At 62.5% G+C, this 57,671-nt stretch carries 50 protein-coding genes and 1 riboswitch (2 of these 51 running past the window's edge); of the genes, 21 read left to right on the top strand and 29 right to left on the bottom strand.

The features are described 5' to 3' along the window. From CO655_RS18840 to CO655_RS18825, 4 genes are all read right to left on the bottom strand, one after another. Positions 1 to 410, bottom strand: partial view of an ABC transporter ATP-binding protein gene (locus tag CO655_RS18840; RefSeq protein ID WP_097665889.1) — the 5' portion only. Its footprint begins 355 nt before the window's first position; only the first 410 of its 765 coding nucleotides appear in the window; the start codon lies at positions 408 to 410; its stop codon lies off the left edge, out of view. After that, a complete protein-coding gene (locus CO655_RS18835) occupies positions 407 to 1,438 on the bottom strand; it encodes an iron ABC transporter permease (protein ID WP_176539276.1) in 1,032 nt (343 codons plus the stop codon). The genes CO655_RS18840 and CO655_RS18835 overlap by 4 nt, the downstream gene beginning before the upstream one ends. Before the next feature lie 5 nt (positions 1,439 to 1,443). Beyond that, positions 1,444 to 2,460: an ABC transporter substrate-binding protein gene (locus CO655_RS18830; protein WP_097665885.1), complete on the bottom strand. Its 1,017-nt coding sequence runs from the start codon at positions 2,458 to 2,460 to the stop codon at positions 1,444 to 1,446. A 179-nt stretch (positions 2,461 to 2,639) separates the two neighbouring features. Next, positions 2,640 to 2,999, bottom strand: a riboswitch (cobalamin riboswitch). Positions 3,000 to 3,073: 74 nt separating this feature from the next. Then, positions 3,074 to 4,279, bottom strand: coding sequence for a hypothetical protein (locus CO655_RS18825; protein WP_097665884.1), 1,206 nt, complete (start codon positions 4,277 to 4,279; stop codon positions 3,074 to 3,076). A gap of 165 nt (positions 4,280 to 4,444) precedes the next feature. On the opposite strand from CO655_RS18825, the gene CO655_RS18820 reads away from it, so the two are divergent. From CO655_RS18820 to CO655_RS18800, 5 genes are all read left to right on the top strand, one after another. Next, positions 4,445 to 4,675, top strand: coding sequence for a hypothetical protein (locus CO655_RS18820; RefSeq protein WP_097665882.1), 231 nt, complete (start codon positions 4,445 to 4,447; stop codon positions 4,673 to 4,675). 234 nt (positions 4,676 to 4,909) lie between these two features. Further along, on the top strand, positions 4,910 to 5,245 hold the full coding sequence (grxD, locus tag CO655_RS18815; RefSeq protein ID WP_009994514.1) for a Grx4 family monothiol glutaredoxin: 336 nt from the start codon (positions 4,910 to 4,912) through the stop codon (positions 5,243 to 5,245). 137 nt (positions 5,246 to 5,382) lie between these two features. Further along, entirely contained in the window at positions 5,383 to 6,588 is a 1,206-nt protein-coding gene (locus tag CO655_RS18810; protein ID WP_097605428.1) for a multidrug effflux MFS transporter, read from the top strand. Positions 6,589 to 6,623: 35 nt separating this feature from the next. After that, entirely contained in the window at positions 6,624 to 7,904 is a 1,281-nt protein-coding gene (locus CO655_RS18805; protein ID WP_097665880.1) for a multidrug effflux MFS transporter, read from the top strand. A 37-nt stretch (positions 7,905 to 7,941) separates the two neighbouring features. Next, entirely contained in the window at positions 7,942 to 8,418 is a 477-nt protein-coding gene (locus tag CO655_RS18800; RefSeq protein ID WP_097665959.1) for a GNAT family N-acetyltransferase, read from the top strand. Positions 8,419 to 8,514: 96 nt separating this feature from the next. Here the strand turns inward: CO655_RS18800 and CO655_RS18795 are convergent, their stop codons facing one another. The 10 genes from CO655_RS18795 to CO655_RS18750 form a co-directional block, all read right to left on the bottom strand. After that, positions 8,515 to 9,339, bottom strand: coding sequence for an inositol monophosphatase family protein (locus tag CO655_RS18795; RefSeq protein WP_097665878.1), 825 nt, complete (start codon positions 9,337 to 9,339; stop codon positions 8,515 to 8,517). Positions 9,340 to 9,367: 28 nt separating this feature from the next. After that, complete coding sequence (locus tag CO655_RS18790; protein WP_097665876.1) at positions 9,368 to 10,195, bottom strand: inositol monophosphatase family protein; 828 nt, start codon at positions 10,193 to 10,195, stop codon at positions 9,368 to 9,370. Positions 10,196 to 10,243: 48 nt separating this feature from the next. Beyond that, entirely contained in the window at positions 10,244 to 11,113 is an 870-nt protein-coding gene (gene ttcA / locus CO655_RS18785; RefSeq protein WP_010031380.1) for a tRNA 2-thiocytidine(32) synthetase TtcA, read from the bottom strand. A 59-nt stretch (positions 11,114 to 11,172) separates the two neighbouring features. Continuing rightward, on the bottom strand, positions 11,173 to 12,102 hold the full coding sequence (locus CO655_RS18780; protein ID WP_097665874.1) for a glutaminase: 930 nt from the start codon (positions 12,100 to 12,102) through the stop codon (positions 11,173 to 11,175). A 72-nt stretch (positions 12,103 to 12,174) separates the two neighbouring features. Next, positions 12,175 to 12,792 (bottom strand): 30S ribosomal protein S4, encoded by a 618-nt coding sequence (gene rpsD / locus CO655_RS18775; protein ID WP_009994534.1) that lies wholly within the window; start codon positions 12,790 to 12,792, stop codon positions 12,175 to 12,177. A 225-nt stretch (positions 12,793 to 13,017) separates the two neighbouring features. Continuing rightward, on the bottom strand, positions 13,018 to 14,529 hold the full coding sequence (locus CO655_RS18770; RefSeq protein WP_097605154.1) for an ATP-binding protein: 1,512 nt from the start codon (positions 14,527 to 14,529) through the stop codon (positions 13,018 to 13,020). Between the two features lie 128 nt (positions 14,530 to 14,657). Next, positions 14,658 to 15,458 carry a glutamate racemase gene (gene murI / locus CO655_RS18765; protein WP_097605155.1) on the bottom strand — a complete coding sequence of 267 codons (801 nt, stop codon included), beginning with the start codon at positions 15,456 to 15,458 and terminating at the stop codon, positions 14,658 to 14,660. Further along, a complete protein-coding gene (locus tag CO655_RS18760) occupies positions 15,439 to 16,269 on the bottom strand; it encodes an RNA methyltransferase (protein WP_097605156.1) in 831 nt (276 codons plus the stop codon). Before CO655_RS18760 ends, murI begins: the two co-directional genes overlap by 20 nt. Positions 16,270 to 16,273: 4 nt before the next feature. Beyond that, the gene (locus CO655_RS18755; protein WP_170964948.1) at positions 16,274 to 18,313 is read right to left on the bottom strand and encodes an FUSC family protein; all 2,040 of its coding nucleotides are present in this window, start codon (positions 18,311 to 18,313) and stop codon (positions 16,274 to 16,276) included. Between the two features lie 97 nt (positions 18,314 to 18,410). Then, the gene (locus tag CO655_RS18750) at positions 18,411 to 18,938 is read right to left on the bottom strand and encodes a hypothetical protein (protein ID WP_097605158.1); all 528 of its coding nucleotides are present in this window, start codon (positions 18,936 to 18,938) and stop codon (positions 18,411 to 18,413) included. 301 nt (positions 18,939 to 19,239) lie between these two features. Between CO655_RS18750 and CO655_RS18745 the strand changes: the two genes are divergently transcribed. The 3 genes from CO655_RS18745 to CO655_RS18735 all read left to right on the top strand — a co-directional run bounded on the left by CO655_RS18745 (position 19,240) and on the right by CO655_RS18735 (position 21,678). After that, complete coding sequence (locus tag CO655_RS18745) at positions 19,240 to 20,451, top strand: NADP-dependent isocitrate dehydrogenase (RefSeq protein ID WP_097605159.1); 1,212 nt, start codon at positions 19,240 to 19,242, stop codon at positions 20,449 to 20,451. A 70-nt stretch (positions 20,452 to 20,521) separates the two neighbouring features. Beyond that, positions 20,522 to 20,965, top strand: coding sequence for a GNAT family N-acetyltransferase (locus CO655_RS18740; RefSeq protein ID WP_097605160.1), 444 nt, complete (start codon positions 20,522 to 20,524; stop codon positions 20,963 to 20,965). 86 nt (positions 20,966 to 21,051) lie between these two features. Continuing rightward, positions 21,052 to 21,678 carry a glutathione S-transferase family protein gene (locus CO655_RS18735; protein WP_097665872.1) on the top strand — a complete coding sequence of 209 codons (627 nt, stop codon included), beginning with the start codon at positions 21,052 to 21,054 and terminating at the stop codon, positions 21,676 to 21,678. 52 nt (positions 21,679 to 21,730) lie between these two features. Here CO655_RS18735 and CO655_RS18730 read toward each other — a convergent pair whose 3' ends face one another. Next, complete coding sequence (locus CO655_RS18730; RefSeq protein WP_010034414.1) at positions 21,731 to 22,582, bottom strand: AraC family transcriptional regulator; 852 nt, start codon at positions 22,580 to 22,582, stop codon at positions 21,731 to 21,733. Positions 22,583 to 22,708: 126 nt separating this feature from the next. Here CO655_RS18730 and CO655_RS18725 point away from each other — a divergent pair, with 126 nt between their 5' ends. After that, the gene (locus CO655_RS18725; RefSeq protein WP_097665870.1) at positions 22,709 to 23,341 is read left to right on the top strand and encodes a LysE family translocator; all 633 of its coding nucleotides are present in this window, start codon (positions 22,709 to 22,711) and stop codon (positions 23,339 to 23,341) included. 90 nt (positions 23,342 to 23,431) lie between these two features. Here the strand turns inward: CO655_RS18725 and alaS are convergent, their stop codons facing one another. After that, the gene (alaS, locus tag CO655_RS18720; RefSeq protein ID WP_097665868.1) at positions 23,432 to 26,086 is read right to left on the bottom strand and encodes an alanine--tRNA ligase; all 2,655 of its coding nucleotides are present in this window, start codon (positions 26,084 to 26,086) and stop codon (positions 23,432 to 23,434) included. Positions 26,087 to 26,240: 154 nt separating this feature from the next. Further along, positions 26,241 to 27,329 (bottom strand): recombinase RecA, encoded by a 1,089-nt coding sequence (gene recA / locus CO655_RS18715; protein WP_064685493.1) that lies wholly within the window; start codon positions 27,327 to 27,329, stop codon positions 26,241 to 26,243. Between the two features lie 228 nt (positions 27,330 to 27,557). Between recA and CO655_RS18710 the strand changes: the two genes are divergently transcribed. Then, on the top strand, positions 27,558 to 28,502 hold the full coding sequence (locus tag CO655_RS18710) for a carbohydrate kinase family protein (protein ID WP_097665866.1): 945 nt from the start codon (positions 27,558 to 27,560) through the stop codon (positions 28,500 to 28,502). Positions 28,503 to 28,590: 88 nt separating this feature from the next. After that, positions 28,591 to 29,517 (top strand): pseudouridine-5'-phosphate glycosidase, encoded by a 927-nt coding sequence (locus CO655_RS18705; RefSeq protein ID WP_064685492.1) that lies wholly within the window; start codon positions 28,591 to 28,593, stop codon positions 29,515 to 29,517. Positions 29,518 to 29,787: 270 nt separating this feature from the next. Here CO655_RS18705 and CO655_RS18700 read toward each other — a convergent pair whose 3' ends face one another. Beyond that, positions 29,788 to 32,391 carry a PAS domain-containing sensor histidine kinase gene (locus tag CO655_RS18700; RefSeq protein ID WP_097665864.1) on the bottom strand — a complete coding sequence of 868 codons (2,604 nt, stop codon included), beginning with the start codon at positions 32,389 to 32,391 and terminating at the stop codon, positions 29,788 to 29,790. Positions 32,392 to 32,673: 282 nt separating this feature from the next. On the opposite strand from CO655_RS18700, the gene CO655_RS18695 reads away from it, so the two are divergent. Together CO655_RS18695 and CO655_RS18690 are read left to right on the top strand one after the other, a co-directional pair. Further along, positions 32,674 to 33,702, top strand: coding sequence for a flagellar biosynthetic protein FliO (locus tag CO655_RS18695; RefSeq protein ID WP_245423856.1), 1,029 nt, complete (start codon positions 32,674 to 32,676; stop codon positions 33,700 to 33,702). A gap of 403 nt (positions 33,703 to 34,105) precedes the next feature. After that, the gene (locus CO655_RS18690; RefSeq protein WP_097665860.1) at positions 34,106 to 34,741 is read left to right on the top strand and encodes a DUF1062 domain-containing protein; all 636 of its coding nucleotides are present in this window, start codon (positions 34,106 to 34,108) and stop codon (positions 34,739 to 34,741) included. A gap of 211 nt (positions 34,742 to 34,952) precedes the next feature. Here the strand turns inward: CO655_RS18690 and dksA are convergent, their stop codons facing one another. Beyond that, positions 34,953 to 35,372 (bottom strand): RNA polymerase-binding protein DksA, encoded by a 420-nt coding sequence (gene dksA / locus CO655_RS18685; RefSeq protein ID WP_008525884.1) that lies wholly within the window; start codon positions 35,370 to 35,372, stop codon positions 34,953 to 34,955. 276 nt (positions 35,373 to 35,648) lie between these two features. Here dksA and CO655_RS18680 point away from each other — a divergent pair, with 276 nt between their 5' ends. From CO655_RS18680 to CO655_RS18665, 4 genes are all read left to right on the top strand, one after another. Beyond that, entirely contained in the window at positions 35,649 to 36,143 is a 495-nt protein-coding gene (locus CO655_RS18680) for a histidine phosphatase family protein (RefSeq protein WP_097665858.1), read from the top strand. A 132-nt stretch (positions 36,144 to 36,275) separates the two neighbouring features. Next, positions 36,276 to 37,751 carry a YcjX family protein gene (locus tag CO655_RS18675; RefSeq protein ID WP_097665956.1) on the top strand — a complete coding sequence of 492 codons (1,476 nt, stop codon included), beginning with the start codon at positions 36,276 to 36,278 and terminating at the stop codon, positions 37,749 to 37,751. Beyond that, positions 37,748 to 38,827: a TIGR01620 family protein gene (locus tag CO655_RS18670; protein WP_097665856.1), complete on the top strand. Its 1,080-nt coding sequence runs from the start codon at positions 37,748 to 37,750 to the stop codon at positions 38,825 to 38,827. The genes CO655_RS18675 and CO655_RS18670 overlap by 4 nt, the downstream gene beginning before the upstream one ends. Positions 38,828 to 39,037: 210 nt before the next feature. After that, positions 39,038 to 39,589 carry a hypothetical protein gene (locus tag CO655_RS18665; RefSeq protein WP_010030055.1) on the top strand — a complete coding sequence of 184 codons (552 nt, stop codon included), beginning with the start codon at positions 39,038 to 39,040 and terminating at the stop codon, positions 39,587 to 39,589. A gap of 422 nt (positions 39,590 to 40,011) precedes the next feature. Here CO655_RS18665 and folK read toward each other — a convergent pair whose 3' ends face one another. Genes folK through folP form a run of 3 tightly spaced genes read right to left on the bottom strand, consistent with a single transcriptional unit; the run spans position 40,012 to position 41,754 of the window. Beyond that, entirely contained in the window at positions 40,012 to 40,530 is a 519-nt protein-coding gene (folK, locus tag CO655_RS18655; RefSeq protein ID WP_097665854.1) for a 2-amino-4-hydroxy-6-hydroxymethyldihydropteridine diphosphokinase, read from the bottom strand. Then, on the bottom strand, positions 40,523 to 40,888 hold the full coding sequence (gene folB, locus CO655_RS18650) for a dihydroneopterin aldolase (protein ID WP_009986496.1): 366 nt from the start codon (positions 40,886 to 40,888) through the stop codon (positions 40,523 to 40,525). The genes folK and folB overlap by 8 nt, the downstream gene beginning before the upstream one ends. Beyond that, entirely contained in the window at positions 40,885 to 41,754 is an 870-nt protein-coding gene (folP, locus tag CO655_RS18645; RefSeq protein WP_097665954.1) for a dihydropteroate synthase, read from the bottom strand. The genes folB and folP overlap by 4 nt, the downstream gene beginning before the upstream one ends. Positions 41,755 to 41,856: 102 nt before the next feature. Between folP and CO655_RS18640 the strand changes: the two genes are divergently transcribed. After that, complete coding sequence (locus CO655_RS18640; protein ID WP_097605171.1) at positions 41,857 to 42,483, top strand: DUF922 domain-containing protein; 627 nt, start codon at positions 41,857 to 41,859, stop codon at positions 42,481 to 42,483. A gap of 604 nt (positions 42,484 to 43,087) precedes the next feature. Here the strand turns inward: CO655_RS18640 and CO655_RS18635 are convergent. Beyond that, positions 43,088 to 43,408, bottom strand: a complete 321-nt coding sequence (locus CO655_RS18635; RefSeq protein ID WP_010029491.1) for a 2Fe-2S iron-sulfur cluster-binding protein — start codon at positions 43,406 to 43,408, stop codon at positions 43,088 to 43,090. 291 nt (positions 43,409 to 43,699) lie between these two features. Beyond that, positions 43,700 to 44,083: an Hpt domain-containing protein gene (locus CO655_RS18630; RefSeq protein WP_010029490.1), complete on the bottom strand. Its 384-nt coding sequence runs from the start codon at positions 44,081 to 44,083 to the stop codon at positions 43,700 to 43,702. A 464-nt stretch (positions 44,084 to 44,547) separates the two neighbouring features. On the opposite strand from CO655_RS18630, the gene CO655_RS18625 reads away from it, so the two are divergent. Next, complete coding sequence (locus CO655_RS18625; protein WP_097665852.1) at positions 44,548 to 51,654, top strand: hypothetical protein; 7,107 nt, start codon at positions 44,548 to 44,550, stop codon at positions 51,652 to 51,654. A 104-nt stretch (positions 51,655 to 51,758) separates the two neighbouring features. Continuing rightward, positions 51,759 to 52,319, top strand: coding sequence for a cysteine hydrolase family protein (locus tag CO655_RS18620; protein ID WP_097665850.1), 561 nt, complete (start codon positions 51,759 to 51,761; stop codon positions 52,317 to 52,319). A 22-nt stretch (positions 52,320 to 52,341) separates the two neighbouring features. Here the strand turns inward: CO655_RS18620 and CO655_RS18615 are convergent, their stop codons facing one another. Next, the gene (locus tag CO655_RS18615; RefSeq protein WP_097665848.1) at positions 52,342 to 52,860 is read right to left on the bottom strand and encodes an AAA family ATPase; all 519 of its coding nucleotides are present in this window, start codon (positions 52,858 to 52,860) and stop codon (positions 52,342 to 52,344) included. Positions 52,861 to 53,011: 151 nt separating this feature from the next. Beyond that, positions 53,012 to 53,761 carry an aminoacyl--tRNA ligase-related protein gene (locus CO655_RS18610; protein WP_097665846.1) on the bottom strand — a complete coding sequence of 250 codons (750 nt, stop codon included), beginning with the start codon at positions 53,759 to 53,761 and terminating at the stop codon, positions 53,012 to 53,014. Positions 53,762 to 54,131: 370 nt separating this feature from the next. Here CO655_RS18610 and CO655_RS18605 point away from each other — a divergent pair, with 370 nt between their 5' ends. Then, positions 54,132 to 55,004: a D-alanyl-D-alanine carboxypeptidase family protein gene (locus CO655_RS18605; RefSeq protein WP_097605176.1), complete on the top strand. Its 873-nt coding sequence runs from the start codon at positions 54,132 to 54,134 to the stop codon at positions 55,002 to 55,004. An 8-nt stretch (positions 55,005 to 55,012) separates the two neighbouring features. On the opposite strand, the gene CO655_RS18600 is transcribed toward CO655_RS18605, so the two are convergent. From CO655_RS18600 to CO655_RS18590, 3 genes are all read right to left on the bottom strand, one after another. Continuing rightward, positions 55,013 to 56,266 carry a sensor domain-containing diguanylate cyclase gene (locus CO655_RS18600; protein ID WP_097665844.1) on the bottom strand — a complete coding sequence of 418 codons (1,254 nt, stop codon included), beginning with the start codon at positions 56,264 to 56,266 and terminating at the stop codon, positions 55,013 to 55,015. A 147-nt stretch (positions 56,267 to 56,413) separates the two neighbouring features. After that, the gene (locus tag CO655_RS18595) at positions 56,414 to 57,025 is read right to left on the bottom strand and encodes an ABC-type transport auxiliary lipoprotein family protein (protein WP_097605178.1); all 612 of its coding nucleotides are present in this window, start codon (positions 57,023 to 57,025) and stop codon (positions 56,414 to 56,416) included. A 25-nt stretch (positions 57,026 to 57,050) separates the two neighbouring features. Continuing rightward, on the bottom strand, positions 57,051 to 57,671 hold the end of the coding sequence (locus CO655_RS18590) for an MlaD family protein (RefSeq protein WP_097605179.1). Its footprint extends 750 nt past the window's final position; the window shows 621 of its 1,371 coding nt (coding positions 751–1,371); its start codon lies off the right edge, out of view — the gene reads right to left on this strand; the stop codon is at positions 57,051 to 57,053.

Below are 57,671 nucleotides of genomic sequence, written 5' to 3'. Positions count from 1 at the left end.
TGCCAGAGCTGCGCGGCACGATCTCGCATATCGACGCATGAAAGCGCCTCGTCGACGCGGAGATCGTCGTCAGCAGCCCAGGAATTCAGCAATCCGCGATGCGGTGTCCTGCCGAGACGCACGACGTCCCTGACAGTTAGTCGCGTCTCGGTCGTCGATTGCTGCTCGACGAAAGCGATGCGGCGGGCGAGCTCGGCTCTCGATATCGCCGAGATATCGTCCTCTCCGAGCCGGATAATGCCGCTGCGGACCTTTCGCAGCCGGCAAATCAGCCGCAGCAGGCTCGACTTCCCCGAGCCGTTCGGCCCTAGCAGGCCCAGCACCTTGCCCTTTTCGACCGCAAGGCTGATGCCATTGACGATAAGCGTATCGCCTGCGGCGAAACTGACCTCGTCGATTGTGATGCTCATGCAGTTCTCCTGGCGCCATAGAGAATGACCGCGAAGGCCGGAGCGCCGAACAGCGCGGTGACGACGCCGATCGGCAGAATCTGTTGCGGGACGATGATCCGCGAGATGACGTCGGCAGCGACCATGAAGAGGGCGCCGCCGAGCGCTGTGGCCGGCAGCAGCCGGCTATGGGCAGGCCCGACCAGGAAACGCGCGGCATGCGGAATGACGAGGCCGACAAAGCCGATCGAGCCGACCATGCTCACGACAGCCGCCGTCATCACCGCGGTTGCGCCGAGCAGCACGATCTGGACGCGCCTCACCGCAATGCCGAGGGATGCAGCAGCATCGGTACCGAAGGCGAAAGCGTCGAGGGCTCGCACATGGGCAAGGCAGACGAGGAAGCCGATCACGGTAACCGGCAGGGCGAGATAAACATCCGGCCAGCGAACGCCGCCGAGAGAGCCGAGCAGCCAAAACATGACACCTCGCGCCTGTTCCGCATTGGCCGATGTCGTGACGATATAGGCGGTCAGCGCGTTGAAGAGCTGCGATCCGGCAATTCCGCACAGAATGATGCGCTCGCCGGTCCCGCCAGCGCCGGCGGCAAGAACGCCGACGAGCAGAAATGCCGCCACCGCGCCGATGAACGCGCCGCTCGAAAGGCTGAGCACGCCATAACCGAAACCGAGGATCATCACGCAGACCGCACCCGTCGAGGCGCCTGCCGAGATGCCGAGAACGTAAGGCTCGGCCAGCGGATTGCGCAGCAGGGCCTGCAGGACGGCGCCGCAGAGCGCGAGCGACGCACCGGCGCTGGCGGCGACCAGCGCGCGGCTGAGGCGATAGTCCCAGACGATGCCCTGATGAATGCGGCTAAGTTCGAAACCGGTACCGAAAAGCCGATTCGAGACGGCCTTGGCTGTCGTTTGAAGCGGGATCGATATTTCGCCGATCGAAACGGCCAGGCTGATCATCAGTCCCAGAAGGACGAAGGCGGCAACGGTGAGCGCGACGGGCGCCCACCATCCATCCCGTTTCAGGAGCATCTTGTTCACTGGGCGAGACCCGACGACTGGATGCCCTTTGCCAGTATCTCGATGCCGTCGATCGTGCGGATCGTCGGGTTCATCGATTGCGCGTCCATCATCACGAAGCGCTTGTTCCTGACGGCATCGAGTTCGCGGGTGACAGGGTCGTTCTCCAGAAAATCGAGCTTCACCTTCGGATCGTCAGCCGCATAGCGCCGGCGATCCATGGTAGCGATGACGATGACCGCGGGATCAGCCTGAGCGATCGTCTCCCAGCCGACCAGTGGCCATTCCTCTTCCGTCGTCACGACATTCGCAGCACCCAGCGTCTTCAGAATATAGGCCGGGGCGCTGTTCTTCCCGGCGATGAAGGCATCGCCGTTCACCTCTTTGCTGGAGAACCAGAAGACGATGGGCAGATTCTTTGCCGATGCGCCCGATATCGAGGCGACCGCATCGGCCTCGCGCTTCTTGAGATCGGCGATCAGGGCGTCGCCGCGGTCCTTGATATCGAAGATGTCGGAGAGTTCGGCGATTTCCTGATAGATCAGGTCCATCGTGAACAGCGCTTTGCGCACGCCATCGCCGCCATCGGCATTGATCTTGGCCACACAGTCGGCGGGCGCGATATAGGTGTTGATCCCGAGTCCGGAAAACTGTTCGCGCTTGCCAACGGAACCCTGCGGACCGACATGCCACTCGAATTCTGCCGCCACCAGGTCTGGCTCCGCGCCGACGACGGATTCGAAGCTTGGATCGTTGTCGGCAAGGCGTCTGATCCGGCTGTTGGCCTCGGCATATTGCGGCAGGACCGGGCCCACCCAGACCGCGGTTCCGGCGATCTTGTCCGCCAGTCCGAGGGAAAACAGTACTTCGGTCATGCCCTGGCCGATCGATACGATCTTCGCCGGGGCCCTTTCGAAGGTCACCTGCTGGCCGCAATTGGTGATGGTCAATGGATATTGAGTGGCAGCAAGACCCGGCGCTGCAAGGCCGGTCAGTCCGAAGGCAAACGTCATGCTCATGAGAAACTGGCGCATGGAAAATCTCGATAAGGAGGAAAATTCTAGCCTCGCCGTGCCCCGCGCGGCTGCGCGGGATAAGGCACGGTCAAACGGAGACTAGCGGTGAAAAACCCAATCGAGACGGATTCGTGCCGGAGTTCGGCGAAGGTTCAGGTCAATCATGTCTGTTCCTTTCCAGGCATCCCCGCCCGGTTGATTGGATCGTGATTGACGGCAGGTCTCCTGGCTTGCGGATATGCGCCGATCATCTGCCTTCCCGCGAAACTCGCAGTGGCATGGCCATGGGCCCCAAGAGATGAGCTACAGCGCTCATCTCGGGATGATCGGCAAAAGCGATCACCCTGGAATGATCGGCAAAAGCGATCACCCTGGGATGATCGGCAAAACCGATCACCCTGGGATGGTCGGCAAAACCGATCACCCTGGGATGGTCGGCAAACCGCTTACAGTTGCGGGGGCAGCCACGGTCTTGATCCCTATTGGGTCGTCCTCACCGTGTTCCCTATTAATCCCCTTGGAGTCATCCGCGGGAAACCGTCGCGCCCAGTTACGCCGGCTCGACGTATCGCGTCAAGAACAAGCTGACGCATCGGGCTCTGCGCGGGAGCCTTTGCCAAAAAGGCAGCCTTCAGCCGGGAATTCTCTTTTCATCAGGATTGGTAAAGACCAGGGCCGGCATCGGCCCCGATGTCAGCAGCGTGAAGTCGAAGGACGCCTTCAAATCCGGCCCCAGCACATATTGTCGATGGACGCGCAGCTGATCCTTGCGGATCTTGCGGTAATGTTCGCGCGTCAGCATCTGCTTGACGCGGATCAGGAGCATCTTCGCCGGGGGCGCGTCCGCGTTGCCGGAGACGGCGACAACCGGCACCTTGTAGAAATTGATCGAATCCGTCAGGCACTGCACATCGACCCACGAAATCTCCGGACAGCGGGCGATCAGCCCGACGCGGGCGCGCAGCAGGCTTGCCGATGACAGCAGCGCACATTGCAGAATAGCGCTGCCGAGCGAAGCAAACACCACGCGTTTGCCCTTGAAGATCTCCGGCTCCCTTTCCAGCAGTATGCCGATGACATGGGCGGCCACGTTCGATCCCATGCTGTGCGAGGAGATCACATATTCATCCGCCTCCTCATCAAGCGCCTTGCGCACGGCGTCAGCTCGCTCTTCCAGCCAGTCATTGAAATCGGCCCGGTGCATGCGGCCGAGCGCGACGGCCATTTGCCAATCGGCAAAGAGATGCAGCGTGTGGAAGCGTTCGGAAAACGGCAGGAAGGCGAAGATGAAGAAGCAGAGCGCCAGCGGCCCGCTCCAGAGCATGTGCCAGGGCGAAAAGCCGAGACTATAGGGCGCGACGGCGATCTGCGCCGTCAGCGCGATTGCCAGCGCCGTCAGCAGGAACGGAAAGAGGAAGAACAGGCCGAAGCGCCAGGCATGACGGAAATAGCCCCGCATGCCGCCTTCGAGCATGATCTGGGCGCAGCTGCGAAAACCCGCAACAATCTGGCTCAGCGTATTGCCGCTGCGCAGCCTGCGCACGAACATGTCGTGATCGACCATGTGGATCCGGCTCTTCGTCTGCCAAATGACAGGAGCAGGCTCTTCCCCGGGCGTCGCCCCGGCTGCCCCGGGCGCCCCAAGCGCCGCGCCGCTGGTCGTCACCTCGAAACTGAGGGGATCGCTGCCGCCGTCCGGAGTCCCGACCTCGAGCGAATACCCCCAAACGGCGGAACTCTGCCTGGCTGAGCGCTCGTAGCGCGCCCGGTGGGCAACGCCGTCAAGCGGCTCGAAGCCCGGAAAATGCAGGACGATCCGCTTTTTTATCAATCTCATTCCGCTCTTTCGGCCGGGCGAATGGCCGGCATGTTCGTGCGATCCGGCTGCTGTGGCGCCGATCTCGGCGAAAAAGCAGGTATGGTCTCGAAGGCGTCTTGCTAACCGAAGTCATCAGGAATTCAATAGCAGCCATGTCGATTCCACCGTGAACGGAGGGGTTTTGTGGCCGATCTTGTCAAAGAATTGATCTCTGGCGTCGTCGACAGCGTGCTGAAGGAAATCCTGAAGAAAACCACCGGCCGCGTCACGACGAAGCGCAGGAGGCGCAAGACGCGCCCCGCTGCGACAACGGCTGCCGCCCGAAAGACGACCTCCGCCAAGCGCAAACCCGCCCGCAAACAGGTCAGCAAGCGACGCACCGCCGCCGGTCGCAGCCGCCAGCGCCGCAGCTGAGACATGACGCAATTATCCGACCGCTGAACCCGGCCCCTCGGCGACGTCGAAATTGACCGGATGCAGGCCCATCTGGCCCGACAACCGTAACGTGATAGCAACATCGCCGAAGTGGTCTGACCAGATTGGTCTTTTTTTGGTTTAGGCGTCTGGAATTCCTGCTGTCACATGCTATCTAAGGACAACGATTGAAACGGTGGGCCTTTAACCCGCCCGTTGAAAGGATCAGGTCCCATGAGCGGCATTCACGAATTCATCGACAACGAAATCAAGAGCAACGACGTCGTCCTCTTCATGAAGGGCACGCCGCAGTTTCCGCAGTGCGGTTTCTCCGGCCAGGTCGTGCAGATTCTCGATTACATCGGCGTCGACTACAAGGGCATCAACGTGCTCGCCGATTCGGAGATCCGCCAGGGCATCAAGGATTATTCCAACTGGCCGACGATCCCGCAGCTTTACGTAAAGGGCGAGTTCATCGGCGGCTGCGACATCGTCCGGGAAATGTTCCAGGCCGGTGAGCTGCAACAGCATCTCCAGGAAAACGGCGTCACCGTTCGCGGCGCCGCCTGACCGGTCACCGGACGTCCGCCCGGTTTCCAAATCTGTTTCTCGAGTTCGAGGCGCTGCAGCCAGCAGCGCCTTGACCTGTTTATGGGAATTTCATTGTGACAGATTCATCACAAGCCGTGTCCGCGGGCCGCCTGCCCATGGGCAAGCGTGAATTCATCGCGCTTGCCGCCTTCCTGATGGCCGTTAACTCTTTGGCGATCGACATCATGCTGCCGGCGCTGCAGCAGATTGGAGCGAGCCTCGGCGTCGAGAGCGAAAATCATCGACAATTCGTCGTCTCCACCTATCTGCTCGGTTTCGGCTGCGCTCAGCTGTTCTACGGACCGCTCTCCGACCGTTTCGGCCGCCGCACGCCGCTGTTGATCGGTCTCGTCATCTACATCCTGTCCGCCATCAGTATCGTTTTCGTCCCCTCTTTTGCGGGGTTGCTCGCCCTGCGCTTCCTGCAGGGCGTTGGTTCGGCCGCAACCCGCGTCATCACCGTCTCCATTGTCCGCGATATCTATGGCGGCCGGCAGATGGCCGAGGTCATGTCGCTGATCATGATGGTCTTCATGATCGTGCCGGTGATCGCGCCCGGCGCCGGCCAAGTCGTCATGTTCTTCGGCAACTGGCACCTGATCTTCCTCTTCATTGCCGCCATGGCGACCGGTATCGCCGTCTGGGCCTACATCCGCCTGCCGGAAACCCTGCATCCGCAGAATGTCCGCCCCTTCACCGCCCGCTCGATCTTCGGCGCCTTCAAGCTGGTGCTGACCAATCGCGTGGCGCTCTGCTACACGATCGCCAGCACGTTCATCTTCGGCGCGCTGTTCGGCTTCATCAATTCCGCCCAGCAGGTCTATGTCGGCATTTACGGTCTCGGCGTCTATTTCCCCGTCGCCTTCGCCGGCGTGGCGATCTTCATGTCGCTGTCGTCCTTCTTCAACTCGCGCTTCGTCGGCAAGCTCGGCATGCGTCGCCTGTCGCACGGCTCGCTGATCGGCTTCATCGCCATCAACACCATCTGGCTGATCGTCCAAATGGCGAGTTCCGAGCCGATGCCCTTCGCCTTGTTCATCACCTTCTTCGGTCTGGCCATGTTTCAGTTCGGCTGGATCGGCTCGAACTTCAACTCGCTTGCCATGGAGCCTCTCGGCCATGTGGCCGGCACCGCCTCCTCCGTGCTCGGCTTCATGAGCACGGTCGGCGGCGCCATCATCGGCGCCGGCATCGGCCAGGCCTTCGACGGCACGGCGCTGCCGATGGTCGCCGGTTATTTCGCTGTCTCGATCGCCGGGTTGGTCTTCGTGCTGATTGCCGAGAAGGGCCGCCTGTTCCAGCAGCACAATCCGGCCGTTTGAAAGGCCGACCTCGTCCGCATCCAGGATTTCACCACATGACGCCGCCACATAAACTGCACCAGGAAAACCAAGGCTCCCGCCGCATCGGCATGGGCTTCGCTGAATTCGTCGTCACCATTGCGATCATGACGGCCAGCATCGCCATGGCGATCGACAGCATGCTGCCGGCCTTACCCAATATCGGCCGCTCCCTCGGCGTCACCAGCACCAACGACGCCCAGCTCATCATCGGCGTCTTCTTTCTCGGCTTCGGCGTTTCGCAGATATTCTTCGGCAGCCTTTCCGACACCTTCGGCCGCCGCAACATCCTGCTCGGCGGCCTCGCCTGCTATGTGGTCGGCATGTTTGCCGCTGCCGCCACCGGCAGCTTCGAAATGCTGCTCCTCATGCGCTTCGTTCAGGGCGTCGGCGGCGCGGCCGTGCGCATCACCACCATGGCCATCGTCCGCGACTGCTTCGGCGGCCGCGAAATGGCCCGCGTCATGTCCTATGTCATGATCGTCTTCATGATCGTGCCGATCGTCGCACCCTCGGTGGGCCAGCTCATCATCCTTTATGCCAACTGGCATTGGATCTTCATCCTGCTCGGCGCCGTCGCCACCATCCTCTTCGTCTGGGCACTTCTGCGGCTGAAGGAATCGCTGCCGCCGGAAGAACGCCTGCCGCTGTCGGTCAACTCGGTCACGGACGGCTTCAAGACCGTGCTCACGAACCGCATTACCTCGGGCTATATGATCGGCCTCACCATGTTCACCGGCGTCATCAGCGCCTACGTGATCTCGGTGCAGCAGGTCTTCGGCGAAGTTTACGGCCTCGGCGACTGGCTGCCGATCGCCTTTGCGGCGACCGCCGGCGGCATTGCAGTGGCGAATTTCGCCAACGGCTTCTTCGTCCGCAAATTCGGCATGCGCCGCATTTCGCATGCCGCGCTGCTGATCTTCACGGCGCTGTCGGCAGCAGGCTTTCTCATTGCACTTGCCGGAAAGGCGGATTTCGCCACCTCCTACGGCATCTTCACCATCGTGCTGATGATGTTTGCCGTGATCGCCACCAATTTCACCGCCATCAGCCTTGAGCCGATGGGCAACCTCGCCGGGACGGCAACCGCCATCACCGGCTTCGTCTCGACGACGGCAGGCGCCATCCTCGGCGGCCTGGTCGGCCAGATGTTCAACGGCACGGTGCAGCCTCTCTTCGGCGGCTTCGCACTCTTCGGCCTGGTGACGATCGCAGCCACCCTCTGGGCCGAGAACGGCAAGCTCTTCACTCATCCCGGAGACAGCCCGCAGCTCGATCCGGGTGCGGCGCACTTCTGACATCGAAATCATTGGCGTCAGCGCGAAAGGCATTCCGATGGACGACCGAATTCTGATCAGGCCTTACGCGCCAAGCGATTCGGACGCGACGATCGAGATTTTTCTGCGCGCCATTCGGGAGGTTTCATCGAAAGACTATTTGCCCGCTCAGATCGAGGCTTGGGCGAAGGTGGAAGATTGCAGCCTATGGGCGCAGCGCCGGATAAGCAGGCCTGGCTGGATCGCGGAAATCGATGGAGTGCTGGTGGGGTTTTCCGACCTGACCAGAGACGGATGCCTGGACATGATGTTCGTGCACCCTGAATTTCAGGGGCTGGGTATCGCAAGCCGCCTGTTGAGCAGGGTCGAGAAGGAAGCGTTGAACCTCGGATTCACGCGAATTTATACCGAGGCGAGCCGAACCGCTCGACCGTTTTTCGAACGCAAGGGTTTCCGCGTGGTGAGCCGGCAAACCGTCGAAAAACGCGGGCAAAGGCTGGAAAATTTCCGCATGGAAAAGCTTTACACGGAATAGGGCGCAAGCCGCCGATACACCTTATCCGAATGAACTCGGCAATCCCGTCGCAGATACGGCCGCAAAATCAGCGCTCTGCGGCCGATTTTCATGCGTTCAAACAGTAACCACCTCACGGCGCAGAACCTCCCATGAGGCCTTGTCGGGGGCAATCAGCAGCCCGCCGTCGAGATGGTGTGGCAGGTAGGAAGAACCGTCGAAACGGGCGGCATGGGCGCCGGCCTCCTGGGAAATGAGCGTGCCGGCGAGATGATCCCAGGGCATCAGCTTGTTGTACATGAGGTAATGCACATGGCCGCCCGCAAGGGTGCGGTATTCATGGGCCGCGCAGCGGTAGTTGGTGAGAAAGCGCACCTTGGCGAGATTGCCGAGGATCTCAGCCCGCTTCTCCTGCGGCAGGTAGCCGGTGGAGGCCATGCCGACCATCTGGTCGAGCGCGACAGGCTCGGCCGCGCGCAGCCGCCGCGCTTCGCCATCCGGCCGCCGCAGCCAGGCGCCGCTTCCCTTTTCCGCCATCACCCAATCGTCGCCCATCGGATCGTAGATGATGCCGGCAATCGTCTCGCCGCCGGAAACGACCGACGCCATGACGCCGAAGGCCGGGATGCCGGCGGCGAAATTGAACGTGCCGTCGACCGGATCGACAACAATGGCGAGATCGGCATCGGCGAGCCTGCCGAGCAGTGCCGGCTCGGCCGCGACCGATTCTTCGCCGACGAACAGGGCGGCCGGCCAGAGCCGTTCGGCTTCCGCCTTGATCATCCGCTCGGCCTGCTCGTCGGCCTCTGTGACGAGATCGGTCGCCTCGCTCTTGGCGCGCACATCATCCCGGCCAAGCCGCCGGAAGCGCGGCAGAATCTCCGCCTTCGCCGCCCGGCGCAAGAGATCGGCAAGAGCGGTCACGTCGACAGTCGCAGTCATGTCAAATCCTTTCGAGAAGCGTGTCAAATCAGATGCCGATGATCTCGCGGCGGATCAGCTGCCAGCTGTCCCTGTCGGGTGCTGAGATAATACCGCCCGTCGTCTCGCCGGGGCGATAGGGGGTGCCGTCGAATTTCGCCGTATGGCCGCCGGCCTCCTGATGCGCGAGCACGCCGGCCAGGTGATCCCAGGGCATCAGCTTCGCATGGCCGATGAAATGCAGCTTGCCGGAGGCGACCATCCAATATTCGTAGGCCGAGCAGTTGAAAGCGAAGGTCATCCTGATCTTCGCCAGATTGGAGCAGATGCGCGAGCGATCCGGGTCGTCCATATGGCCCCATGAAATGCCGCCGACCATCTGGTTCAGGGCGGCGGGCTCCGCCACCTTGAGCCGGCTCGATTGGCCGTCCTGTCGCGTCAGGAAGGCGCCGGCTCCCTTGATCGCCGTCACCGTATCGCCGAGGACAGGATCATGAATGATGCCGGCGACCGTCTCGCCCCTGACGGTGACCGCCAGCATCGTCCCGAAGACGGGAAGCCCGGCGGCGAAATTGAAGGTGCCATCGACAGGATCGACGACGAAGGCGAGCTCGGCGTCGGCAAGGGCCGGAACGACGGACCGATCGGCGTCATAGGCTTCCTCGCCGACAACGAGTGCTGCCGGAAAACGCTCTTTCAGCGCCGCGGTGATCCTGTGTTCGGCGTGCACGTCCGCCTCCGTCACCAGGTCGATTGCCGAGGTCTTTTCCGAAACGTCGGCAGTGCCGAGATTGCGAAAACGCGGCATGATTTCGGCGCGTGCCGCCTCCCTGACGCTATCGCCAAGAAACAGAATATCCTTATCTGAAATGCTCATGCGAAATCATGTCCTTCATGCAACGACCAGCCTCCCGCAGCCGGCCTTTCACGAAGGGTCGGTGACTGTCAAGCCGGAAAAGTCGAAGAGCTTCGGATCGAGCAGATGGGAGGGATTCACATGCGCAAGCGCCCGCAGCATCGTGTCCTTGCGCCCCGGCATCCGCCGTTCGATATCGGCGAGCATGTCCTTCATCGCATTGCGCTGCAGCCCGTCCTGCGAGCCGCAGAGATCGCAGGGGATGATCGGAAACTGCATGGCGGCTGCGAACTTTGCGAGGTCGTCCTCGGCGGCGTAGGCAAGCGGCCGCAGCACCATCAGATCGCCCTCGTCGTTCAGAAGCTTCGCCGGCATGGAGGCAAGCCGTCCGCCGTGGAAGAAATTCATGAAGAAGGTTTCGAGAATGTCCTCGCGGTGGTGGCCGAGCACCAACGCATCGCAGCCCTCTTCCCGGGCGATACGGTAGAGATTCCCGCGCCGCAACCGCGAACAGAGCGAGCAGTAGGTCGCCCCTTCCGGCACCTTCTCCTTCACGATCGAATACGTGTCCCGATACTCAATCCGGTGCCGGACGCCGATCCTCGTCAGATAATCCGGCAGCACATGCTTGGGAAAATTCGGCTGCCCCTGGTCGAGATTGCAGGCGATGAGCTCCACCGGCAATAGTCCGCGCCATTTGAGATCAAGCAGCAGCGCCAGCAGCCCGTAGGAATCCTTGCCGCCGGAAAGGCCGACCAGCCAGCGCTTCTGCCCCTTCAGCATATCGAAATCGTCGAAGGCCTGGCGCACTTGCCTCAGCAGCCGCTTGCGCAGCTTGTTGAAAGAGACCGAGCGCGGCGCATCGGCAAACAGTGCATGGCCGATACCGCTATCGGCTTCACCGGTTTCCAGATCGTCAATGTTGGCTGCGATATTCATTGCTTGGTTCCATCGAAGCTTCATCTTGCCTTAGCAGAAAGACCTTCGCCCACACAGTCTCAATCGCCGAACACCGACCAGCCGGTGCGCGCCGCCAGCATCTCCAGCGCCACGGCGCCGAGCTGCGAATTGCCGACCTTGTTCAGCCCGGGCGACCAGACTGCGATCGAGGCAACGCCGGGCGCCACCGCGAAGATGCCGCCGCCGACGCCGCTCTTGCCGGGCAGGCCGACATGATAGGCGAAGTCGCCCGAGCCGTCGTAATGGCCGCAGGTCAGCATCAGCGCATTGATGCGCCGCGCCCGCTTCGGTGAGACCACCGAATGACCGGTCATCGGATTGCTGCCGCGCGCTGCCAGGAACAGCCCGGCGCGGGCCAGCTGCTCGCAGCTCATCGACAGCGCGCATTGATGGAAATAGACGCCGAGCACGTGGTCAACGGGGTGGTCGAGATTGCGGTAGGCGCGCATGAAGTTGGCGAGCGCGACATTGCGGTACCCCGTCTGCGTTTCCGAGCGCGCCACCTTGTCGTCGATGGTGATCGATTCGTCATCGGCAAGATAACGCACGAAGCGCAGCAATTCGCCGATCGCCTCGCGCGGCGCATGCCCGGCCATGACGACGTCGGAAACGGCAATCGCACCGGCATTGATGAAGGGATTGCGCGGGATGCCGCCCTCGTGCTCGAGCTGGACGATCGAGTTGAAAGCCGATCCGGACGGTTCGCGCCCGACGCGCTTCCATAGACCTTCGCCGACCTTGCCGAGCGCCAAGGTCAGCATGAAGACCTTGGAAATGCTCTGGATCGAGAAGGCGATGTCGGCATCGCCGATACGATAGACCTTGCCGTCGACAGTGACGATCGCCATGCCGAACTGCCGTGGATCGACCTTGGCGAGCTCGGGAATATAGTCGGCGACCTTACCCTCGCCGACCCGCGGCAGAATATCGGTGTAGATGCTGTCGAGGGTCGCCTGCAAATCCGCCATCGCTTCTCTCCGGATAACAAAAAAGCCGCCCGAAAGAGCGGCTTTTCCATAAGCGAAAACGCCTGGTTCTTCTTAACGCGAATAGAATTCGACGACCAGATGCGGTTCCATGACGACGGGGAACGGAACGTCGCTGAGCGTCGGAACGCGACCATACGTGGCGACCATCTTGTTGTGATCGACTTCGATATAGTCGGGAACATCACGCTCGGCGAGGCTGACGGCTTCCAGAACGGTCACCAGCTGCTTCGACTTCTCGCGAACTTCGATGACATCGCCGGCCTTGCAGCGATAAGAACCGATGTTGACGCGAACGCCGTTGACGGTGACGTGGCCATGGTTGACGAACTGACGGGCAGCAAAGACCGTCGGAACGAACTTGGCGCGATAGACGATCGCGTCGAGGCGCGATTCCAGAAGGCCGATCAGGTTTTCGGAAGTGTCACCCTTGCGGCGGGAGGCTTCGGCGAAGATCGCGCGGAATTGCTTTTCGCGCAGGTCACCATAATAGCCCTTGAGCTTCTGCTTGGCGCGCAGCTGCACACCGAAGTCCGAAAGCTTGCCCTTGCGGCGCTGGCCGTGCTGGCCCGGGCCGTATTCGCGGCGGTTCACCGGGGACTTTGGACGGCCCCAGATGTTTTCGCCCATACGGCGGTCAATTTTGTACTTGGACGATTCGCGCTTGCTCATCGTATTTCCTTTCAAAGGTTTATGGCGGTTTGTTGCCAAACCGCACGAAGGAAACACGCCCTCCTCTGACCTCTTCCGAGACCTGACAGGATGTTTCGGTTACGCGAACAGAAACGATCCACGGGACATGTCAAATGAAACACCGGACATTGCTGCCCGGTGCTTGGCGCGGTCTTTAGAGGCCCGTCATGAAAATGTCAACTGCGCCAAAGCCCGAAAGCGCCACTATTCCGCAGCCAACGGCTGATCGCCGGTATCAGGTGCGTTCGCATCACCGGGTGCGGTCTGGCAATTCATGTCGGGGAAGGCCACGATACGTTTGCCGGAAAAGTCAGTGTGCACGACGACAATCCCCTGCTCCTCGAAATAACCGAGCAGACGGCGGGCGCGCCGCGCCGAATGGGTGCCGTAGGCGCGGGCGATGCGCGCGTCTGACGGGCACGGTTCGCCGCAGACGGCGGCCTTGGCGAGCATCAGAAAGACGCCCTGCAGATCGTCGGTGACACCCGCAGACAGCGACAAGGCCGTCGCCCATTCATCGCTCAAGGCTGTCGCCGCATCAACGCCGGAACGGGAGATGGCCACGCGCCGGCGGAAATCCGGCAATGCGATCGGCGGTCCCGGTACGCGGCGCATGCGCAGGCGCACGAGAAAATCCTGGTAGAGCACGGAATCGGTGCGGAAGGCGGAGGTGGGATCGTCGAGTATTTCGGCAAGCACGCCGGCGAGGCGCTCTTCGCGTTCCTCGGCGGAGATTTCCACCTGGCTCGCCCTCGCCTCGACGGGCGCAGGCGACGCCGCCGGCGTCGAGCGCGAAAGTTCAGCCAAAATGTCGGTGGTCGGCCGCGGCGCCGGCGGCGCGCGGCGCACGGGCGGACGCTGGAATTCCTCCGGATCGGGCGTGAAGATCAGGTCCTCGACATCCTGCGGCGCATCCGGCAGCGGCATCAGCTTCGGGCTGGAGGAGCGCGCCGATGTTTCCACCGCGCCGATCTGGATCGGCAGCGGCCGGCGCGACAGCGCCGGGCCGAGAGCGACGAAATTGCCGCGTTTCAGATCGCGGAACATCTCGGCCTGGCGGCGGTCCATGCCGAGCAGGTCGGCGGCGCGCGCCATGTCGATATCGAGGAAGGTGCGGCCCATCAGGAAGTTCGAGGCCTCGGCCGCGACGTTCTTGGCGAGTTTGGCAAGCCGCTGCGTGGCGATCACGCCGGCAAGCCCGCGCTTGCGGCCGCGACACATCAGGTTGGTCATGGCGCCGAGCGACATCTTGCGCGCATCTTCCGAGACGTCGCCGCCGACGGAGGGTGCGAACATCTGCGCCTCGTCGACGACGACGAGAACGGGATACCAGTATTCACGATCGGCATCGAACATGCCGTTGAGGAAGGCGGCGGCGGCGCGCATCTGCTGCTCGATATCGAGGCCTTCCAACGTCAGCACGCAGGAAACGCGATGCTGGCGGATACGGTTGGCGATGCCCGCCAGCTCCGCCTCGGTGCGCTCGCCATCGACGACGATATGGCCGAACCTGTCGCTGAGGGTGACGAAATCACCTTCGGGATCGATGATGACCTGCTGCACCCATTGCGCGGATTGCTCGAGCAAACGGCGCAACAGATGTGACTTTCCCGATCCGGAATTGCCCTGCACGAGCAGGCGGGTCGCCAGCAGCTCCTCGATATCGAGCGTCGCCGGGCTGCCGGACGCCAATCCCATATCGATACCAACCTGCAATGCCGATCCTCGCGACGAAAAGACTCACATGAACGAAGCGCCATTCTTCCGAAACGGCAACGCCCCGTCTATCAAAGAATCTGCTGATTTTCAGGGCCGGATTTCGCCAACCCACAGGACAATTCCCCTCATGCACTCAGGCCGAATCCCTGCATCAGCCGCCGCGTGGCGAAATCCTGCTGGCCTGACGTAAACACGGCGAAGTCGAAATTATCGGGATGCACGGCATCGGCTACCAGCGGAACCAGCGTGCGGGCCCGGCGCGCGATCGCTTCGGCCGGATCAAGCCAGTCGACCGGCCACGGGGCAATCCGCCGGAAAAGATTGGCCATGAAAGGATAATGCGTGCAGGCAAGCACGACGATATCGGTCTTCTGACCATCCTTCTCGACGAAACACTGGTCGATTTCGGCAAGCACCGCATCGTCGGAGACGGCGTCGCCGCGAATATAGGCTTCCGCCATGCGCGCCAGGTTCTGCGAGCCGACGAGACGGACATGGCATTGCTGCGCGAAGGACTGGATGAGATCGCGCGTATAGGCCCGCTTCACCGTTCCCGGCGTTGCGAGCACCGAGACGAGGCCGGAGCGCGTCCGCTCAGCCGCCGGTTTGATCGCCGGCACCGTGCCGACGAAGGTCATCTGCGGAAAGGCGGCCCGCAAGTCCGCGCCGACCAGGGTGAAGGCGGTGTTGCAGGCAATGATGCAGACTTCGGGGTCATACTCCATCAGCAGCTTACCGAAGAGCCCGATGATCCGCTCCTTCAGCGCCTGTTCCTCCCAGCCGCCATAGGGAAAACCGGCATCGTCGGCGACATAGATGAAACCGCGCTCGGGCATCAGCACACGCGCCTCGCGCAGCACGGTCAGTCCGCCGATCCCTGAATCGAAGACGAGGACGGGTTTCAGCTCATTCGTCGGCGCTGGCATCGGTGGGCGCTTTCTTGCCGGATCTGGTGGAGCCGCCTTTGCGCGGACTGTTGCGCGAAAAGCGGTCGAGAGAGGAAATGACGCCGCGCAGCACGCTGATTTCCTGTTCCGTGAATGCCCGGCGGGAGAGAACAGCGCGCAGGTTGTCGACCATTTTCGGCTTTTTCGAGGGCGGATGAAAATAGTTGCGCGAATCGAGCGCCTCTTCCAGCTGATCGAACAGGCCGAAGAGCTGCTCCTTGGTGGACGGGCGCTGCTCAAGCGCCTGGAACGGCACGGCTTCCAGATCCTCCATGCCCGATTTCATCCACTCATAGGACATGAGCAGCACGGCCTGGGCGATGTTGAGCGAGGCGAAGGCGGGATTGACCGGAAAGGTGACGATCTCGTCGGCAAGCGCCACTTCCTCATTGGTCAGACCCCAGCGCTCGCGGCCGAAGAGAATACCGGTCGCCTCACCTGCCCTGAATTTCGTGCGCAGCGTCTCGGCAGCAAGGACCGGCGAGCGCACCGGCTTGTAATTGTCACGGCTGCGCGCCGTCGTCGCATAGACGAAATTGAGATCGGCAATCGCCTGCTCCAGCGTGTCGTACACCTTCGTCGCCGCGATCACATGATCGGCCTTGGAGGCCGTCGCCTGCGCTTTCTCGTTCGGCCAGCCGTCGCGCGGATTGACGAGGCGCAGTTCTGCAAGCCCGAAATTCGCCATGGCGCGGGCCACCATGCCAATATTTTCGCCCATCTGCGGCTCGACCAGAATGATGGCCGGCCCTTCGGCCAGAAGTTGACGCTCGCTGTTCGTGCCTGCCATGGTCTTATCCTTGTTTCGAGCGCGCAATAGCCTCGCCCGCCGCAAACGGCAAGACGTCGACCTGCGGATAGAGCCTTTCCAGCGCCGAACCGATCATTTCGAGCCCCAGCCTGGCGCCCTCGCGCGACACCGGCAGGTGTCGTCCTGTCGTCCGCGATGCCTTGCGCTTGATCAGGAAACAGCTCGAGCCGCGCGGGGCGGCATCGTCGATCAGCGCCAGGTCCGCCGCGATCAGCCTGTTCAGATTGTCGTCGGCGGCCGGCGCTTCATAGCTTTTCGCCAGGATACGCGCCCAGTAGGTACAGGACAGGAAGATCGCCAGCGTCTGTCGGATTTGGCCGGGCCGCGTCACCACCGACCAGGAAGAGCCGAGCGGCCGCGCCGCCACGGTTACATCACGGTAGCAGGCATCGATCTTCTGCGACAGCGCCATCAGCTCGAAACCGCTCTTGCCCTCGCCGAGGGCGCCAAGCAGATCGCGCAGCACCTGGAACCAGCGGGCAAGCGCGGAATCGAGCGCGCCGCGCGTGCGCGTGGGAAAGACGATGAAGGCGACCGCCGTTCCGGCCGCCGCCCCGATCATCGTCTCGCCGATGCGCAGCTTCAGCAGGTCGAGCGTCAGCACGCCCGTCATGCCGTAAACCAGGCAGAGCACGATCGAGATGAAGAAGGTCATGGTCGCATAGGAAACCTGCAGAAAATAGAAAGCGAGGAAGATACAGACGGCGGCAACCGGAACGGCGATATCAGGCTCGCCTGAAATCAGCGTTGCCAGCACAAGGCCGGTAGCGATCCCGAACACGGTCCCGAGCGAGCGCGACAGCGCCCTCATCGCAGTGTCGCCGCGCGAATTGGTGTTGGTGAAGACGAGGAAGGAAGCCAGCACCGCCCAGAACCAGCGATCGCGCGACAAGAGCAGCCCGAAGCTCATGGCGATCGCCGACGCGATCGTGATCTGCAGCGCCGCGCGCAGCAGAGGATTGGCGAATGAAAAGTCGATCGGCTGGGATTGCGCCGTGTCCCTGACCGTATCGATGCCGGAAAAGCCGGAGGCCCGCCCCATGTCGATCGCCTGCGTCAGTTGCTGCCGCGCCTCGCCGAGCCAGAGCAGCGCCCGCACCGTCTCGCCCTGCCGCGCGTCCCTGGCGGCCTCCACCATCCCTTCATAGGAGGCGAGCGCGGCCTTGTCGGCTTCGATCACTGCGTGGACGAGCGCGAAAGGCGGCGGGCTCTGGAAGCTCAGCACGATCGCACTTTCGGCCGCGAGATGAGCGTCGAAGAGCCGGATCGCCAGTTCGGCGGCGGCGTCGGCGGCGGCGTCAAAGACGCCGGTCGGCGGGCGCGGGATAAAGGTCTCCGCCATCAGCACCACTTCCTTCAGCCGGTCTTCCAGCTGGCGCAGCTCCTGCCGGTCGGCTTCACCGATCTCGGCGCCGCCGGCGATGGCGGCGAGCTTGAAGAGGATCTGGTTGATCCGGCCCCTGACGCTTTCGAGCGAGCGCAGCAGGTCGCGCCGCCAATCGTCGGGCAGCAGCACTGCCCTCACCAGATGGCCGACAAGCACCGCGACGACGGGGCCGATCGCCACTTCAGGCAGTTCGGCGAGCTGCGGCCGGAAATAGGCGCCCATGAAATAAGAGGTGAAGGCGAACATGCCGATGGCAAAACCGCGCGGCCCGAACACCCGTCCGGCCGATGCGAGCGCGATCACCACCAGGAAGACGAGATCGGAGAGCAAGCGGTGATCTTCGAGCCCCGCTGCAATGCCGACGACAGCAAGGCTGGCGACACAACCGAAAAGCCGCGTCACCAGCTGGCGGGAACTGCCCTTGTCGCGCACTGCAACGCCGCCCTCGATCGACAGCACGATGCCGAGGCCGAAGGCCGCGGTCGGCAGTGGCAGGATTGCCATGTGGACGGCAAGAAGGACCAAAAAGGAGAAAGCGATCGTCAGCGTCACCCGCAGCGCCATGCGCAGGCGCGAAAGCGCCGGATCATTGGCAAGCAGCCAGTCGCGAGCCTGAAAGCCGGAAAACAAATGCAGGAACCCCTCGTGCCGCGGAAGGATCGACAGATAATGCCATGCCTGGCGAAAGCAAACCGCCAGAGATCGAGTCTCGACGCTCTCGAATGTCGCGCGCCTACTGGCCCTTGGCAATCAGCGCCATCGTCGCCTTCAGGGAATTATGGCCCTGCGTTTCGATATTCTCGGTGACGATATCGTCGATCACCGGCCGGCCTGCCTCCTCGACCACCTCGAAGCGAACGGTCGTATAGTCCTTGGCATCGGGCGCGTCCGAACAGGCGGATTTCCTGAAGCGCACCGTGACCTCGGTCGTCCCGTTGACCGGAGGCGCCGCCGCCATCGTCAGATCCTCCAGCGGACATGCATCCTGGCCGTTGACGATGACGTCGTAATCGAAGGGCGATATGCCGTCGTCGTCGACGGCGGGAAATTGCGCGGCCGCCTGGTATCTGGCGACGAAGTCCTTGCTGTAGAGACGATCGAGCCGGCTCGCATCGAAAATGTCGGTCCAGTCGCTGTTGTTGTCGGCCCAGTTTCTCTTGGTCGCGTCCATGATCTCCTGCACGGGAGCAGTGGCATCGGCCGCATGGGCAGCGTCCGAAAAGGCGATAAGGCTTGCGATAACAACGGCGATTGTCTTCATGGTCGAATGTTCCGGGGCGGGCAAATCAAGGCGGACACAGAGCATGATGCCGAAAAGTGTGAGCGGTTTTCGGACAACATCATGCTCTAACTCTTTAATTTAGAACAGGATTCAGATTTTAGGCCGATCCGGCCTAAAATCATCCTGTTCTAGCCAGATTTCAGCACTTAGCAATGGCGGCAAAAACGCATTGCGAAGGCCGTTGCAGCTTTGCGTTCCCGGTTCACAATGCTATAGCGCTCCTCATCACGTCACCCACCCGGGACGCTTGTCCCCCTTCAAGCTCGAACGAGGCAGATACATGAACAAGATCAAGGTCGCCAATCCCGTCGCCGATCTCGACGGCGATGAAATGACGCGCATCATCTGGCAGCTCATCAAGGATAAGCTGATCCATCCGTATCTCGACCTCGACATCGACTATTACGACCTCTCGGTCGAAAACCGCGACGCCACCAACGACCAGGTCACCGTCGACGCCGCCAATGCCATCAAGAAGTACGGCGTCGGCATCAAGTGCGCGACGATCACGCCGGATGAAGCCCGCGTGAAGGAATTCAACCTCAAGGAAATGTGGAAGAGCCCGAACGGCACGATCCGCAACATCCTCGGCGGCGTCATCTTCCGCGAGCCGATCATTTGCCGCAACGTGCCGCGCCTGGTTCCCGGCTGGACCCAGCCGATCGTCGTCGGCCGCCATGCCTTCGGCGACCAGTACCGCGCCACCGACTTCAAATTCCCCGGTAAGGGCAAGCTGACCATCAAGTTCGTCGGCGAAGACGGCACCGTGATCGAGAAGGAAGTCTTCAACGCACCGGGCGCCGGCGTTGCCATGGCCATGTACAACCTCGACGAATCGATCCGCGAATTCGCCCGCGCCTCGATGATGTACGGCCTGATGCGCAAGTGGCCGGTTTATCTGTCCACCAAGAACACCATCCTCAAGGCCTATGACGGCCGCTTCAAGGACATCTTCGAGGAAGTCTACGAGACCGAATTCAAGGATCAGTTCAAGGAAGCCGGCATCACCTACGAACACCGTCTGATCGACGACATGGTCGCCTCGGCGCTCAAGTGGTCGGGCGGCTACGTCTGGGCCTGCAAGAACTATGACGGCGACGTCCAGTCCGACACCGTCGCCCAGGGCTTCGGCTCGCTCGGCCTGATGACCTCGGTTCTGCTGACGCCTGATGGTAAGACGGTCGAAGCCGAAGCCGCCCACGGCACCGTCACCCGCCACTACCGCCAGCACCAGAAGGGTCAGGAAACCTCGACGAACTCGATCGCCTCGATCTTCGCCTGGACCCGCGGCCTCGCTCACCGCGCCAAGCTCGACGACAATGCCGAACTCGCCAAGTTCGCCTCGACGCTGGAAAAGGTCTGCGTCGACACCGTCGAATCCGGCTTCATGACCAAGGACCTGGCGCTGCTGATCGGCCCCGACCAGCCGTGGCTCTCGACCACCGCCTTCCTCGACAAGATCGACCAGAACTTGCAGAACGCGATGGCGTAAGCCAGCCCTTTCGGGATAGCATTGAAACGGCGGGGATTTCCCCGCCGTTTTCATTTTGGGAGAACCGCAAATGACGGCGACCGTGCGCCCGCTCGAACCCACTGACCGTACCGCTTGGGAGCCCCTATGGAAGGCGTATCAGCGCTTCTACGAGGTGGTCATCCCTGCCGAAACCACGGATCTCACCTGGAACCGCTTCCACGATTCTGACGAACCGATGCACGCGCTCGGCGCCTTTGAAGACGGCCGCCTCGTCGGCATCGTGCATGCGATTTTTCACCGCTCCTGCTGGCTGCCGCAACGGACCTGCTATCTGCAGGATCTCTATGTCGAAACCAGCCAGCGCGGCCTCGGCACCGGTGCCGCACTGATCGATGCGGTCGCCGATCTCGCGCGCGCAAACGGTGCGGGCAGGCTCTACTGGATGACGCACGAAACGAATGCCACGGCGCGGCGGCTGTACGACCGGATCGCCGAACGCTCAGGCTTCATCCAGTATCGCAAAGCTCTCTGACGATCGGACTTGCACAAAGACCTCGCCGCGCTATTGATTCCGGGCGACGGCAATGCCTGACAGAACGGCAACAGGAGGAGGATGTCATGGCCGAAGAACTGGTATTCTATACGAACCCAATGTCACGCGGGCGCATTGCGCGCTGGATGCTGGAGGAGATCGGTCAGCCCTATCGCACCGAACTCCTGACCTTCGGCGAAACCATGAAGGCGCCGGAATATCTTTCGCTCAACCCGATGGGCAAGGTGCCGGCGATCCGCCACGGCAACACCGTGGTCACCGAATGCGCGGCAATCTGCGCCTACCTCGCCGAGACCTTCCCGGAAAAGGGGCTGGCCCCCAAGCCGGAAGAGCGCGCCGCCTATTACCGCTGGATGTTCTTTGCCGCCGGTCCGCTGGAATCGGCGGTGACGATGAAGGCGCTCGGTTTCGAAATTCCGGCGGAGCGCCTGCGCATGGCAGGCTGCGGCAGTTTCGGCGACGTCATGAACACGCTTGAAATGGCCGTTTCCGGCTCGACTTACGTCACCGGCGAGCGCTTCACCGCCGCCGACGTCTATGTCGGCGCGCATATCGGCTGGGGCCTCGGCTTCGGCTCCATCGAGAAACGCCAGGCCTTCGTCGACTATTTCGGCCGCATCAGCGAGCGCGAAGCCTATAAGAGCGCGAATGCACTGGACGACGAGGCCGGCAAGACGATGCAGGCGGCCTGAGCGTTCAGGCACGATCGAGGACGCGGCAACTCCGCCGCGTCCTCGCATGAGGTCAGGCAAGCGGCATGTGGATTTCTGTCAGAAGCTCGGTTGGCGGCACGTCGCGTGGGTTGTTGAGATATTCCTCGAACATGACGCTGTCCTTCAACTGCCGTCCTGATTTGGGCAGCCATTCCGCATAAAGCCACTGATAGGCCTTGTGCATGTCGGCATAGGGACCCTTGTGACGCAGCACCGCATAGGTGCCGCCGTCGACCCTGCGCCGCTCGAACGGCGCTTCGGCCGGAACGTTGGCGGAGCCGGTCACACAGGCGATCGAGCGCAGCTGTTCGGCCGGCACGATATCGGGATCGTCGAGATAGACACCGATCATCCGCATGTCGGGCCTGGCGAGGCCGCGGGCGTAAAGCGTACCGAACAAAGTCTCGAAGGCTTTGCCGATCTGCATATAAGAGCCGGTATGAGCGACACCGATCAGCTCGGTCGGTGCGATCTCACGTATGGTAACGTCGAACATGGGTCGGGTCTTTCCGTTAGGTGAGGGTTTAAAGGCTGTGTGGCTTCCCTCTTTCCGATAGCGGGCCGGCGGCATGCCGTAGACCGACTTGAAAATGCGATTGAAGGATTGAAGATTGGGATAGCCTGATCGTTTCGCAATCTCGCTGACGGCAAGCTCCGTGCCGACGATCTCGCCCGCCGCGCGATGCAGCCTCAGCCGCTTGACGGTGGCCGCCAGCGTCTCGCCATAAATCGCCCGGTAGATCCTGTGCCAGTGATAGCTCGACAGGCAGGCGATCTCGGCCAGGCGCTCCATATCCAGCTCCTCGTCGAGGTGGTCGTGAATATAGGCAGAAACCCGTCTCAGACGGCTTTCATAAAGTGCCCATGCCGTTTCGCCATTCATGTCAAACCTCATGCAAATCGATCGGCTGCAGAGAACCATATCCCGATTTGACAAATCCTGCTGACTTGAACTGGCGACGAATCCCGCATAGACCGGAATTCCGGCTCGAACCCAAGAGGAAGACTGATGCCGGACTTTTCAACATTGATACTCTTTGCCGCCGCCGCGCTGATCCTGACTGTCACGCCCGGTCCCGACATGCTGCTGATTGCTTCGCGCAGCATTAGCCAGGGACGCGCTGCCGGATTTTTGACCTATGCGGGTATTGCGCTCGGCACTTACTGCCACGCCCTTGCTGCCGCTTTCGGGCTCTCGCAGCTCTTCCTGACTATACCTATCGCCTATGAGGCCGTGCGCTGGATCGGCTGCTGCTATCTGCTCTATCTCGCCTACAAGACGATTCGCTCGGAAGGTACCGCCTTCGCGCCCGCTTCCACGTTGAAGCGGCTTTCGGGTCGGCGCATCTTCTTTGCCGGCCTCGCCACCAACCTGCTCAATCCGAAGATGGCGCTCTTCGTCATGGCGCTCTTCCCACAATTCGTGAATACGGAGAGCGGCTCAATGGTCGCGCAAATGCTGGTGCTAGCCACCATCCTGAACGTCATCGGCTTCGTGGTGAATGGAACCGTCATCCTTCTCGGAAGCCAGATCCGTTCACGGCTTAGCTCCGCGTGCCGTTTCCCGAAACTGCCGCAATATATACTCGCAACGGTCTTTACCGGGCTTGCCTGCCGTCTGGCGCTGCAGACGAGAAACTGACCGCCGCAGCCGCGCTTTGAAAACAAACCGGCTGCGAAATCCAAAATCTCGCAGCCGGTTCCCATTTCAAACAGTTCTCGGACTGGACGATCAGCCTGCGAGTGCCGCCGCGACGGCCTCAAGCGCCTCATCAGCCTTGGCGCCATCAGGGCCGCCGGCCTGCGCCATGTCGGGACGGCCCCCGCCGCCCTTGCCGCCAAGGGCTGCCGACGCAATGCGGACGAGATCGACGGCGCTGTAGCGCTCGACAAGATCCGGCGTCACCGCGACGACGGCGCTCGCCTTGCCGTCATCGGACACGCCGATCAGCGTCACGATGCCGGAGCCGATGCTGGCCTTGCCGTCATCAGCAAGACCCTTGAGGTCCTTTGGATCGACGCCGGCCACGGCCTTGCCGAGGAATTTCACTCCGGCGACCTCGCGCACCGCATCGGCAGACCCGCCCTGCCCGCCGCCCATGGCGAGTTTGCGCTTGGCATCGGCCAGTTCCTTTTCGAGCTTGCGGCGCTCGTCCATCAGCGCCTCGACGCGCGACAGAACTTCCGAAGGCTGAACTTTCAGCGAGGCAGCGAGCGTCTTCACGCGCTCGTCCTGTTCGGCGAGATATTCGCGCGCGGATTCACCGGTCACCGCTTCGAGGCGGCGAACGCCGGCGCCGACGGCGCTTTCGCCGAGGATGCGCACGAGGCCGATCTGACCGGTCGCCGACACATGCGTGCCGCCACAAAGCTCGACCGAGTAAGGCTTGTTGCTCTTTGCGCCATGAAGGCCTGTGCCCATCGAGACGACCCGCACCTCATCGCCGTATTTCTCGCCGAACAGCGCCATCGCGCCTTCGGCGATCGCATCGTCGACGCTCATCAACCGCGTGGTGACCGGCGAATTCTGCAGCACGATTTCGTTTGCCATATCCTCGACGATCTTCAGCTCTTCGGCCGACATCGGCTTCGGATGCGAGACGTCGAAACGCAGGCGCTCGGGCGCGACCAGCGAGCCCTTCTGGGCGACATGGGTGCCGAGCACTTCGCGTAGCGCCTCATGCAGCAGGTGCGTCGCCGAGTGATTGGCGCGCAGGCGCGAACGGCGGGCATGATCGACCGTCAACGCGACAGCATCGCCATCCTTGACCACACCTTCGATGACCGTACCCAGATGCACGAACAGGCCTTCGCCCCTCTTCTGCGTGTCCGATATCTCGATCTTGCCGTGGTCGGACGAGATCACGCCGGTATCGCCCATCTGGCCGCCGGATTCGCCGTAGAATGGCGTCTGGCTGACGACGATCTGCACCTTGTCGCCGGCCTTGGCCTCGGTCGAAACCGCGCCGTCCTTGACAATCGCTTGCACGACGCCCTCAGCCGTTTCGGTGTCGTAGCCCAGGAATTCGGTCGCGCCATGCTTTTCCCTAAGCTCGAACCACACAGTTTCGGTCGCCTTTTCGCCGGAACCGGCCCAGTGCGAGCGGGCTTCGGCCTTCTGGCGCTGCATCGCATCGGTGAAGCCGGAGATGTCGACGCCGATCTCACGGGCACGCAGTGCATCCTGCGTCAGATCGAGGGGGAAACCGTAGGTGTCGTAAAGCTTGAAGGCGGTCTCACCGTCCAGCATATCGCCTTTGGAAAGATCCGTCGTCGCATCCGACAGAAGCGACAGGCCGCGTTCCAGCGTCTTGCGGAAGCGGTTTTCCTCAAGCTTCAGCGTCTCCGAGATCAGCGCCTCGGCGCGTACCAGTTCCGGATAGGCGCGGCCCATCTGCTGCACCAGCGTTGGCAGCAGCTTGTACATCAGCGGCTCCTTGGCGCCGAGCAGCTGCGCATGGCGCATGGCGCGGCGCATGATGCGGCGCAGCACATAACCGCGGCCCTCATTCGACGGCAGCACGCCGTCGGCGATCAGGAAGGCCGAGGAGCGCAGGTGGTCGGCGATGACCCGATGGCTGGCGCTACCTTCCGCCTTGACGCCCATCGTGTCTTCGATGGCGCCGATCAGTGTCCGGAAGAGATCGGTGTCGAACACGCTCTGAACGCCCTGGAGAATACAGGCCATGCGCTCCAGGCCCATGCCAGTATCGATCGACGGACGCGGCAGCGGGTTGCGAACGCCGGGCTCGGTCTGCTCGAACTGCATGAAGACGAGGTTCCAGAACTCCAGGAACCGGTCGCCATCTTCCTCGGCCGAGCCTGGAGGGCCGCCCCAGACGTTCTCGCCTTGGTCGATGAAGATTTCAGAGCATGGGCCGCAGGGGCCGGTATCGCCCATCTGCCAGAAATTGTCGGAGGTCGGGATGCGGATGATCTTGTCGTCGGAAAAACCGGCGATCTTCTTCCACAGCGCCGCGGCCTCCTCATCTTCGGAATAGACGGTTACCAGCAGGCGATGCTTCGGCAGGCCGAAACCTTCGGTCACGAGCTTCCAGGCAAGCTCGATCGCATTCTCCTTGAAATAGTCCCCAAATGAGAAGTTGCCGAGCATTTCGAAGAAGGTCAGGTGGCGCGCGGTATAGCCGACATTGTCGAGGTCGTTATGCTTGCCGCCGGCGCGCACGCATTTCTGCGACGTCGTGGCCGTCGTATAAGGACGCTTTTCCAGGCCGGTGAAAACGTTCTTGAACTGCACCATGCCGGCATTGGTGAACATCAGCGTCGGGTCGTTGCGCGGCACCAGCGGGCTCGACGAAACGATCTCGTGGCCGTTCTTCTTGAAATAGTCGAGAAAGGTCGACCGGATATCGTTCACGCCGCTCATTTTATGCCCTTCAATGCTGCCGGAGGCAGATAAATACAAATCCATCGGCTTTTAACGTTCGCCTCCGCCACTGTCCAGCCGACAAACAAAACCGGCCGCATTCTCATCAGGAATGCGGCCGGCGGAGATATCCGATAAGAGTCAGGCGCGAGACTTACATGTCCGCGGCGGCATCGCCGTCATCCGCATCCGGTCCGCCGTTCTGCAGGAAGCGGTCGGCGATGAGACCGGCATTCTGGCGCAGCGCCAGTTCGATCTCGCGGGCGAGATCCGGATTGTCGCGCAAGAAGGTCTTGGCGTTTTCGCGGCCCTGGCCGAGACGCTGGCTGTTATAGGAGAACCAGGCGCCCGACTTTTCCACGATCCCGGCTTTGACGCCGAGATCGACGAGTTCGCCGGTCTTCGATACGCCTTCGCCATACATGATGTCGAATTCGACCTGCTTGAAGGGAGGCGCCATCTTGTTCTTGACGACCTTGACGCGGGTCTGGTTGCCGACCACCTCTTCGCGCTCCTTGACCGAGCCGATGCGGCGGATGTCAAGGCGCACGGAGGCATAGAATTTCAGCGCATTGCCGCCCGTCGTCGTTTCCGGCGAACCGAACATGACGCCGATCTTCATGCGGATCTGATTGATGAAGATCACCATGGTATTCGACTTGGAGATCGAGGCAGTGAGCTTGCGCAGCGCCTGGCTCATCAGGCGTGCCTGCAGGCCGGGAAGGCTGTCGCCCATTTCGCCTTCGATTTCGGCGCGCGGCGTCAGTGCGGCGACCGAGTCGACGACCAGAACGTCGACGGCCCCGGAGCGCACCAGCGTATCGGTGATCTCAAGCGCCTGCTCGCCGGTATCGGGCTGCGAGATCAGAAGGTTTTGGAGATCGACGCCAAGCTTGCGGGCATAGACGGGATCGAGCGCATGTTCGGCGTCGACAAAGGCGCAGATGCCGCCCTTCTTTTGCGATTCCGCGATGGTCTGCAGCGCAAGCGTCGTCTTGCCCGAGCTTTCCGGCCCGTAGATTTCGATGATGCGGCCCTTCGGCAGGCCGCCGACGCCAAGCGCGATATCGAGCCCAAGCGAACCCGTCGAAATCGTCTCGATTTCGATGACGTTCTCGTTGGAACCGAGTTTCATGATCGAGCCCTTGCCGAACGACCGCTCTATCTGTGAGAGTGCCGCTTCAAGCGCCTTGCTTTTGTCCACCGATTTGTCCTCTACCAGCCGCAATGAATTCTGAGACATCTGATCCACCTTTAGGTTATTGAAGCCGCCCAAGCAATGTCGAGTTTGTACCCCATTTGTTCCACTCTCGCAATAGGCGATCAAATGATTGAAAGAAAAAGGTAAAACAGCCTGTGTTCTATATTTGTTTTATCGATGCAAAGCAACGGCTTAGGCCGGATGCGCCGGCGTTGCCGCGACAGGAGGCACCGTCTCGATTCGCTAGTCGGGCATCGGAAGGCGATTGAAATGAAGAAAAAGATTCTTGTTCTCGGCGGCGCCCATATCGACCGGCGCGGCCGCATTTCCGGGGAAACGGCACCGGGCGCCAGCAATCCCGGCACCTGGTTCGAGGAGCCGGGCGGCGGCGGCTTCAATGCGGCGCGCAACCTTGCAAGGCTCGGTTTTCAGGTGACGATGATTTCGCCGCGCGGCGGCGATCCCATCGGCGAGATGGTCGGCGAAGCCGCCGATTTCGCCGGCATCGACGACCGGCCCTTCGTTTTCCTCGACCGCAAGACACCGAGCTACACCGCGATCATAGAGAGGGACGGCAACCTGGTGATTGCCCTTGCCGACATGGATCTCTACCGCTTCTTCGTGCCGCGGCGTCTTTCCATTCGCTGGGTGCGCGAAGCCTTCGCCGCGCATGATCTCATCCTTTTCGATGCCAATCTGCCGGAAGAAACGATCGTTGCAATCGTCGCCAAGGCACGGTCGCTGGCCAAACCCGTCGCGGCGATCGCCATTTCGCCGGCCAAGGTCGTCAGGCTGAAATCCTGCATCGCGGATATCGACTACCTGTTCCTGAACGAAGCCGAAGCCGCAGCCCTTGTCGGTGAACGGCCGGAAGACGCCGACGGCTGGCCGCCGCTTCTGAACGAGATCGGCATCCGACGCGCCGTCGTCACCCGCGGCCAGCGCGAGCTGGTCGCGTTTTGCGACGGCCGCGCCGTGACGTTGCAGCCGCCGATCGCCGAGACCCTCGCCGATGTCACCGGCGCCGGCGATTCCCTTGCCGCCGGCACGCTCGCCGCCTTGATGCGAGGCCTGCCGCTCGAGGAAGCTATCCGCCACGGCACCGCGGCCGCAGCGCTGACTGTGCAGTCGCCGCATGCCGTCAACGAAAATCTGACGCCGGATCTGCTGAATAAGGCGCTTGCCCTTGTTCCCCAGATCAGAATTCTGCATTGAAGCGGCCAAATGAAATAGTCGAGCATGATGTCGTCGCAAAACCGCCGACACATTGGGCATCATGCTCCATCGACGACAGGACAAGATCATGACCCAGCCCATCTCCCCTCTTCTGCCGATCGCCTATTCGAAGGAGGTCGCCAGCGCCAAGCAGCGCGGCGCGCCGCTGGTGGCGCTGGAATCGACCATCATCACCCACGGCATGCCCTATCCCGGCAATATCGAGATGGCCCGCAGCGTCGAGGCCATCATTCGCGAACAGGGTGCCGTGCCGGCAACGATCGCCGTCATTCACGGCACGCTGCATATCGGCCTTGAAGCCGGCGAACTGGAGCAGCTCGCCAAGGCGACCGACGTGATGAAGGTGTCGCGCGCCGATCTCGCCTTTGCGATCGCCGAGCGCCGCACCGGCGCCACCACCGTCGCGGCGACGATGATCGCGGCGGCGCGCGCTGGCATCCGCGTCTTTGCCACAGGCGGCATCGGCGGCGTGCACCGTGGCGCCGAGGAAAGCTTCGATATTTCGGCCGATCTCGAGGAACTGGCCCGCACCGGCGTCATCGTCGTCTGCGCCGGCGCCAAGGCAATTCTCGACATTCCGAAAACGCTGGAAGTGCTGGAAACCCGCGGCGTGCCCGTCGTCACCTATGAGAGCGAAGAATTCCCCGCCTTCTGGTCGCGCTCCTCGGGGCTTCGCAGCCCGCTGTCACTGAACAGCCCGGCGGCAATCGCCAACTTCCAGACGGTGCGCGAACAGCTCGGCATCAATGGCGGCATGCTGATCGCCAATCCGGTGCCCGAGGCCGACGAGATCCCGCGCGAAGAGATGGAGATCTATATCGAGCGCGCGCTCGACAGCGCTGAACGCGACGAAGTGACCGGCAAGGCGGTGACGCCCTATCTGCTCTCGACCATCTTCGACCTGACGGACGGCCAGAGTCTGAAGACGAATATTGCGCTTGTTGAAAACAATGCGCGGCTGGCGGCAGAGATTGCCGTGGCGCTCGGGGAGTAAGGGGGGATGGGGCAGGTTGTTTCCGCCCAGTCTTTGCCGGATTGCCGTGGATCACCCCCTCTGCCCTGCCGGGCATCTCCCCCACCGGTGGGGAGATTGGGCGGGAGCGCCGGCCGCACGAATAATGAACATTGCAAACTGCACAACGTTAGCGACGTGCGAAGGTCAAGCCGAGCGTCAATCTCCCCCCTTATGGGGGGGAGATGTCCGGCAGGACAGAGGGGGGTGCCACGTCGAACGCCCTATCCGGAAACCACGAAGCCGTAACCGCTAACTATCCAGCGTCTCCTTGACCACCACAGCCAGCTGCTTCAGCGAAAACGGCTTCGGCAGGAACCCGAATTTCGCATCCGGCGGCAGGTTGCGGGCAAAGGCGTCCTCGGCATAGCCGGAGACGAAGATGAATTTCAGGTCTGGATAGTTCTTGCGCAGCTCACGCAGCAGCGTCGGGCCGTCCATTTCAGGCATGACGACGTCGGAAACGACGATGTCGACCTTGCCCTCAAGCTCTTCCATGATGCTCAGCGCCTCGACGCCCGAGCCCGCCTCATGCACGGTGTAGCCGCGCGTTTCCAGCATCCGCTTGCCGCCCCGGCGCACCGCCTCCTCGTCTTCGACGAGCAGGACGACGGCAGAGCCTGTCAGGTCCTCGGGCTGCTGCGCAGCAGGCGCCTCGGGAGGCGTGCCGACTGCGGCAATGGCGCTGTCGATCGCGCCGGCTTCGGCGGCAACCGCCGGCTCGGGGATATGGCGCGGCAGGAAGACGCGGAAGGTCGTGCCTTTGCCGACTTCGGATTCCGGCTGGATGTAGCCGCCCGATTGCTTGACGATGCCATAGACCATGGCAAGACCAAGCCCGGTGCCTTTGCCGACATCCTTGGTGGTGAAGAAGGGTTCGAAGATCTTGTCCATGATCTCAGGCGCAATGCCGGTGCCGGTATCGGTGACCTCGACCAGCACCATGTCCTCGGCGGGCATGTAGGAATAGTTGAAGGCGGAGACCTCGGCAGCCGTCAGATTGCGGGTGCGCAGCGTCAGCGTGCCGCCTTCCGGCATCGCATCGCGCGCATTGACGCAGAGATTGATCAGCACCTGCTCGAACTGCGACAGGTCGGTTTTGACGGGCCAGAGATCCCGGCCATATTGCACGTCGAGCTTGACGTTGGTGCCGGAGAGCAGCCGGTCGACCAGCATGCGCAGGTCGCCGACGACATCCGTCAGGTTCAGCACCGAGGGCCGCATCGTTTGCTTGCGCGAGAAGGCAAGCAGCTGGCGCACCAGCACCGCGGCGCGGTTGGCGTTGCGCTTGATCTCCATCAGGTCGGCGAAACTCGCATCGGAGGGCCGCGCCTGCAGCAGCAGATGGTCGGACGACAGCAGGATCGCCGTCAGCACATTGTTGAAGTCATGCGCGATGCCGCCGGCGAGCGTTCCGACAGCGTTCATCTTCTGCGTCTGCGCCATCTGCGCTTCCAGCGCCTTCTGCTCGGTCACCTCGACGGCATAGACGATCGCCGCTTCCTCCGGCGCCTCGTCGCTCTGGTCGATGACAGCATTGACATAGAAGCGGAAATAGCGCGCCTCGTCGGTCGGCGTGCGGGTGTCGAGCGGCGCGATGTCGCCCTGCCGGTCCTTCGCCGCCGCCAGCGCCGCGGCCAGCTGCGGCCGGTCGCTCTCCTGCACGATGGTTTCGAGAGAGGGTGATTTCTCGAGATCGTCGCGCGACACGACGCCGGAAAACAGCTTCAGGAACGGCGCATTGGTGCGCAGAATGCGCCCTTCGCCATCGACCGAGGCGATCGCCATCGGCGTGTTGTTGAAGAAGCGCGTGAAGCGCATGGCGGCGGCCGAAGCGGATTGGCCGCTCTCGCTGCTCTTTTCGCGCGCCAGCACGATCGTCCGGCTTTCGCCGGGCGCCCCGTCGCGCATCGAGGTGACGCTGTGGATGATCTGCACCGGCAGGCTCTGGCCGTTGGTCTTGCGCAAATCGAGATCGAGCGTCACGGTCTTCTTCAGGCCTGGTTCGGCCTGCACCGACTGGATCAGCGCCAGCCCCTCGCCCGCCACCAGGTCGCCGATCGACATCGAGCCCGGCAGGAACTTGGTCAGGTCGAGGCCCAGCCACTCGGCAAGCGTGGCATTCAGGTAGAAGATTTCGCCCTTCCGGCCGGCGGAGAAGAAGCCGGCGGGTGCGTGATCGAGATAGTCGATCGCGTTCTGCAGCTCCTTGAAGAATCGCTCCTGATCGTCGCGTTCGGCGGTGATGTCGGTGATCTGCCAGATCTGCAGCGGCTTGCCGCCATTATCCTCCTGATGCAGCAGCCGCGCCTTCAGCCGGTACCAATGCGCGCCCGAGCTGTTGGAGCCGGGGCCGACGGCGCGCAGCAGACGGAACTCCTCACGGCCCTCCTTGCCCTCGCGCAGACCATTGACCAGCCGGTAGAGCGCCTCGTTGGACTCGCGATGGCGCGACAGCAGCGTTTCGAGCGTCTGCACCTCGGTCGCTTTGCGCGCGCCGGTCAGCGCGCCGTAGGCAGCGTTGGCATAGATGATCCGTCCCTTGTCGTCGGTGATCAGCGTGCCGTCCGGATGGCTGTTGAGAAAGGCGCGCGCCAGGCTGTCGGACTGGTGCTGCGGCATCACCTCGATGAAGCCGATAACCGAGGACACCAGGAAGAAGATGCCGACCATGGCAAGCACGCCGAGGCCGCCGAGCACCATCTCGTTGTCGAGTGATCTTTTGAAGACGACGAAGGCGCCGGCTGCCGCGATCAGCACGAGCGCCAACAGAAGGATGCGCAAAACCGTGCCAGAACGCCCCCCACGATCCACAAGCGGTGCGTTATAGTCGTCGGCCTGACGCGGTTTCGTCATGTATTCCTCGCATAAGCCCTTCCCATTTCATAGCACGAACACGAAGCAGGAATCAGGCACTCTTTCCTTCTTAGCAATTTGCCACGCCGGCAAAAACACCGGTCACCGGCAAGACTGCTTGAATTCACAGGCTAGAGCGCCATCTGCCTCGCGCAAGCCGGCAGCCGTCATCCGGCACAATACGAAATCGCCTCCGTGCGTCACTGGACAGGACCTTCGGCCCTTGTTTAAGGAACGGAAAAGTCGTCAATATGTGCCGAATGCGAAATGGAGTGAGTGACTATGTTCGATGATCTTGTCGGAGCTTACGGCAGCCGTTTCCTGCTTGCGGCCGGTGGCGTCGGCCTGGCGCTTCTTCTGCTCATTCTGGCGCTCTGGCTGATTCGAAGCCGCGCCCCCTCGCCCTTCGTGCGCGGCGGCCGCAACCGTCAGCCCCGCCTGCAGGTGCTGGATGCGGCAGCCGTCGATACCCGCCGCCGGCTAGTGCTGGTGCGCCGTGACGACGTCGAACATCTGATCATGATCGGCGGTCCGACCGACATCGTCATCGAAAGCCGCATCCTGGCCGAGGCGGCCGAACAGCCCGAAAGCGTCAAACGGCCAGAGCCGGCGGCGGAGCGGCCGGCAACAGTCCCGCGCCCCGAAACACCGCCCGTTTCCGTAAGCCGTCCGCCGCTTGCAGCCCGTGCCGAGCCGCCCGCCGAACCGGCCTTCGCGGACTCAGCCGCGCCGGAGCCGCGCCCGCGCCCCGAACCGCCGGCCCAGCCGGCCGTGCCGCCGCCGGTGGCCACCAGCCCGCTTCCGGCGGAGCCCGCGACGGCTCCGCTGTCGGCCGAACGCGACCATTCTCCGCGCCCCGCTCCGCCCCAGCCGCGCCCGCCGGAACAACCGGTAGCCCCGCCGGTCGCGCAGCCCGCGCCCTATCACGATACGGCGAGTGCCGCCGAAATCCTTGACGCCGCCCGCCAGCGGGTGCTGCCGCAGCAGCGCATCGATCCCGAGGTCTCCGCCCCCGACATGCCGGCGCCGCGCACCGCACCCGCAACGCCCGCGGACGAAGCGGCAGCGCAATCGGCAGCGGCGATTCGCCGTGATTTCCAGCGGGTGCTGGAACAGGAAATGGCGAACAATCTGACGGCCGAGCGTATCGTGCCGGCCCCGGCAAACCAGACCCCGCGCCCGGCCGCACCGCAGCCCGCCAACCTGCCGCGCCGCGATCCCGAGCTTGCCCCGATCACCGGCGCCGACACGGAGCTGCAGAAGGAAGTTGCCCGCATTTTCGGCGAAATGAGCGTCAATCGCGACAAGTGACTGCCGGCGCAGGCGCGGTTGCGCGCATTCGTGACCTCATCATGAAGTTGCAGAAATGCCGCAACGCCGCGGCTTCTCAGTCCTGGAGCTCTTCGGGCCTCCCCACCGCGTCGATCATTTGTTATCAATCGACGCGAAGAGCTTTGGCGCATCGAGGTCACACTTTGCCTAAGTAAATACCGGTCTCACCCCAGTTTCACCCGTACTGCCGCAAAGCGAGACGCTGGCGGCATGCGACCATGTTCATCGGGTGGTGGCGAGAGACCGGTTTGGCATTGTTACAATGTGCCATGTGCAGCTCCGCTGCCCAGCTCTTCAGCCGCCCACAACATCGCCACACCGCGCCCGCAAGGGTTTCTCCTGCACCATCTTGGTGGACTTCCAAACGGAAGACCAAGACGATATGTGCAAGACGCTTCGGGTCCGATGGACCATCACCCCCAAGACAGCGCCCCAGCCGTGGATTGCATGTGGCGGATGCGGAGGCCTCAGAGCTTTCCGATCCAGCGGCAAGATCCGGTTGAATGCCAACGGTCGCAAGCTCGACGCCTGGCTGATCTACAAATGCCTGATCTGCGAAAGGACATGGAACCGGCCGATCTTCGAGCGCCGGACTATCCGCGATATCGATCGGTTGACGCTCGACGCGCTGCAGTCCAACGACCCCGATTGGGTTCGCGCGGAAACCTTCAATCTCGATGGGCTGCGGCGCAAAGCACAGCGCGTTGACGAGTTCGCCGAATTCGACATCGCCAAGGAGATACGGCACGAGAGCGCAGGCTGGACACGCCTGGAAATCGAACTGACAGCCCAGTTCGCGACAAACATACGGCTGGATCGGCTGCTGGCGGGGGAGTTGAAGATGTCGCGCTCGCGCCTGCAGGCGCTGCACGATCAGGGCCTATGTCAAACGGACCCCGGCGGGGCAGACATCATGCGACGGCGGATCAGGAGTGGCACGCTCGTCACGATCGATCTCGTCATGGAGGCGGAGCGGGAGCGACTGTGGAAACCTCTGGCGGCAGGTGGCCCGCTCTAAATGCATGCCGCCCGGAAGTGTGCAGCGATTCCGGGACAACGAGATGCATAAAACAAAGGCTGATGCGCGTCGCTTGAATCAAATTTGATGCGAGGCGCATCGATGGGCGGCGCACCAAGACCGATCGACAAGCCGCGAGTAGGCCGCCCCGACAAAAAGGCGCCGCGATCAGATCGCGGCGCCCAATGTGTCTCTGCCTATATCGAAAACGTCATTCGTCGCGGTAGACCTTTTCACGGCGTTCGTGGCGCTCCTGCGCCTCGATCGACAGCGTCGCGATCGGGCGGGCGTCGAGGCGCTTGAGACCGATCGGTTCGCCGGTTTCCTCGCAATAGCCGTAGGTGCCGTCTTCGATGCGCTGCAGGGCCGCGTCGATCTTGGAGATCAGCTTTCTCTGCCGGTCGCGGGCGCGAAGTTCGATCGCCCTGTCGGTTTCCGACGACGCCCTGTCGGCGAGATCGGGATGGTTTGCGCTTTCCTCGGCCAAGTGGTCGAGTGTTTCGCGCGCTTCTCTAAGGATATCGTTTTTCCAGGCTACCAGCTTCGCCCTGAAGTAGGCACGCTGGTTTACGTTCATGAACTCTTCCTCTTCCGAGGGAACGTAATTGCTAAGATCGATCTTCTCACTCAACGCGATTCTCCTGAAGAACATCTCATCTGGGCGGGTGTATATCCCAAGCGCTAGCCGCGATTCAAGCCAAATACGACAGGTAAACAGATTTTTAAATCTGTTACAATTTTAAGCTAACGGTCTATTTTGTCATGGTTATTCCGGCTGCCGTTTTTGGCTTCGCCTTCAAAACGCCGTGTTGTCAGCCACGTTTTAGGCAGCTGCGGCATGGCTGGCGATTGACGGCGGCCGACCGCAGCCGCTACTGAAAAGACCCGCCCGATCCTGGATTTGCCCATGACCGTACCGCTGCCTCCGCCCAACCGCATCTATCTCCTGCGTCATGCCAAGGCCGCTGCGGCCGACCCCGGACAGCGCGATTTCGACCGGCCGCTCAGCAAAAAGGGCTACGGCGATGCCGAGATCATCGCCGACAAGGCAGCCGACAAGGGCTACCGTCCGGATCTTCTGATCAGTTCGACGGCGCTTCGCTGCCGCGACACCGCCGACGCCGTCCACCGGGCGGTCGGAGTCGGACTCGACGTGCGCTATGTCGATGCGCTCTACGACGCCACCGTCGGCACCTATCTCGAAATCGTCGATGCGCAGGAGGCTGCCGCCGTCATGCTGGTCGGCCACAATCCGACCATAGAGCAGGTGCTGGAGACATTGATCGGCCACAAGGCGATGGTCGCCGCCCTTCCCCGCGGCTTTCCGACGGCAGGCCTTGCCGTCATCGATTTCGATGCTTCCGTCACCGCCTGGCGCCTGACCGATTTCGTTGTCGTCTGACATCGTCCGAGCAATTCGAAGAGCGGCAGAAATTTTCACTTTCCGCGGAAAACGGAAATGCGTTCGCGCCACTTCTTTTTCGCACAACGCCGCCTTCCTATATTGCCGGCAGTCATCAATCGGAATCGCGCCTTGCCGCCACGCCTGACATCCCTTGCCGACGACGCCCGCATCGCCTTCGACAATCTCGCCGACCGGGCGAACGGCCTCGTCAATCCGACCGTGCGGCTCGGCGTCACCGGCCTCTCGCGATCCGGCAAGACGGTTTTCATCTCCTCGCTTGTTCACAATCTCCTGCATGGCGGCCGACTGCCGCTGTTCGAGCCGGTGCAATCCGGCCGCGTTTCCGCCGTGCGGCTCGAGCCGCAGCCAGATGATGCCGTGCCTCGCTTCCAGTACGAAGATCATATCCGGGCCCTGGTGAAGGATCGCATCTGGCCGGACTCGACCCGCGCCATTTCCGAGTTGCGCATCACGCTCGACTATCAGAGCGCCAGCGGCTGGAACCGGCTGTTCTCGCCCGGCCGGCTGTCGATCGATATTGTCGATTATCCCGGTGAATGGCTGCTCGACCTGCCGCTGCTCGGCAAGGATTATCGGACGTTCAGCGAGGAGACGATGGCGCTTGCGCAAACCGGCGTCCGCTCCGCACTGTCGCAGGGATGGCTGGCGCTGACACGTGCCGCCGATATCAATGCCGGCGCCGACGAGATGATCGCTCGCGAGCTTGCCGCCGCCTTTGCCGATTACCTCAAGGCCTGCAAGACCGACGAACGCTCGCTCTCCACCTTGCCGCCCGGGCGCCTGCTTCTGCCCGGCGATCTCGACGGCTCGCCGGCGCTGACCTTCGCCCCGCTCGCCTTGCCGCCCGACGGTCGTCCCGATCGCGGCTCGCTCTGGGCGATGATGGAGCGACGGTACGAAGCCTATAAGTCGGTGGTCGTCAAACCCTTCTTCCGCGAGCATTTCGCCCGGCTCGACCGCCAGATCGTGCTGGTCGACGCGCTGCAGGCGATGAATCGCGGCCCCGAAGCCGTCCAGGATCTGGAACGCGCGCTGACCGATGTGCTTGCCTGCTTCCGCCCGGGCACCAATTCGCTGCTCTCCTCGCTGCTCGGCCGCCGTATCGACCGTGTGCTGGTCGCCGCCACCAAGGCTGACCATCTCCATCACGAGAGCCACGACCGGCTCGACGCATTGACCCGCCGCCTCGTCGATCGCGCCATCGCCCGCATCGGCATGGCCGGCGCCGGCATCGATGTCATGGCGCTCGCCTCCGTGCGCGCTACCCGGGAGGCGTCGGTCAAACGTGACGGCCATGACCTGCCCGTCATCGTCGGCACGCCGATGGCGGGCGAAACCATTGCCGGCGAGCGCTTCGACGGCCAGAGAAAGACCGCGATCTTCCCCGGCGATCTGCCGGAGGATCCGGAAGGCCTGTTTGACCGTATCGTCTCGGGCGAGGCCGGTGGGACCCTGCCCGAAGTCAATGTCGTCAGGTTCCGCCCGCCGCATCTCGAGGAAACCGGCGGCGGCATCAAGCTGTCGGTGCCGCATATCCGCCTCGACCGCGCCATGCAGTTCCTGTTCGGAGACCGTCTCGCATGAGTAAGCCCCCGTCCGATGTGCCGCGTCGCCCACCCGCCGCCTTCGCTTACGACGATGAGCCATCCGAGCCGCGCGACAACGGCCGGCAGCAGCAAGGCCGGCGCAAGCCGGAAAGCTTCTCGGAAGAGATCGTCTTGACGCCCGATGAGGAGGATCCCTTCATCAATCCCGACAGGGATCTCGGCGCAGCACCAGTGGCCACGCCGCGCAAGCGGCGGACCTCCTTCGGCAAGATCGCCGCCGGCGCCTTCGGCATCCTGCTGTCGCTCGGCATCGGCCTCTGGACCGACCGGCTGATCCGCGATCTCTTCACCCGCGCCGACTGGTTGGGTTACGCAGCCCTTGGGGCGCTGGCGATCGGCATCCTCGCCGTGCTTGCCCTCGTCATCCGCGAGACCGCAGGCATGATGCGCCTTGCCGCCGTCCAGACGATCAAGGCCGAAGCGGAAGCCGCGATCCTCGAAACCCGGCCGGCGAAGGCGCGCGCCGTCGTTGCGCGCCTCACCACGCTGCTTGCCGCCAACCCCGAGACATCGAAGGGACGCGCGACGCTGAAGGCGACCGAGGGCGAGGTCATCGATCCCCCGCATCTGATCGCCTTGGCCGAACGAGAGCTGCTCGCCCCGCTCGACCGCAAGGCCCGCGCCCTCATCGTCAATGCCTCCAAGCGTGTGTCGATCGTCACCGCCGTCAGCCCGCGCGCCGTCGTCGATCTGTTGTATGTGCTTTACGAGGCCGTCCGCCTTATCCGCGCCATGGCGGAACTCTACGGCGGCCGCCCCGGCACGCTCGGCATGTTCCGCCTGCTGCGCGACGTGCTGGCGCATCTTGCCGTCACCGGCTCGATCGCCGTCGGTGACAGCCTCGTCCAGCAGGTGCTCGGCCATGGGCTGGCCTCGAAGCTCTCGGCCCGACTCGGCGAGGGCGTCATCAACGGCCTGATGACCGCCCGCATCGGAATCGCGGCGATGGATCTCTGCCGGCCGCTGGCTTTCCGCGCGCTGAAACGGCCGGGAATCGGTGATTTCATCGGCGATCTCACGCCTTCCATGTCACCGCGCAGCAACAATCCTTAATCGACGAAGCAATTCCGCGGCTTTCGCCTCCCCCAGCGTGAAGTCATGAAAATAGCATCAGATTCAACACGTTAGTGGCAGGATATTAAAATTCGCACAGCCTGGCACGCCTGTAATCCCTGGCATTTCGGCACAGTCGAAAGGAAGGATTAACCATTTTTCGGCAAAACTTGGCGCCAGTTCGTGAGTGGTGTTTGCCAAGGAAAATCCATGTATTCGCGCAAGTTTCTCTTCGTATGCGGCCTCGCCGCCGCGGCATTGTCTCCGGTCGCAGATGTCGCTCCGGCAGCCACCGCCGCAACCCGTGACAAGGCCTTCTTCGAATCCGTCGCCGGCTCCTGGAAAGGCCCCGGCGAGATCGTCGCCGGCAAGTACAAGGGCACGAAATTCACCTGCAACCTGACCGGTGAACCGACCGGCGACAGCACCACCGGCATCAAACTCGATGGCACCTGCCGCGTTGGCGTCTTCAAGCAGCCGATGACCGCCGTCATCTCGCAGTCGGGCTCCAGCTATAAAGGCAAGTTTCTCGACGGCGCCGCCGGCAAAGGTCTTGACGTCGTCTCCGGCGCCGTCACCGAGGATACCGTCGTGGTCGGCATCAACCGCTCCAAGCTGAACGGAGCAATGATCGCCCGCATACGCGACGACAAGACGATGAACGTCACCGTTTCGGTCAAGGTCGAAAGCCAGATGATCCCTGTTATCGGCCTGACATTGACCCGTCAGGTCGACGAAATGGCCGTCGGCTCCATCCAGTAGACAGATCGCATGACGGATTTTCCTGAAGCGGCGGGTTTCCCGCCGTTTCGCGTTTCAGCAGCCATGCTTAGAGCCCTTTCCTGGTTAGATTGAATCATTCTGTTGGCTCAAACGGAGTCGGATGGTCGACCGGCCGGCGCGCGTCGTAGCCCAGCTCTACGGCCAAGCCGGCCGGTCGAGCAGCCGGCCCGTTTCAGCCAACCCTCCCGCAGATTTGCCTGGCAAATCTGCAAGGTTCAAAAGCGCCGGACGCACTTATCGCTTCGCCATAGCGAAGCGGTGCGGCCGGTGGGCCGGGCATCTCTAGCCAGGATCAGAGGCGATCGGCTCGGACGTACCTGGGGGTACGCCCATCGCCAATCGCCTCTGCCCTGACGAAAACCTGCTCCGGCAGAATGCTTCAATCTAACCAGGAAAGGGCTCTAGGCGCTCCGCCACCAGTCGCCACTGTCATCGGCGACCTCGATGCCGGTCACGTCGGCGTCGAGCAGCCAGTCGCTGACCGGCCGCCCCCTGACGACAAGGCCTGGGGCGATATCGGCAAGCGGCATCAGCACAAAACCGCGCTCGGTCATCCGCGGATGCGGCAGTTCCAGCCGCGGCGCGTCCTGGATGACGTCGTCATAGGTCAGCACGTCGATATCGAGCGTGCGCGGCCCCCAGCGTTCGATACGCTCGCGCTTCATCTCGCGTTCGATCGAGAGGCAGACATCGAGCAAAGCTTCCGGAGGAAGCCGGGTTTCGACGGCGGCGCAGGCGTTGAAGAAGAACGATTGGTCCGTCTTGCCCCAGGGCGGCGTGCGATAGAGCCGCGACACGGCGGTAACACGACAATGGTCGTGCCCGTCCAGCCTTTGCAGCGCCTCCGCCATCGCCTTCACCGGCTCGCCGATATTGCCGCCGAGGCCGAGGGTGGCGGATCGGTATACGGCCTCAGGCAAAGTGCTCAACACTCACCTGCACGAAATCGAGCACGCCAGGCACCGGCGCGTTCGGCTTGCGCACCGTGATCTTCGCCCGCCGGACCTGCGGAAATGTCTCGCAGAGCCCCTTGGCGATATCGAGCGCCAGGGCTTCGATCAGATAGCGCCGCTTGCCGGTGACGATCTGCTCGATCACGGTGAAAGCGATGCCGTAATTGACGGTATCGTCGATCGAGTCACTTTTAAGCGCCTCGCCGGCGACGACATCGAGCTCGGCATCGACGAAGAAGCGCTGGCCGAGGAATTCCTCCTCGTCATGCACGCCGTGGCGCGCGAAGAAGGCGCAGTTCTGCAGCGTGATCGTGTAGGTGGTCATGTCGGCCGCTTCCTCTCGAATTCCTGGCGCGCTTTGAGCATAGCATCGGCGACATCAAGCGCATCCCTGTTGATTGCGACATTGTGCACCCGGAAAACCGCAGCTCCTTGGAGGCGCAGCAACACGCTCGTCGCAGCCGTCGCCACATCCCGGTCCGATGCATCCCGCCCTGTCACGGTGCCGAGGAAACGCTTGCGTGAGGTGCCGGCAAGCAGCGGCAGGCCGAAGCGCGAAAGTTCGGAAAACCGCGCCATCAGTTCCAGATTCTCTTCCGCCGTTTCCTTGGCGAAGCCGAAGCCCGGATCGAGCACGATGCGATCTCTGTTGACGCCTGCTGCAGCGGCGATATCAAGCGACCGTTCGAGGAAATGCACCTGGTCGGCGATCACATCGGCAAGTTTGACCCTGTCGCGGCCGGTATGCATGATGCAGAGCCCCGCCCCCGTCGCCGCGGCCAGGTCCGCGATACCGCTCTCTTTCTGCAGTCCGGAGACGTCGTTGATGATATGGGCGCCGGCGCTGACCGCAAGCCGCGCCGTCTCGGCGCGATAGGTGTCGATGGATATCAGCGCCTGGGTGCGGCCGCGCAGCGCCTCGATGACGGGCAGCACCCGCGCCTGCTCCTCCGAAGGGCTGACCGATGCTGCGCCCGGCCGGGTCGATTCGCCGCCGATGTCGACAATCGCGGCACCATCGCTCACCGCCTGCAGCGCGTGTTCGACGGCGGCATCGACGGTTTTGAAGCGTCCGCCGTCGGAAAAGGAGTCCGGCGTCACGTTGATGATCGCCATGATGAGAGAACGACGGCCGAGTTCGATCTCCCGGCCATGGCCCACACGCCATAAACTGCCTTCGAGCCCTGTCACCAGACTTATCCTATTGATGACGAAAAAAGCCGCCATCCGATATTGCGCTTGCGGTGGCTATGCCCCAAGCTCCTGTCGATTTCAACATGGATTGCGTTCAGAATGCCGCTTGCAGTGCGTTATATGGTCCTTCCTGTCGCCTTTTCCATTGCCCTTTCTCTCAGCGGCCCAGCGGCAGCCGAAGTGATCGCAACGAAAAGCTATTCCTATTTCGACATCCGCGGCAAAACCGCCGAGGAGCTCGACCAGGAACTCAGCCGGCGCGGCCCGACGGCAAGCGGCTCCTCGGCGCGCCATCCCGGCGCCACCAAAATCCGCTTCGGCGGCGAGGCCACTTATATTCAGGATGACGGCCGCTGCCGCGTCGGCAACGTCAAGGTCACGGTCCACACCCAGATCATCCTGCCGCGCTGGAACAGCCGCCGTGGTGCCAGCAAGGAACTGTCGATGATCTGGGACGCGCTGTCGAGTGACATCAAGCGCCACGAGGAGCGCCATGCCGAGATCGCCAGAGATCAGGCCCGCGCCATGGAGCGCGCTATCCGCGCTTTGCCGCAGCAGCGCAGCTGCGAGGCCATGCAGGAGCTCGTCTCCAACGAATCAGCTCGCGGTATAGAGGAGCACGATCGGCTGCAGGCGCGATTCGACCGGGTTGAAGCGGTCAATTTCCAGAAGCGCATGTTGAGATTGCTGAATAATCGAATCAACGGCCGAGCCGGCGGAAAATAAGGCTTTTTCAAGCTGGTTACGAGCAGAAAAACTTAGCTGCGCAACGAAACTTGTGCGAAACTTGCGCCCTCCCCAGCGTTTCAATGGTCATTTTTCATCCTGGCAGACTCAACCGGAACGCGTTAATATGAACACATTCGAAAGTTCAGCTACGGCATCTGGACTTTCATCGTTGGGTTCTCCTGGCGCGTTCCGAAGCCGCGGATGTTCCTCCCTCATCCGTAGGTAATGCGCCCGCCTCGCCTCGCTCGCACCAGCGCGCGAGGCGTCTTTTTTGTGGCTATGGCAGTGACCGCGGCGAATGCATGTCGCCCGGAAATGTGTAGTGGTTCCGGGACAACGACATGCATAAAAACAAAGAGCTAGAGCCTTTCCTGGTTAGATTGAAGCATTCTGCTGGCTCAAACGGAGTCGGATGGTCGACCGGCCGGTGGGCCGGGCATCTCTAGCCAGGATCAGAGGCGATCGGCTCGGACGTACCAAGAGGTATGCCAATCGCCTCTGCCCTGACGAAAACCTGCTCCGGCAGAATAATCTAACCAGGAAAGGCTCTAAAGCGCGTCGCATGAATCAAATTTGATGCGAGGCGCTTTGGGCGCCGGCCTCAGGCCTGGCGTTCCGGCACGTGCACGACGAGCCCGTCATAGGCGGCCTTCATCCGGATCTGACAGGAAAGCCGCGAGGTGGGGCGCACATCGAAGGCGAAGTCGAGCATGTCCTCTTCCATCGCTTCCGGCTGGCCAACCTTCTCCGTCCATTCTTCGTCGACATAGACGTGACAGGTCGCGCAGGCACAGGCGCCGCCGCATTCGGCCTCAATGCCGGGCACCGCATTGCGCACGGCATTTTCCATCACGGTGGAGCCTTGATCGACGTCGAGGTCGAAGCGCGTGCCGTCGAAGGCGACGATGGTAAGTTTGGGCATCAGCACTATTTCCGGTCTTGAAATGGGTGGGCGGCTTTACTTCCGACAATTCGACGCGTCAGTCAACATTCGGAAATTCGCCATAACCTCGCAGATCAGACCGTCGCCCGCCGTCTTCAATGCGTCATATCGGACGTCGCAAAAAGACCCGTGGTTCCGCAATGGAACAACGGGCCTGCCCGCATGATTGCTTAAGGATAAGATCATACCGCCATTCAATCTGCCTCAGCGTCGCTTGTGCGTCTGAAAAGACGCGCGGCGCCGCGGCTCCTCGAACGAGCGGAAGAGCGATCAGCCGCGGCAGAGCTTCAGGATGAAATTCTCCGCGTCGAGAACGGCAGCGCCCAGCGCCGCCATCGTGCCGGCATCGCCGCCGGTCTCCTCGATGACTTCCGCCGTCTGCGACACGCGGAATGCGCCAACCGAACTTGCCGCGCCTTTCAGCCTGTGCGCGGCGGCCCCGACACGCACGGTCTCGCCGCTCGCAATATCCTGAAGGCACGCGCGGGCTTGACGGGCAAACATCTGAAGGACTTCGATTTCCAGCGTCTTGTCGCCCATCGTCTGCTTTGCGAGATGAACCAGGTCGATCGGCCGGACCTTCGAGGGACAGGGTCCCTTTGCATTGTCCGGCGCCTCGAATACGATATTCAATGCTGCCATCTGGGCCGCCATTTGCCAATTCTCCCGTCTCACGTCGTCCGCACTTGCAACAGTTCTGCGTCAGGAGGGTGGCCATCACGTTAAATTCCGGCACAGCGGGCACGGAAATCTCGGCGTATGGTTAATGTCCGTTAAATATCCCTAAATTATTGGTTTTTAAGCGGGGTCGAGGATTCAAAATTGTTAACAACGGGTTAACGAGCCGCAAATCTCAAGCCTTCATTAATTGTGTGAAGAGCCCAGATGTGTCACTACGATACTGGTGGAGCGGGTTTATGGTACGCGCCTTTGCCGAGTGAGTGGATAATGGTAGTGTTTTGATACCTTCCGTTTGAAAAAGCGGCTATCTACTCTGAAATGACATGCTTATCCGTCCGCGGTTGGGATGGAGGGCCGTAACGGCAAAGTTGTTCCGGGGTGAGGCGGAAGCCTGGGCAACGCTGGCGGACCGGCCGACAGTAACGAGGCGTAACCGAATGGCGAATAACAAATACAATGAGTCGATAGAGGACAAAGCGTTCAAGGCATTGGACGAGGCGCTCCAGATCGATTTCGGCAAGGATAATGTGCCGTCTCGCCGCGGCGACGCGCCTGAGGCGCCGGAGGGGAATGTGTCTGATCCATCGAATGTGCGTAATCAGCAAGCCCAGGAAGAAGCGCAGCGCCGCAACCGCCGCGGCGCCAACGGCGAGCAGGCTTCCAGGGCTCCCGCCTTCGCACCCGCCAATGATGCCAGCCGCAATACGCCCGCCTCTATCCTGAAATCCTTCGACGGCGCCTCCAGCCGCTCGGCGATGCGCACCGCCACCCTGTTTTCCGTGCTCTGGGTGATGGCGGGCCTCGGCCTGATGTCGCTGCTTTACGCGCCGCAGATCTGGCAGATCCGGTCGCTGGCCGACCTCGTCGCCCTGCCCGGTGTCATTGCCGGCCTGGTCGGCATCATCATTCCGGTGATGATGTTCTACGCTTTCGCCATCATGATCTCCCGCGCCCAGGACATGCGCAACGCCGCCCGCTCCATGGCAGAGGTGGCCTTGCGCCTGGCAGAGCCGGAAACCATCGCCTCCGAACGCATCATGACCGTAGGCCAGGCGGTGCGCCGCGAGGTCTCGGCCATGAACGAAGGCATCGAGCGCACCATCGCGCGCGCTTCCGAGCTGGAAACGCTGGTTCATTCCGAAGTCAACGCGCTGGAGCGTTCCTATGCGGACAACGAATTGCGCGTGCGCGGCCTTGTCCACGAACTCGGCTCCGAACGAGAGGCGATCGTCAATCATGCCGACCGCATCCGCACCTCGATCGGCAGCGTCCACGACCAATTGAAGGAAGAACTGTCGCTTGCGACCGAAGAGATCGCTGTGCGTCTCGCCACATCGGGCGAGGCCTTCGCCTCGCTGATCGACACGCGCGCAGCGACGATCCTGGAAAAATCGGACAGCGCCCTGCAGTCGATGGGCAGCCTGCTCGCCGCCAAGACCGATAGCCTGCTCCAGACGCTCAACGCATCCGGTTTCGCGCTGGCCACCGAATTCGACAACCGCCTCGAAGCGCTCTCCGTCAACCTCAACGAACACGGCGAAAAGCTTCTCAGCCAGTTCGAGACGCGCGCCTCGACCATGGACAGCAGCACCGAGAAGCTGAACGCAGCACTGAACGAGCGCACGCATCAGCTCAACGAAATCCTGATCGCCCGCACCCGCGAGATCAACGAAAGCCTGACGTCAGGCGAACGCACCATCGGCGGCACGCTCGACGACGTGCTGTCGAAACTGAACAGCGCCCTTGACGAAAAGGGCGCAAGCTTCCGCCAGAGCCTGCAGAGCACCGCCGACGACGCCGTCATGGATCTCGACCTTCGCTCCGGCTTCTTCGAAGAGCGGCTGCAGACGACGGTCGCCCAGCTCTCGACTGCCTTCGATGAGCGCGTCGCCGAATTCACCAGCGCTTTCGACAAGCGCACCGGCTCGCTCGATACGAAGCTGATGGAAAGCCTTGCCCGTATCAACGAGACGCTGACCGGCGGCTCGGATTCGATCGACGGCATCCTTAACTCCGGCATCGACCGCATCGGCTCCTCGATGACGGATCACTCGCTGGCGCTCGCCACCGCGCTCGCCACCAGCCACGAAGTGCTGGAAAACACGCTCGGCACCCGCAGCGAAGAAATCACCACCGCGCTGACCAGCCGCACCGGCGAGCTGACTTCGGCGCTGCAGAACGCGACGTCGGATATCGCGCTGGCGCTTGCATCGGGCACTTCCGACCTGCAGAACAATCTCCAGGCTCGCTCAGCCGAGTTCCGCGATACGCTGCGCACGACCACCACCGAACTGACCGCCGCCGTTGCCGCCGGCACTGAAGAGGTAACCACCGCCTTCGGCGGCCGCGCCGAGGCGTTGAGCGGCGTGCTTACGGCACGCACTGCCGAAATCAGCGAGGCGCTCGGCGCAGCGCATGGACGCATCGACAGCGTCATGGCAGAGCGCGGCGGCGCGCTCGTCGAGGCGCTGACCAGCCATCACGGCCGCTTCGAGGAAGCGCTGACCACCCGCTCCGACGCGATCATCAACGCTGTCACGGGCACCCACGACCGTCTCGCCGAAACGCTCGACGAGAAGGCCATGGCGCTTGCCATCTCCTTGAACGAGAGCCAGGCCCGGATCGAAGATACGCTCGAAACCCGCTCCGCCACCCTGCTGAACGCCGTTTCCGGCACGCATGACCGACTGTCCGAGACGCTCGACGAGAAGGCAATGGCGCTCGCCATCTCCCTGAACGAAAGCCAGAGCCGCATCGAGGACACGCTCGAAACCCGCTCCGCAGCCTTCCTCAATGCCGTGTCGGGCACGCATGAGCGGCTGTCGGAAACACTCGATACGAAGTCAGCGGCGCTCACGACGTCCCTCGACGAGAGGCACGCCCGCATCGAGGATGCGCTCGGGACACGCGCCGAAGCGCTGCTCAGCACGATCGCCGGCACGCGTGACCGCCTTGCCGATACGCTTGATGAAAAGGCGATGGCGCTTGCCGTTTCCTTGAACGAAGGCCAGGCCCGTATCGAGGACACCCTGGAAACCCGTTCTGCAGCCCTGCTGAACGCTGTCTCCGGCACCCACGACCGCTTCGCCGAGACGCTGGGCGGTAAGGCTTCGGCCATCGCCGCCTCGCTGAGCGAGACCCAAGCCCGTATCGAGAATACGCTCGAAACCCGCTCCGCCGCCCTGATGGATGCCGTTTCCGGCACCCATGACCGCCTCTCCGAAACCTTGGACGAAAAAGCGATGGCGCTTGCCATTTCGCTCAACGAGAGCCAGGCCCGCATCGAGGATACGCTGGAAACCCGCTCCGCGGCCTTGCTGAATTCCGTTTCCGGCACCTACGACCGCTTCTCCGAAACGCTCGACGAGAAGGCGATGACGCTTGCCATCTCGATCAACGAGAGCCAGGCACGGATCGAAGACACGTTAGGGACCCGCTCCGAGGCCTTCCTCAAGGCCGTCTCGGGCACACATGAGCGCATCTCCGAAACGCTCGACCAGAATACATCGGCGCTCGCTGCTACCTTGAACGAAGGCCAACGGCGACTGCAGGATACGCTGGAGACGCGCTCGGAATCCTTCCTCAACGCGGTTTCCGCCACCCATGACCGGCTGTCTGAGACTCTCGACGATCGGGCGATGGCGCTGGCCATCTCGCTGAACGAGAGCCAGAGCCGCCTCGAGGAGACGCTGACCTCAGGTGCCGATGCGATCACCAATGCGGTCTCCGGCACGCATGAACGCCTGAACGGCGTGCTCGACCAAAAGGCCAGCGCGCTGACCGCTTCGTTGAACGAGGGCCAGGTCCGCATCGAGGAAGCCTTGGGGCACCGCACCGCCGCGATCATTGGCGCTGTGACGGCAAGCCACGACCGGCTCACCGATACGCTCGACGAAAAGACCATGGCGCTCGCCATTTCGCTCGACGACAATCAGAGCCGCTTCGACAGCGCGCTCGAAGCTCGCAGCAATTCCATCATGGAAGCCGTCGCCAGTGCCGAGGCGCGCGTCGCCGGCGCCTTTGCCGACAAGACCGATGCCATCCATAACGCCTATGCCGACAATCAGCAGCGGCTCGAAAATGCGCTTTCCCAACACAGTGCAGCCCTCTCGGGCGCTCTCGATGCCGGCGGCGCCCGCTTCGAGGATCTCGTCGGCGGCTTGACCGGCCGCATCGAAGGCCGCCTGAGCGATGCCCATGCGCGGCTCGGAAGCCTTGCCGAGGAGGCCGCGGCGCGCATCGAGAGCGGACTGGATTCTGCCCATGAGCGCATCCGCACGACGCTTGAGGATCGCGCCAACGCCATCGATCTGTCGCTGAACCAGGCCCATACGCTGATCAGCGATACGCTGACCGAACAGGCGACCAGCATCGGCACATCAGTGGCGACAAGCATCAGCATGCTCGAAATGTCGCTAGAAGACCGCGAGGCTTCGATCCGTCAGGCGATCGATTCCGGCGCTCAGACATTGGAAGATCGCATGCATGCCGGCGCCGGTCAGATCGCCGGCCGCTTCCAGGAGGCGGCCAACACGATTTCGAGCTCCGCCCAAGGCCTTTCCGCCCATCTCGACCAGTCCGTCGCAAGCCTTGCGGGACGTCTTGAAGAAACCGGTTCCCGTATGGAAGCGGGCCTGACTGCCATCGAGAGCCGCATTCGTGACGGCGTCGGCGGCGTTGCCGACAAGGTCGAAGCGGCCAGCAGCCAGCTGTCCGGCGTGCTCGCCGACGGCATTTCCCGTCTCGGCGCGCTTGGTGACGACACAACCCAACGCATCTCGGCGACGCTCGAAGGCAGCGCCGCAAATCTCACCCAAGCGATCGACAGCCGGACCGCCAATTTGGCCGAGACGCTGGACAACCGCACGACCACGCTGACCGGCGCCATCGAGGGCCGCACGGCAAGCCTCGGCGAAACCCTCGACCGCGGCAACGAGCGCATCGAGGAACGACTCTCGACCATGGATCGCGCTTTGACCGTCGGCCTCGAAGCCGTCAACCGCACCATCGAAGGCAAGGCCGCCGGCCTCGCGTCGACGCTGCGCAGCGCGGTTGCCGAAGCAGCCCAGGGAATGGAAGGCGAAGCGACGAGAACCACCGAACTGCTCGGCAAGACCGGCCAGCAATTCGCCGAGGATCTCAATGCAAAAAGCGACGAATTCACCCGCACCATGGATGAGCGTTCGTCGCAGATCGTCACCCGCGTCGCCGAAGCCCAGAACCGTCTGGCAACCCAGGCCGCTGCCGTCGCCCAGACTTTCTCGGAAGCCGGCAATGCCATCGTCAACAAGGTTGCCGAGGCCGAGACGATCGTCGGCACGCAGGTCAATGCCATCTCCAAGGCGCTGTCGGATGCCGGCCAGTCTCTCGAAGCGCGCGGCGACGCCATCCGCTCGACGCTGTCGGGGGCCGGCAGCGAGATTTCCGCCACCATGGCGGATGTCGATCGGGCGCTCGAAGCTCGCAGCAGCGCCATCCGCTCCAATCTCGAGGAGCGTGCCCGCGAGATCGATACGACCTTCTCCGACATCGACCGGGCGCTCGAGGCGCGCGGCAACTCGATCCGCGCGACGCTCGAGGAACGCACCCGCGACCTCAACTCGATGCTTGCAGGCCGCTCGGTCGAATTGACGCGCATTCTCGACGAAACCGCCCGTCCGATCATCGATCGCTACACCGATGCCGGCGAACAAGCCGCCGCCCGCATCACCGCCGCCGCCAACCTCAGCGCCGACCGTCTGCGCACCGAAAACGAAGCGCTCGCCAGCGCCGTTGCCGCCCGCACCGAGAATGCCGCCAATGCCGTCAGCGCCATCGAAAACAGCCTGGTCGGCAACGTCAACGGTCTGGTCCAGCGCATGTCGGAAAGCAGCGCGGCGATGGCGATGATGATGAACCGCGCCGTCGAGCAGCTGACCAGCGTCGACAGCCGTCTCGGCGAAACCACGACGCGCTTTGCCGACTCCACCACCAAGGCTGCCGAGATGGTCAACGCCTCGACCCGGCTTCTCGAAGGCAAGGTCGACCGTCTTTCCGACATTTCGGGCCAGACGCTGTCGCAGGTCGGCGGCATCATCGGCCGTTTCGACGAACACTCCAAGGTCCTGACTCAGGCCTCGCAGCTTCTGGGTGCCGCCCAGTCCAACCTTGCCTCGACGCTCGAGGAGCGTGAAGGCGCGCTGCAGGCGCTCTCCGTCAGCCTGGTGCAACGCTCCGACGAGATCGAAAAGACCATGCGCGGCCTTGGCGGCATGATCGAGACGGTGTTCGAGCGGGCCGAGCAGCGCTCCAACCAGGTCACCGGCAATCTGCGCCAGGGCGTACAGTCCTCCTTCGCCGATATCGGCCGTATTCTGACCGAAACCGAGAAGCGCGCCCAGGAAGCCGCCGAGACGATGCGCGAGGCAATCACCCGCGCCGGCGAGGAAGCCAACACGACGATCGACGGCACCTTCGCCAATGTCGAGCGCCGTTCCGGCGATCTCTCCAACCGTATTCGCGGCGGCCTCACCGCCTCGTTGTCGGAAGTCGAGCGCATGCTTGGCGAGGCCGGCCGCGCCTCCGACGGTGCGGCTCAGCACATGCGGGAATCGCTGCGTGAGGCGATCGAGGATGCCGTCGGCCGTTTCTCCGGCGCCACCGACGATATCCGCCGCTCCGCCGCCGACATCCGCAGCGAGCTCGACGCCACCCGCGCCGAACTGAAGCGCGGCGCCTTCGACTTGCCCGAGGAAGCCAAGGAAAGCGCCTCGGCCATGCGCCGCGCCGTCGCCGAGCAGATCAAGGCGCTTCAGGATATCTCCCAGCTCGTCGGCCGCTCGAGCCAGCAGCTTGAAATCTCCGAGCCCGTCGCCCGCTCGCTTGCCCAGGTGCAGCCGGCGCCGCGCCCCGCTCAGCCGGTCGCAGCTCAGCCGCCGCAGCCAGCGGCACCGCCGCCGATCGAAGCGACGGGCCTGCGTGGAACGATCGCCCCGTCCGCTCCGGCCGTCGCCGCTCAGCGCGCCGCCCCGCAACCGACCCCCGCCCGCCAGGAATCAGGGCGCCAGGAACCGGCGCGGGAAAGCGGCGGCTGGATCAGCGATCTCCTGCGCGGTGCATCCCGTGACGAAGCCGCCGACGAGGCGCCGGCCCGGGCCCCGGCCCGCCCGGCGGAAACCGCCGCACCGACCACACGCAGCAACGACAGCCGCAATCCGCGCCATGTCGTGGAATCGCTGAACTCGCTCTCGGTCGATATCGCCCGCGCCATCGACCACGATGCCTCGGTCGATCTCTGGCGGCGTTACCAGCGCGGCGAACGCGACGTCTTCACCCGCCGCCTCTACACGCTGAAGGGCCAGCAGACCTTCGACGAGATCAAGCGCAAATATGACCGCGAGCCGGAATTCCGCACCGCCGTCGACCGCTATATCGGCGATTTCGAAAAGCTGCTCGCCGATGTCGCCCGCACCGACCCGAACCAGACTGTCACCCAGTCCTACCTCACCTCGGATACCGGCAAGGTCTACACCATGCTCGCCCACGCAGCGGGCAGGCTCCGCTAGAAGCCTGGCCGACGCCTTGGATCTAGAGCCGCCTGAACCTGTGTCAGGCGGCTTTCACTTATGATGCCGACAAGATCTGCTCCTATTCCCGGAACCGCGAACGAATGACCAAGGCCCTGCTGATCATCGACGTGCAGAATGCAATTCTCTTCGGGAAGGCCACGCCCGAGCGGCAATTCCAGGTCGATTCTGCGCTGGATGAGACCGTCGCTCGGCTTGCAGCGCTTCAGGAAAAGGCGCGACAGGCCGGCGCGCCGGTCGTGCTGGTGCAGCATGACGGCGGCAGCGGCCATCGATTGGCCGTCGGCACGCCCGGATGGGAACTGCGCCAGGAGATTGCGCCGAAACCCGGCGAGGTCGTCGTCCGCAAGCAAAGCGCCGACTCCTTCTTCGAGACCGATCTCGCCGAACGCCTGAACGAACGGGCGGTCACGCATCTCGTCATCGGCGGCTGCATGTCGCAATTCTGCGTCGACACGACCGTCAGGCGCGCCGTTTCCCTTGGCTATGACGTGACGCTGATTGCCGACGGCCACACCACAGGCGACACGGCGACCCTCACCTTCTCCGAAATTGTCGCCCACCACAACGAAACGCTCGACGGGTTCGACGCGGGCAAGGCGGCGGTGGAAATCCGCCCCGCGGCCGACATCGCCTTTTCATAAAGCACCGCAGCAACAGCCGATATCAAATCGGAAGCAGGCGCTCGGTCCTCAGCTTGACGATCAGCGCCTCGACAATCTCTGGCACATCCCTCGCAGCCGTATCGACAATGATCGGTGTCTGCCCCCAGTCGTCATATATCCGCTCGTTGACTTCCTGCCACGTCGGTTTAACCAGACCTTCCACATCCGTTTTCCGCGTCTCGACCCGGCGGCGATGTTCGCTCTTGTCGGAACAGATCACCTCGACCTCGGCCGCGATCACGTCGGAGCGTGCAGCGACCGCCAGCCAGGCCTCGCGGGTTATTGTCAACGGGTTGACCGAATCGGCGATCACCATCCTGCCGAGCGTCAGATTATCCTCCGCAATGCCGTAGGCGACGACATAACCCGCCGGGCCGATGTCATTGGAAGGATCACCCGACGCTCTGATCGCCTGCTCGATCGTATCGACCCTCACATGCACGGCTCCGAGCCGTCTCGCGAGGGCGCGCGCAATCGTCGTCTTTCCACTACCCGGCAAGCCGCCGAAGATCACCAGCATGGTCTCTCACCCGTTTGTGAATATGCGGCAGCGAAGCCGGACCGACTTGTCCGGCTTCGTCCATCCCTTCCTTGTAGAGGAGATGTATGGCAACACAAGCAGAAGTAGTCATCCGTAGCAACCGGGGCCATACGGTCCCGGTTTCCGTCTTTTACCGATCGGCTGCTATGCCCCAATTGTAAACGCACCGATCGAGACCGATGGCGATTTCCAGCACGAGGACATCGTGGTCGATGGCAGCTCCCTTCTTCGGCTGCGACCGGTAGCGCTGCGGAAAGTCCGTGCGGCGCGAGATCGAGCAGACCTCCATCCACTTGTCGCCATTGTCGACCTCGATATCCATCGTCACCTCGGAATAGGCCGGCAGCCGGTCGGAGGGCACGACCCGCGTCGGCAGATGGATCAGCGAGGCGATCATGCGGCGCACCGGTTCGAGGCAGGCGGCGTGATAATCATTGCCGCTGTCGGCGGTGAAGGCGCATTGGAATTCGAGCTGCCAGAACTCCTTCAGCCGCATATGTTTTGTTGGCTGCTCCTGCTCGCGGCGATAGGACCGGCCCGCCTGCCAGACGCAGAGCGGCAGCCGCGTCTTCGAATGGTTTGCGAGAATATGCTGCATATAGGCATAGGTCGACGGCGTGGTCTCCGGCCTCAGCACCAGCGCAGTGTCGCCGCCGGAAAGCTGTTCCTGGACCCAGATGTCGGCATTCGTATAGGCATTCGAAACCAGCGATCGCGGCATCAGCGCAGGTGCCTCGACCCTTCGCACATCCCAGGCCGGATTGACCGATCTCAGAAAACTGCGGACCTCTTGCGCGAAGAAGTCGATCATATGATCGCGCAGATGGATCTGGCGCTCTTCCCAATGGACGAGCGAATTGACTTGATAAATATTGAGCACGGTGCCTGTCTCCCTGGCAACCTTGATTGACGTGGTGAGGGGCTTTACGTCCAGCAGCGCGCCGGACGCCCGTAGCGCCCCGACGTCACAGCAGGACGCGAAGACCTCGTCCGCCGAAAGCGCGCGCGATCGCAGCCTGCGGGCAGGTGCTGATTTCGCGGAAAAAAAGCGCGCTCTTCATGCTCATGATGAATTTTCTACGTGCCGTCAGCGCCCTTGTCAAAACCGAAGACGGCAACGCAAAAGGAATCAGCTGTGGATAGGGCATTTTAATTGCCGCCTGTCCTTCATTTCGTCACAAACTTTCTTGATCGGCTTGCGTTTAGCCGACAGCTCACCCGACCGTCCAAAGACAGAGACAGTAATACCGATGACCAAGACGACCTCCCGCCTCCGTGCCACCGCGCTCTCGTCCGCCTTGCTGATGGGCGCGTTCGCCCAAGCTGAGGCCGGCCAGGCAAGCTTCGTCGTCGATGCGCAGTCAGGTCAGGTCCTTGAAGCCTCCAATCAGGACGATCTGAACTATCCGGCATCATTGACCAAGATGATGACGCTCTATCTCGCTTTCGAGGCTCTGCATGAGGGACGCCTCACATGGGAACAGAAGCTCACCATGTCGGAAAATGCCGAAAGCAAGGAGCCCTTCAAGCTTGCCGTCGGCGCCGGCCGTCAGGTGACACTGCGTGAAGCAGTCGAAAGCATCGTCGTACTGTCTGCCAACGACTCCGCCGTGGCGATCGCCGAACAGCTCGGCGGCTCGGAACAGGCTTTCGCCAAAGCGATGACCGACAAGGCGCACCAGCTTGGCATGAAGGACACGGTCTTCAAGAATCCTTCGGGCCTTCCCGACCCGGAGCAGGTCACCACGGCGCGTGATATGGCGACCCTCGGCGTCTCGTTGATGCGGGACTTCCCCGAGGAGTTCAAACTCTTTTCCATGCGCGGCTTCCAGTTCCGAGGCATGAAACTACGCGGCCACAACAACCTGATGTATCGTTATGACGGCGTCGACGGCATCAAGACCGGCTATACCGACGCATCCGGCTATAATGTCGTGACGTCGGCGCTGAAGGGTGGCCGCCGCGTGGTTGGCGTCGTCATGGGCGAAAAGACCGCAGGCCTGCGTGACGACAAGATGGCCGGCTTGCTGGACAGCACCCTGTCGCCGTCAACCGCCACGGCGTACACTACACCGGGCACCCAGCCCGGAGCGACGATGACGGATACGCAGCCGACGAAATAGGCCGCAATCTATTTGAACGCCACTTCGAGGTGTTGCCGGTCTTGCGCGATCACCCTGCAATTCGTTTCGAAGCCTTCTCCTTTGATGGCAAGGACGAATTCCGAAGGGATGCCTGTCGTATTGGAGACCGAAATGCCGGCGCTCTCAGCGCCGATGGATTTGACGGTGCAGTCGATCGTCGAACGCCGATCATTGAAGAGGATGGAGCCGGCCTTCAGCACCCGCCGCCGGGCGCCGATCGCGTGATCGGCATGAATGGAACTCCATGACACGCAGCGATTGCGACCGCCGCGCTTGGCCCGATACATGGCGGCATCCGCCTGTGCCAAAAGGGTCTCGACATCCTTGCTGACCATCGAGAGCGCCGAGCTTCCGAGACTCGCCGTGACGTGAATAACACCATGCCCCCCGTGGACAGGCTGGAAGGCGATGGCGGCTCGGAGTTTTTCGGCGGCCGCGAGGGCACCTTGACGATCGACATGCGGCAGCACGACGGCGAATTCCTCGCCGCCGATCCGGCCGAAGAGATCACCGGCGCCAAGCGTTGCCTTGCAGACCGAAGCCACCGCCTTGAGAACCGCGTCTCCCGCAGCATGTCCATGCTGGTCGTTCACCTGCTTGAAATGGTCGATATCGAAAACGATGCAGGACAACTCATGCTGGTGCCGCAAAGCGACCGAAATCAGCTGGTCGGCCTCTTGTTTAAAGGCGCGCCGGGTCATCGCCTCAGTCAGGCTGTCGGTGGCTGCCGACTGCATGAGATCGATGCGGTCCATCGCCGCCCCCGCCAGTTCCTGGAGAATGCCAAGGTCCCTGCTGCCGAACGATCGTGGCCGGCGGTCGATCGCGCATACCGTCCCGATCATATGCCCGGCCTTGGTTCTAAGCGGCACACCGGCATAAAAGCGGATATGATCCTCGCCGGTCACCGCGGAATGCTTTAAAAATCGTGCGTCCTGGGTGGCATCCTGCACGATGACGGGCTCGTCACAGTCGACCACGCAGCGGCAGAACGTGTCTTCCAGCGACACCTCGTCGGCCGACAGGCCGGAACAGGCCTTGTACCACTGCCGGTGCCCGTCGATCAGGGATATGATGCCGATGTCGATGGAAAAGATCTGCTTGATCAGGCGGACGATCCGCTCGAAGCCTTCGTCCCTCGGCGTATCGAGGAGATCGAGCTGCTGCAGCGCAGCCAAACGGTCGTTTTCGCGCTGGATCGCCTCCGGCAACGACTTTCCGAACACTCGTGCGACCACCATACAGCATGCCTCCTGACAGCGTTAACATGATGGGTTCCACAAATTCGTAAAAAGATTGAATACGGTGACATCCCCAGCCCCACGCAGCCAGGTTTTTTTCAGGTTGAGCAACCCTTGATGTCGACGCAGCGGCCGCCAAACGCCATGTCAGATTGAGCGCAGCGTCCAGCTGACAATCTCGGAAACGACAATGGAAAAGGCGCGGTCGAGCGCCTTGACGAAGCCAACATTGTCCCCGCCGGCGGGCGCCATGGCGCGGAACACCTTCTGGGCGCGCACCGAACCGTTGCGGTCGTTGAGGAGCTTGACGGAGATTTCGACCACCGCCTGGTTGCCGCTCGACGCATCGATCTCGAAGGAGCGGATGTCGGTGACGACCTGGTAGTCGATCGCCAGCCCCTGCCCCGGCAAGCCGACGCCGCCGAGCTTGCCCGAATTTTCGAAGGCCTCGACCAGTTTCGACTGCACGATGCGCGGCAGCTTGTCGCCCCACTGCGCCCGCGAAAGATATTGGATCTCCGAAGGCGAGACGCGGATGACGATCTGCTCGCTGTCGAGCGACCTCAGCGCCGTCGGGCCGGCAATCAGGATCTGGCGGGATTTGGCCGCGGGTCCGTCGCCGTCGACGGTACCCGCCAGGTCATAGGTATCGTTCTTGGCCGCGGTGCCGCACCCGGAAAGAATCAGCGCCGTCAGCGGCAGCGCGATCACCGTTCCCCTGATCCATGAACGGCGCGACAACAGATGCGATGCGACCATATTAGGCTACCCCTGACTTCCCCTGTTAGCGCCGCGTCCGGCCGTCATACTGCTTGACCGTGTCCCCACCGAAGATCAGGCGTTGCGGATTGCGGTCGAAGTTGGTGATCGTCTCGTTCAGATTGTTCACTGTCCCGCGCATGTCGTTGACGAGAGTCTGCACGTCGCGCAAGCCGCCGCTCGAGAATTTCTGCAAATTGTCGGCGATCGGCCCGATTCGCGAATTCAGATTGTCGGCGACCTTCTTGAAGGATTCCAGCGTTTCGCGCGCTTGTGCGAACATCGATTGCGTATTGTCGGTCCCGAGCAGCGCATCGACCTTGATGAGAATGCCGTCGATGCGGGTCGATGCTGAGTTCAGCTTGTTGGCCAGCTGCGATACGTCCTGGATCGTCTGGTCGATATCCTTCTGGCGTCCCGAAACCGTGTTGGCGACATCGCGGATCGAGGCGACGGCAGCGCGGGCATCCTTGGTCGCCTGCGAGATGTCGTCGACCGACCCTTTGAGCTTGGCCGGATCGATCTGGGCGACGAGTATATCGACGCGGTCGAGTGTGTCCTGCGCCTGCTTGCCAAAATCGTTGAACGTGGTGGCCGTCTCGTCGAACTTCTGGATCGCGCCCCTGAGATCGCCCGAGGCATCGGC

It is taken from the genome of Rhizobium sp. M1 (genome assembly GCF_002531805.1).
GTDB classification, from domain to species: domain Bacteria; phylum Pseudomonadota; class Alphaproteobacteria; order Rhizobiales; family Rhizobiaceae; genus Rhizobium; species Rhizobium etli_C.
The sequence above is the reverse complement of the archived record's forward strand: the minus strand, read 5'-3'. Positions and strand labels throughout refer to the sequence as shown.

Bases quoted from the DNA above. Each gene is read 5' to 3' on its own strand.
- CO655_RS18835 (WP_176539276.1), bottom strand. From the start codon at position 1,438: ATGCTCCTGAAACGGGATGGATGGTGGGCGCCCGTCGCGCTCACCGTT.
- CO655_RS18830 (WP_097665885.1), bottom strand. From the start codon at position 2,460: ATGCGCCAGTTTCTCATGAGCATGACGTTTGCCTTCGGACTGACCGGC.
- CO655_RS18825 (WP_097665884.1), bottom strand. From the start codon at position 4,279: ATGAGATTGATAAAAAAGCGGATCGTCCTGCATTTTCCGGGCTTCGAG.
- grxD (WP_009994514.1), top strand. From the start codon at position 4,910: ATGAGCGGCATTCACGAATTCATCGACAACGAAATCAAGAGCAACGAC.
- CO655_RS18810 (WP_097605428.1), top strand. From the start codon at position 5,383: ATGGGCAAGCGTGAATTCATCGCGCTTGCCGCCTTCCTGATGGCCGTT.
- CO655_RS18805 (WP_097665880.1), top strand. From the start codon at position 6,624: ATGACGCCGCCACATAAACTGCACCAGGAAAACCAAGGCTCCCGCCGC.
- CO655_RS18800 (WP_097665959.1), top strand. From the start codon at position 7,942: ATGGACGACCGAATTCTGATCAGGCCTTACGCGCCAAGCGATTCGGAC.
- CO655_RS18795 (WP_097665878.1), bottom strand. From the start codon at position 9,339: ATGACTGCGACTGTCGACGTGACCGCTCTTGCCGATCTCTTGCGCCGG.
- CO655_RS18790 (WP_097665876.1), bottom strand. From the start codon at position 10,195: ATGAGCATTTCAGATAAGGATATTCTGTTTCTTGGCGATAGCGTCAGG.
- ttcA (WP_010031380.1), bottom strand. From the start codon at position 11,113: ATGAATATCGCAGCCAACATTGACGATCTGGAAACCGGTGAAGCCGAT.
- CO655_RS18780 (WP_097665874.1), bottom strand. From the start codon at position 12,102: ATGGCGGATTTGCAGGCGACCCTCGACAGCATCTACACCGATATTCTG.
- rpsD (WP_009994534.1), bottom strand. From the start codon at position 12,792: ATGAGCAAGCGCGAATCGTCCAAGTACAAAATTGACCGCCGTATGGGC.
- murI (WP_097605155.1), bottom strand. From the start codon at position 15,458: ATGCCAGCGCCGACGAATGAGCTGAAACCCGTCCTCGTCTTCGATTCA.
- CO655_RS18760 (WP_097605156.1), bottom strand. From the start codon at position 16,269: ATGGCAGGCACGAACAGCGAGCGTCAACTTCTGGCCGAAGGGCCGGCC.
- CO655_RS18750 (WP_097605158.1), bottom strand. From the start codon at position 18,938: ATGAAGACAATCGCCGTTGTTATCGCAAGCCTTATCGCCTTTTCGGAC.
- CO655_RS18745 (WP_097605159.1), top strand. From the start codon at position 19,240: ATGAACAAGATCAAGGTCGCCAATCCCGTCGCCGATCTCGACGGCGAT.
- CO655_RS18740 (WP_097605160.1), top strand. From the start codon at position 20,522: ATGACGGCGACCGTGCGCCCGCTCGAACCCACTGACCGTACCGCTTGG.
- CO655_RS18735 (WP_097665872.1), top strand. From the start codon at position 21,052: ATGGCCGAAGAACTGGTATTCTATACGAACCCAATGTCACGCGGGCGC.
- CO655_RS18730 (WP_010034414.1), bottom strand. From the start codon at position 22,582: ATGAATGGCGAAACGGCATGGGCACTTTATGAAAGCCGTCTGAGACGG.
- CO655_RS18725 (WP_097665870.1), top strand. From the start codon at position 22,709: ATGCCGGACTTTTCAACATTGATACTCTTTGCCGCCGCCGCGCTGATC.
- alaS (WP_097665868.1), bottom strand. From the start codon at position 26,086: ATGAGCGGCGTGAACGATATCCGGTCGACCTTTCTCGACTATTTCAAG.
- recA (WP_064685493.1), bottom strand. From the start codon at position 27,329: ATGTCTCAGAATTCATTGCGGCTGGTAGAGGACAAATCGGTGGACAAA.
- CO655_RS18710 (WP_097665866.1), top strand. From the start codon at position 27,558: ATGAAGAAAAAGATTCTTGTTCTCGGCGGCGCCCATATCGACCGGCGC.
- CO655_RS18705 (WP_064685492.1), top strand. From the start codon at position 28,591: ATGACCCAGCCCATCTCCCCTCTTCTGCCGATCGCCTATTCGAAGGAG.
- CO655_RS18700 (WP_097665864.1), bottom strand. From the start codon at position 32,391: ATGACGAAACCGCGTCAGGCCGACGACTATAACGCACCGCTTGTGGAT.
- CO655_RS18695 (WP_245423856.1), top strand. From the start codon at position 32,674: ATGTTCGATGATCTTGTCGGAGCTTACGGCAGCCGTTTCCTGCTTGCG.
- CO655_RS18690 (WP_097665860.1), top strand. From the start codon at position 34,106: ATGTGCAAGACGCTTCGGGTCCGATGGACCATCACCCCCAAGACAGCG.
- CO655_RS18680 (WP_097665858.1), top strand. From the start codon at position 35,649: ATGACCGTACCGCTGCCTCCGCCCAACCGCATCTATCTCCTGCGTCAT.
- CO655_RS18670 (WP_097665856.1), top strand. From the start codon at position 37,748: ATGAGTAAGCCCCCGTCCGATGTGCCGCGTCGCCCACCCGCCGCCTTC.
- CO655_RS18665 (WP_010030055.1), top strand. From the start codon at position 39,038: ATGTATTCGCGCAAGTTTCTCTTCGTATGCGGCCTCGCCGCCGCGGCA.
- folB (WP_009986496.1), bottom strand. From the start codon at position 40,888: ATGACCACCTACACGATCACGCTGCAGAACTGCGCCTTCTTCGCGCGC.
- CO655_RS18640 (WP_097605171.1), top strand. From the start codon at position 41,857: ATGCCGCTTGCAGTGCGTTATATGGTCCTTCCTGTCGCCTTTTCCATT.
- CO655_RS18635 (WP_010029491.1), bottom strand. From the start codon at position 43,408: ATGCCCAAACTTACCATCGTCGCCTTCGACGGCACGCGCTTCGACCTC.
- CO655_RS18630 (WP_010029490.1), bottom strand. From the start codon at position 44,083: ATGGCGGCCCAGATGGCAGCATTGAATATCGTATTCGAGGCGCCGGAC.
- CO655_RS18625 (WP_097665852.1), top strand. From the start codon at position 44,548: ATGGCGAATAACAAATACAATGAGTCGATAGAGGACAAAGCGTTCAAG.
- CO655_RS18620 (WP_097665850.1), top strand. From the start codon at position 51,759: ATGACCAAGGCCCTGCTGATCATCGACGTGCAGAATGCAATTCTCTTC.
- CO655_RS18615 (WP_097665848.1), bottom strand. From the start codon at position 52,860: ATGCTGGTGATCTTCGGCGGCTTGCCGGGTAGTGGAAAGACGACGATT.
- CO655_RS18605 (WP_097605176.1), top strand. From the start codon at position 54,132: ATGACCAAGACGACCTCCCGCCTCCGTGCCACCGCGCTCTCGTCCGCC.
- CO655_RS18600 (WP_097665844.1), bottom strand. From the start codon at position 56,266: ATGGTGGTCGCACGAGTGTTCGGAAAGTCGTTGCCGGAGGCGATCCAG.
- CO655_RS18595 (WP_097605178.1), bottom strand. From the start codon at position 57,025: ATGGTCGCATCGCATCTGTTGTCGCGCCGTTCATGGATCAGGGGAACG.